A 57,671-nucleotide genomic window follows, 5' to 3' on the forward strand; every position below is an offset into this window, starting at 1 on the left:
ATTTCAGAATCAGGCATGGAGGAAGCCCTTCCTCTTCCAACCTCACGACCTGGGCCCCGTCGCTTTCCTCCAACAAGCCCTTGTCTCGTAGCTCATCCACTACAGGAGACATCTTGTCATTGTAGAAGCTTTCTCCCATTACATGATCAAATTTCACACCAAGTCGGGCGTAGACCCGGTCGAATTCTTCCATACTTACCCCGACAAAATAGCGCCAGAGCCGCTCCGCCTCCGGATCGCCCTGCTCGAGTCGTCGGAACCAGTCCCTTCCTGCATCCTCGAGTGACGGATCGCGTTCCGCCTCCTCATGGAAACGTACATATAGTCTGAGGCTTTCCTTTATCGGTTCAGCATTGAGTTTGTCGTTATCCCCCCATCGTTGGTACGCTTCCATCAGCTTGCCGAACTGTGTACCCCAGTCGCCGATATGGTTCACCTTCACCACATCCCAGCCACACGCACTGTACAGGTTAGCGAGCGCCGAGCCAATGACGGTAGAGCGCAAGTGACCGACGCCGAACGGCTTAGCAATGTTTGGTGAGGACAAGTCGATAACGACACGCTGTCCGCTTCCTATCTGTGAATGACCGTAGTCCGGCTTGAACGCATCTGATGCGATTCGCAGCCCCCAAATCGTCGGCTCAAAGAACAAGTTAACATACGGGCCGAGCGCTTCAGTGCGAATCCCCTCCACAGATGCGGCGCCATCAGGCATGTTCAGCTCATTCGCAAGATCAGTAGCTATGACAGCCGGGGCCTTTCGTAGCGTCTTTGCTAGCGTAAAACAGGGGAAAGCCACGTCGCCCATTTCCGGACGCGGTGGAAGTTCGAGCAAAGCCAGCACATCCTCTCTGCTAAGCCCTGGAATAAGCGGTGTAATGGCTTCGGCTGCGGCTTCTAAAATTCTCATAACTGCCGTCCTCCTTCAATAAAAATAATAAAACCTCCGTCTCTAATAAGAGACGGAGGTTTATCCGCGGTGCCACTCTTCTGGAACACTCCGATCTATTCACACACCACAAGTGAGAAAGAGAGAACGGTAGTTCCTCTTGATGCGATAACGGCAACTGCCGGGCTGACCTACTGTGGTCTGCAGGACCGGTTCAGACAGCCAACTCCCGGGTGCGCTTCCTCCGCGCATTAGCACCGGCTCCCACCCCCCCGGCTCGCTGTTGCATGCTAACGCGGACTACTCTCCCGTTCATCGTCGATACTATGATTGTCATCATTTTAGGGGATCGACCATAAAAAAGCAAGTTAGTTTTATATTGGAAAATAACTCTGTTTTGAACTACACTTGAACAATTCTGCCCGTTCAATCCGCTTCAAAGAACTTGCCGTCACTTAGGGTACAGTTCTCCGTAACGGGGCTAACGGCGAAATGAATAATATCCTTATTGGAGAATCGAGTCTTTTAAAAAATCCTGGAAGCTGATTGGAGGACGTCCGATTAGATTTTCCAAAGTGGGATCGATTTGCGAGAAATCTCCCTGCCGGCTTGCTTGAAAGATACCTGTAAGCAAATTGATGATCGCTTCCGGCATTCCATGAGATGTCAAGCGTGTCCGATATTCCTCATCGGACACAACGATATGCCGAATCGGCTGATCCAAAATCTTGGAAGCCATCGACGCAATCCCTTCCATATCTATTGCCTCGGAGGCCGTAAGAGGAGGGGTAATCCCACCTAGCTTCCCCTCTGTCAAGATAGCCGCTGTAGCTGCAGCCAGATCCGAGTGAGTCGTCCAGGCAATCGGGCCGCTCTCTGGGACTATTAATTCCCCTGTTTTCAAGGCATCGCTGATCATCAATAATGCTGAGGTGGCAAAAAAACCGCATCGTAGCGACGTGAAAGCCATCCCTGAAGATTTCAGAATCTCTTCTGTAGCCGCATTGGTGAGCATGGGCGGGAAATGTGATGCCGCAGATGAACCCATATGGCTCGTGTACAGCACTCGGCCCACCCCAGCCTTCTTGGCCATATCAATGGCGGTTTGATGCTGGCGGACAGCCTCTTTTTCTTCTAAAGCGTTAGAAGAAACAATGAGAACTTGCGACGCTTGTTCAAAGGCGTGAAGGAGACTTTCGGAATCGTCGAAATTTCCTTGTCGAACACGAACTCCGCGTTCTCTTAGATCCTGTGCCTTGCTCACATCCCGGACACTCACACCAATTTCCTCCGCAGGAACACGCCCGAGAAGCTCCTCAACGATCTTCCTTCCCAAATTTCCGTTGGCTCCGGTAACAACAATCATTTCTGCATGCATCCTTTCATTTACTTCTCGTAGAATGGGTTTCTTGCCATACGATTTAGTTTGTGAAATCATAATCGTATACGTAGAAGATAAAAGGATTGCGCTCTGCCAACAACCTGCAAAAAGCTGTTTTTGTTGTGTTACCTACATATTCATCCTTTTGTCCGTTTATTTAAGTTCAAGGGAAAGAGGGGGCCCTATGTCAGTCAATCCTGATGATCCGCGTGTAATAAGAACCCGCCAACAGCTCGTGCAGGCGTTTAACGAGTTGGTTGGGGAGAAGAGGAACTTTTATTCCATTTCTGTACATGATATCGCAGCGCAGGCCGCTGTAAATCGAACAACATTCTATGCCCATTTCCAGGATAAATATGATTTTCTTGAATACTGGAAAACAGAGAAGTTTCAAATTTTTGTAAATGACAGACTGCCAGATGATGCAAGCTTCAATGCGGACAATTTGCGAATCCTTATTCAAACGATCTTTGATTTTCTGCTGCACGCCAGGCAGTACAGTACGCCCGGAGACAAGCAGTTTGAAACCATATTTGAAAATGCCATTCATAAGGAGCTTCATCGACTTCTGCTTAAATGGTTACATGAGGCGAATAAGCAGGGCTATTCTCGTGATAAAGTGGAAACTAAGGCACTCGTTGTAAGTTGGGGTGTATTCGGGTCGGCTTTGCAGTGGAGCCGGAACCCTCAAGACCGCTCTGTGGAATGGATGGTAGAAGCAATCATGGAGGTTATTTGGGCTGATCCTCAAACACCCAAGTTTCTAGATTTCCTGTAAGATGATGATATGAAGAAAATACTATCTTTCATGGATTGGGGTATATTCGCTCTTCGTCTATACCATTATATTTTGCTGTTGTCCCAGGCCCTGGCAGCAAGTGGGTTTTCGAACCGGACGTTATTCAACGTAATCTGGCTGAGCATAGCCCTTATCATCCCTTTGCTGTTCTGGTTCCCCGGCCGCCGAATGAACAAAGTCTGGTTTTGCCTACTGGAGCTATTGCTTGGCGGTTCTTATTATGTGTATTCTGTCATTCATCCAGATCTCACTTCAAAAGCGGACTACCTGCTGCCGAGCCTTACAATGGGCTACTTATTGACTAAGCGATCCCTTTGGATCGTTCCCGTAGTTGCCTCCATTCCTTTCTCCTATCAGTCTTCCTTAAGATTATCTTGGGAGCAGACCCTAAGTATCGGAACAGACAATCTGCTGTTCTGCTTCATCGGCATGTGGGCAAGCTTCGTCGCCCATGCGTATGATCAGAAGAATAAACTGGTTATTGAAGTGGAGCAGCAAAATAAGCTGTTAACACACTACACGGCCGAGATCGAGAAAATGACTTTGCTTGAAGAGCGTAACCGCATGTCCAAGGAGCTTCATGATACACTGGGGCATTCCTTTATCTCACTCATTCTAAGCCTTGATGCTTCTATCGCCCTGATGGATAGCAAGCCTGCCGAGGCCAAAGATCGGTTAATTCGCGTAAGAACATTGGCTGAGGGAAATTTGGACGAAATGAGGAACATCGTACACGAGATGGGGGAAGAAGAGGAATCGAGCCTGATAAGGCAGATTGAATCCCTTGCGGACCGTTTCCGGGAGCACACGGGTGTGGCCCTGACTTTGAGTCTGCCGGAGACAGAGCGGTCCATACACTTTGAAGTACGACAAGCAGTCCTTCGGGTCATCCAAGAATCCTTCACGAACGCACTAAAACACGGAAAAGCATCTCAGCTGCATCTGGAGCTTAGATTTTCAGAGAGTAATCTGCAATTGTCTGTTCGAAATAACGGCCAACCGATCGACAAGCTCAATTACGGCTTCGGCTTGACCACGATGACACATCGGGTTGAGCGGTTGGGAGGCAGCCTACACCTATCATCTGGGGAAGGAACTCCAGCTATAACTGAAGTTCGATGCGAAATCCCGCTGAAAGGAGTGATACCGCATGAAGAAAATTAAAGTGCTGCTTGCTGATGATCAAGAGTTAATTCTCGAGAGCTTACATATCGTGCTGTCCATGGAAGAGGATTTGGAAATTGTTGCCTTATCCAAGAACGGGGAAGAAGCAGTGAAGGGCTGCGAGCAGTTTATGCCGGATATTGTGTTGATGGATATTAATATGCCCGTCATGGACGGCGTCGCCGCAACGGCCCTAATTAAAGAGCGAATACCTGCAACCAAAATCATCATGCTGACCTCCTATAAGGAAGTAGAATATGTGTTAGCGGCGCTAAGCAATGGAGCTGAGGGTTATCTGCTCAAAGCCATTCATCCCAGAGACCTGGCTGCAGGTATACGGGTGGTTCAGGCGGGAGGGACATTAATCTCGCAGGAAATGGCGAGTAAATTGATTAAGAACATGAACCATGCCACCCCTGCGAAAAATAATGAATTCGGGCTCACTGCCCGTGAAATAGAAGTGCTGCATAAGCTGGCTGCTGGCCTGCGTAATCAAGACATTGCCGAGGCGCTGTATCTTAGTGAAGGAACGGTTAAAAATTATATTTCAACAATCTATTCGAAGCTCAACGTGAAAGGAAGGCGGGAGGCCTCCCGTAAAGCCCGGGATTCAGGAATTATGGATCTTTAGCCATAGAATAAATGATGACTAAAGCGCACTGTCTCTTTATGACTTTTGCATCCTATACTCAGAGCATCAAACAATAGAGGATGGGGATGTAAGACATGAAGAATGACAGGAAGTTAGGTGCTCAGGGTTCATTTTGGCGCTTTCCAATCGTCTGGATGATTGCGGGGGCTATTGGTATTGTTCTCATAAATATGCTATTCCAGCAACTGACAGAGCAAGGAGGGATCGTTTCTCTTATTTTTACACTGGTGATGGGATTTCTGGCCCTCTTGGTTTATAAGCTCACGATGACATACCTGGCCCGGCGGCCCACGCCAGAGATATCAAGAAAGCGCGCAGGGATTGAAAGTGTCCTAGGGATGCTAATCGGGACCCTCTTTATCGCAGGGTCCGCTTTTATGATTATGGCTCTGGGAGGTTACTCCTTTCAGTGGGCAAGTTCCGCGGATACGAGTTCCGTTCTACTAGCCTCCATTGGATCAGCTTTAGGAGGAGCCATTGTCGAGGAACTTATCTTTCGCGGACTTATGCTTCAAGCCATTGATCAATTGGGGAGACGACCGCTCGCACTCGCAGTAACCTCTCTATTCTTTGGAATTGCCCATCTTGGAAATCCAGGGGCGACATTATGGAGCGGGTTCGCCATAGCCCTCGAAGCAGGTGTTCTGCTTGGTGCCGCCTTCTTGTGGCGGCGGAACTTGTGGTTCACCATGGGGCTGCACTTTGCTTGGAATGCCATTGAAGGCCTGCTTGGCATTCCTGTCTCTGGACACCCTGCTAACGGTCTATTTACTGTGCAGGTGCACGGTGCCGCACTTCTCACAGGGGGCAATTTTGGACTTGAGGGCTCTATTGTTCCGGTTGTGGTTAGCCTTCTGATCTCTATTGCTATGCTGATTGGGACTGCAAGGAATCGGAGGATTGAGGTTCGGAACTGTCAGCCAAGGCGCTCAAGGACCATCGGCGAATGACGTGGTCATTCCCCGCGCTGTCTGTAACGGCAAGTTTTAAGGCCATCCGCGGCGGGATGGCCTTTTCTGGTGATATGTGCCGGGAAATCGGAAATGATTCCTTATAAATGTTGAAGACCTATCCGGTTGCCTTCGCTGTCTTTAAACATCCCCAAATAGCCGGCGTGCTCACCCGCATAGGTTTTCTCCAACACCACTTGTCCACCTGCTTCAGAAACTCTCGAAAGAATAGTGGCCAGATCTGGCTTTCCATCAAGGTATACCGTAACGCCATCGGCAGAAGGCTTATGCTGGGGACCTTTCACTAACGCCCCACCGTTTAGCTGTTCCTGAACCGGGAAAAACGCGTATTCGGAATCCCCCAATGGCATCAACTCCATCTCCACCTGGAAAATTCGCTCATAGAACGTTTTAGCCCGCTCCATATTCGACACAGGAATCTCCACCCAGATAAACAAACGTTGCAACATTCTCCAATCTCCGCCTTTCATATCAATTTGCTTTCAGAACTAAAGACGAACAAGCGACCGTAAAATCATCGGTAGGCCGCTCATTTTTGAGCACCCTCCTACTTTACTATTTGAGATGAGCTTACATTGCTTAGTTATACTATCGCGGGGTGGAGCAGCTCCGTTGCTCGTCGGGCTAAACGATCTGGTATAATGGAACCGAAGAAACCATGAGACAGAAAGGACTGAACAGCAATGCCGTTTCAAACCTATCTCCCTCGGCCTCCTTTGTCTTCCTTCATTGCCTACTTCTGGTCCTATACCGGTAAGAATCCGCCACGGTCGAGAAGGCTCACCTTACCTGACGGTTCGATCGATCTCGTCATTGATCTGTATGATCGTAAAACTCGTATACACAATCGATATGACAGAGAGACAACACTAGCATCTTCTATAATTAGCGGGCCTCACACCGATTATTATATAACTGATTCTTCAAGCGAGCGGTCCATGATTGGCGTACATATCAAGCCAGGCAGTGCTGGCACGCTTCTAAAGTTGCCTTCTATTGCGTTAAAAGACAGGCATGTCTCGTTGGATGATTTATGGGGGATAGCGGCTACTGATCTGCGTGATGAGCTGCTTTATTCGGGCACGGTAGAAGAAAGATTTCGTATCCTTGAAAAATACTTTCTGTTACGAAGCGATTGGTCAAGGTCACCGCATTCAGCCGTCCAGTTTGCGATTGCCTCGTTTCAAAGACCGCAACACCCCGAATCCATTACGAACATGGTTGCCCAGATGAACATGAGCGCCAAACGGTTCATTCAAGTTTTTAAGGATGAAGTAGGACTGACACCCAAGAGGTTTAGTCGTTTAATGCGGTTTCAGAAGACGGTGCGTCTAATCAGACAGAGCAATGATATCGACTGGGCCGATCTTGCCATGTCTTGCGATTATTATGATCAGTCCCATTTCATTAAAGAGTTTCAGTCCTTTTCCGGCCTCACTCCGACCGAATATCTCGCTATAGAAAGCCTGCACCCCAATCATATCCCTCTTACTATCTAGATCCCGGGAAAAATATACAATACAATATCTCATTCGTCCCCTTACAATGCAGAAAACAGCTATTACATTCTGAAGTTTGGAAGGGGAGATCAGCTATCAAGATTCCATTCAAAATCAATGTTCCGCAGTCCGATCTTGAAGACTTAAGAGCGCGGTTGCATCATACGCGGTGGCCCGACGATGTGGCTGGCGAAGGCTGGTCAATGGGTGCGGATCTCGGTTATATGAAAGAATTGATCGATTATTGGCGAACCCAGTATGACTGGCGTATTCATGAAGCCAGATTAAATGCCTTACCGCAATACAAGACTGTTATAGAGGATACGACCCTTCATTTCGTGCATGTTAAAAGCGAAAATCCAAATGCGGTGCCGCTATTGCTCGTTCATGGTTGGCCCGACAGCTTCTACCGATTTCACAAGATGATCCCTCTGCTATCCGACACCTTCGATCTTGTCATACCTTCGATTCCCGGTTTTGGGTTTTCAGATCGAAAGACCACAACACCGAAGAGAGTCGCCCACCTGTTTGCCAAGCTGATGACAGAAACAATCGGATACGAGAGCTTCGCGGCTTGCGGCGGGGATATCGGCACTGGAATCGTGACAATGCTATCCACACATCACTCCGACGTTGTGAAAGCGATCTTGTTGACAGACGTTGGTTATCCAGCCGGAAGAGAGGATATTGCTGAGATGTCCTCTGCCGATCGGCAGTTTATGTTAGACACGCAGGCCTGGGTTCAGTCCGAAGGCGCCTATCTAAAGCTGCAAGCTACCAAGCCGCAAACGCTTGCCTATTCGCTTAACGATTCGCCGGTTGGCTTGGCATCTTGGATCGCCAGCATGATCCGTTCGGGGGCTGGTGAAGGAACCGTAGATGATGCATTCGGCGGAAGGGACGAACTTCTCACGAATATCATGATCTATTGGTTGACCGAGACGGCCGGCTCGGCCGCACGCATGTATCGGCTAATTGTAATGGCCAATCAAGCGAATGAAGATAGCGCTCCTCCGATCACAGCGACACGTAGAGTACCGGCAAGTATCGCGCTCTTCCCGCGTGAAATCCAGTTCCCCGCAAGCTGGGCTGAACGTTCGGTACATGTGCGAAGCTATAACAAGATGCCCCGCGGCGGTCATTTTGCAGCGCTGGAGGAACCCGAACTTCTGGCCAATGAACTGAACCGATTTATCCCAATATATTATTCTGATTCGGGAGGAAGTCCATAATGGAATCCATGAGAGAACGAAGCATTCCCTATCAACGTATGCACAATCTGCTCATAGCTGGCGGGAAGATGGACAAAGGCGAACAGGTTGTCCGGCAGCTCGGCGCTCTGCAGGCGCAAGATTATCATCAGGCCCTGTGGGCAGTTGGAATGCGTACGAAATCTGCAACTGTGGCGGATATTGAGCAAGCCATCGAGGATCGTAAGATTGTTCTGACTTGGCCGATGCGCGGTACGATTCATTGCGTGCATCCGGAGAACCTAAGATGGATGCTCCAACATTTGGCTCCGCGCATTCTGGCACAGGATGGGCGAAGACTGGCACAATTGGAGCTTAACCAGGAGATCATCGAACGCTGCAGGCAGATCATTTATGACGCCTTGCAAGGGAACAAGCGGATATCCCGTCCCGATCTTATGCAATTGCTGGAGGATAACGGTTTTCACACGAAAAATCAGCGGGGCTATCACCTTCTATGGTATCTTGCGCAGAGCGGCCACATTTGTCTTGGACCGAGGGAAGGCAAGCAGCAAACCATTGTTTTGCTAGATGAGTGGGTGCCTGCCGCCAAGGAGTTATCCCGGAGCGAAGCGCTCGCTTTGCTTGCGGAACGATATTTTGCGAGTCATGGGCCGGCAACCGTACAAGATTTAGCCTGGTGGGCTGGGCTCACACTCTCTGACGCAAGACAAGGCGTCGAAGCTGCGCGATCCCGGCTGGTGTCGGAGAAAATCGGCGGACAGGAGTATTGGACAACCGACAACGCCCCGGCTTTCGCAATGGATGAAGAACCGAGTATTTATCTGCTGCCGGGATTTGATGAATATTTGCTTGGCTACAAAGACCGGAGCATGGTATTAAACGCCGCGCATGCCCGCCATGTTGTCCCAGGCAATAACGGCGTATTCATGCCAACGATCGTTATCGACGGCCAAGTCTCCGGCTTATGGAAACGAACCATTAAGAGTAAAGGGATCGACATCGAATTTCATCTGTTTACACCTCTGAGGGACAGAGAAGAGCGAATGATTGAGGCTGCCGGGCGATATTGCGAATTCATGGGACTGCCTTTAGCGACAACCTCCTTTCAACTGGTGGAATCTTAAATGACCAAGGAGGAGGAAGTTATGAAATACGCTTATGTTTATGTACTGGATACGATGGCGGATTGGGAGCTTAGCTTTGTTACTGCAGAGCTAAACTCCGGTCAATATTTTAAGAATCGCGGGAGTCGTCTTCCCGTACGAACAGTCGGGGCTTCCAGCCGTCCTATCACGACGAAGGGCGGGATGACGATTGTGCCAATGCGACAATAGATGAGATCACACATGAAACATCCGCGATATTGCTTTTGCCGGGTGCTGATAATTAGAAAGATCCCATGAACGGACCAATCATCGAAAAAGCAAAACAACTGCTGAACGCCGGTGGCCATGTTGCAGCCATATGCGGAGCGACACTTGCACTTGCGGATGCCGGGTTGCTGGATGATCGTCAGCATACGAGCAATAGTCCGGAGTATTTGAACTTATCCAGCCCCTTGTACAAAGGCGCTGCTCGATATAAAGGCGAGAAAATTGTGGCCGATGGCAATCTGATCACAACCGGTTCAGCCGGCGCACTAGAGTTAGCTCGAGGGTTATTGCGCTGCTGGACCTTTTTGCGGAAGAGACGTTAGAAGCTTGGTATAACTACTTTACTTCAGGCGACCCTAAATATTTTTATGCGATGATGGAGACGCTGCAAGAGAGCAATTCATGAAAATCTCATGAACTCAGCATAGCTGAACTACTCTTAAGCGTGAATTGACTATAGTCTAATCAGACTATATAATACGTTTTAGTCTAATTAGACTATAATAGTGTTTTAAAGGAGTTAAGACTAAATGATAAAGTCATTTTTAATGTTGGGTCAGTCTAATATGGCGGGCCGTGGATTTTTGCATGAAGTTGATCCTATCTATAATGAAAAAATAAAAATGCTGCGCAATGGACAGTGGCAGATGATGACAGAGCCGATTAATTACGACCGTCCGGTTTCCGGTGTAAGCCTTGCGGCGTCTTTTGCCGATGCCTGGTCGAAAGCCAATCCCGATGAAGAAATTGGTTTGATTCCTTGCGCGGAAGGCGGCAGTTCCTTGGATGACTGGCATCCGGAAGGCATCCTTTTTCAGCATGCTTTGTCCGAAGCCCGCTTCGCCCTGCGGTCCAGTCAAATCTGCGGAATCCTATGGCACCAGGGTGAGAGCGACAGTTATCGTTCGCTGCATGAAACTTATTCCGAGAGATTAACCCTTATCATCGAGACCCTAAGACACGAATTGAATCTTGAAGAGGTGCCATTGATCATTGGCGGACTTGGTGATTTCCTTGGGAAGACCGGTTTTGGACAGCATGCGACAGAGTATCGGCAGGTCAATGAACAATTGCGGCACTTCGCTAACGAACAGCAAAATTGTTATTTTGCAACAGCGACGGATTTGACGGCGAATCCTGACGGCATTCATTTAGACGCGGTTTCGCAGCGCAAATTCGGCTACCGTTATTTCGAGGCGTTTTCGAAAAAGTGTCATGTCATGCAACCCATTCCTGGGGAGGAGCAGTCGCTGAATGTGGAGCGCGATTATTCGAAAACCGAACAGATTTACCTTCATAGCCTAGATTTAGCTTCGGGTAAAATCACGTACGCAGAATTCGAGGCACAGATGGCGAAGGTGATGAACCAGTGATTCCCTTACTCATCCTTGGCTTGCTCATCCAAAACCCCGGCGCTCACGGCTATGAGCTGCTGGCCTTAATGGAAAAACGCCATTACAAATACATTGTAAATTTCACAAAAGGCTCGTTTTATTACAATCTGCAGCAACTTGAAGAAAAAGGTTGGATTGAACAGATTCACGAGAATCCTTTAACCAGTGGGCGCGAAATTCGGAACTTTAAAATCACCGAATCGGGAAAGGCTGAATTCGAAAAATTAATGGTCAAATACGGCACCAAATCGGAATATGTGAACCTACCATTTTACGGGGCACTGCTCTTTGCTGATGAATACGACAAAAACAAATTGCAGGAACTGATCCAATCGCAAATAGACCAGACTAAAGCCCGAATCGCTCTCCTTGATGAATACCTGTCCAACACACAGGAACTTCCCGGCACAATCGATTACTACCGCCGCATGAACGAAAATTCCCGTTCCCATCACTTGGTTAATTTAGAGTGGTTTGAACAATTGAGAGCAGAAATAGAGGGACCTGTTGAATAATACAAAAAGAAGCTAAATAAACTGCTCCCCAAAGAATAGACACTTTGAAAAAGTGGTTAGGCTGTGGGAGCCTTTTTGTATACTGGTAATGGATTTCAAATATTGCCAGGAATCATTATTGTGTTAAACCAGCACTTGTACTGGCTGGCCACGGAGTGCGGTCATCGATCGTCCGTCTCGCCCCGTCCGTGCATGGTAAGGGAGAGCAGGGCTTCGTTCCGACCCTCATTGGCATCGCACGGGAAAAAGGGGGTATCGGCCTATGTGGGGGACGGACTCAACCGGTGGCCGGCAGTGCACCAGTTGGATGCGGCACGTCTCTTTAGACTGGCGCTTGAGTCGGATCGCGGACCTTGAACAGGGCCACTACTTCAATAACTGAAACCTCTCTATCTCTAGTGGCAAGTATGGGCCATCCCTTTGTGGGACGGCCCTTCGCTTTCAAACGAATTAAATTCCTAATCCGGGCTTCTGTCTTCTTAGAACTTGCCCTTACTTGTGATACAGTTCTCCGCGTTGTCTATAACGGCAAATTTTAAGGCCATCCTTTGCTGGATGGCCTTTCATCATGGCCAATTTATGGGAGGATTCTCTCCCACAAGCAAAAGGCCGACTTCCTTATTCCATTTCATTTGGAGACGTTAACGGATTTTTGAGGGCAGGGAGTAGGACGCCGTCGATTAGTGAAGTGTAGAAATGCTTGTCGAAGGTTTTGCCCTGTACGAGTCCTCGATAAGAAGCCATTGAAGTAATAACCTGGCAAGCCATTTCAATGTCCGCGCGGGTGGAAATTTCACCGCGGCTGACGGCCCGGTGCATGAGCTCACGATTCACTACAGCCCACGGTTCGAAGATCTCTCCGTTAACCGTTTCCGGATTCTGCGATAAAAAGGAGCCCAGGCCTGCGAGTACTCGAAGTTTGCGTTCACCCTCTTCGATCGATTGCGGCTTCAATAGCGCGAGCAGATCATTGCGCAGTGTTCCCGTATCGGGCAAGAGGTCAAGCTCAAGATGATTTCGATTCATCCAGGTCAAGGCGTCTCGGACTAACTCTGTCTTGGAGGACCAGCGGCGATACATGGTCGCCTTTCCGGCCTTTGCTCTAGCTGCGACCATGTCCATGGTCATTCCATCAAAACCAGCTTCGGCAAGGATGTCGATTGTCGCCTCCAGGATTTGAGCATCCCGCGTGTGATCTCGTTTTCGGCCTAATGTTTTCGCTGGTTTTTCCGATACTTTGTCAGCTGATTTGGATCCGACTGACTCTTCTTTTTTAATATTATCCATAAAATTTAACCCTCTTTTTCGATACTTTATAATTCCGGAACTTGACAGTCTCGTATTGCGATGCTTTAATTTAAGTATCCCACACAGAACAGGGAATTTAAAGGAGGAGTATACCATGGACAAAAAAGTCTGGTTCATCACGGGAGCCTCTCGCGGTTTAGGACGCATATGGGCAGAAGCCGCGCTCACGCGTGGCGATAAAGTTGCGGCTACCGCCCGCAAATTGGAAGACGTTGCCGATTTGAAGGAACGTTTCGGGGATCTCGTTCTTCCCATGGCACTCGACGTAACGGATGCTGAGCAGGTCCGCCAAGTCGTTCAGCGGGCTCATGCCCATTTCGGCAAGCTGGACGTTGTCCTCAACAATGCCGGTTACACCTTGGTCGGAATGGTCGAAGAGGCAAGTGAGGCCGATGTCCGCGCTCTGTTTGATGCGAACTACTTTGGTTATCTTCGAGTCATCCAAGCCGCCTTGCCACTCCTGAGGAAGCAGGGCAGCGGGCACTTGCTCAGCGTCTCGAGCTCCCTTGGGATCGAGGCACGGCCGCTCATCGGCTTCTATTGCTCCTCCAAATGGGCGGTCGAGGACTCCACGAAAGCCTGGCGCAAGAGGTCAAGGACTTTGGGATTAAGGTGACGCTGCTCGAACCCGGTGCCTATGCGACCGATTTTGGCGCTTCAGGTAAGCGAGTACCGGAAATGGACGTCTATGCCGATGTACGGAAGCAGGTGTTCACGTGCCTATCAAACGAAAAACGCGGCAACCCTCAAGCGACTGCAGAAGCCGTTCTCAAGATCGTGGACGCAACGCAGCCCCCACTACGATTTGCGCTCGGCTCGGAAGTCTTGCCTACGGCACGTGGCATCTATGCTGACCGTCTAGCTACCTGGGAAGCCTGGGAGACTGTCTCGAATGCAGCGCAAGGCAACCCTATGCAATAAGCCGTATATATATCAGATAACCAACCGGCTTTCAAGCTCTTCTCGATTCGGTCAAGTTGCTTCCTGCTTTCGTTCTGAACGTCGCGACGCTTCTTGCAATAGATGAAAAAACCCGGCCTTTGTCGGACGGGTTGATTCATTTCGTATATTTGGGGATGTTACGTTCCAAGCTAAAAGGGCTTATGGGTTGGTGGGGATAACGACTTTACTCTTCTTAAAGTCCGGGCATCCATCTAAGCCCCTATACCTTAAATTGGCCTAGAAGCATGCAAAGAACCCGGCTGTGAACGACCATTCCCAAGGCGAAATATCCGCCCTACTTATGATATGGTTCACCCCGATTAATCTTCACCGCCCGGTAAATCTGCTCCACCAGCACCAGCCGCATCAGCTGATGCGGCAGAGTCATGCGCCCGAAGCTTAGCTTCGTCTGGGCGCGCTTCAGCACCTCGCCCGATAATCCGTTCGAGCCGCCGATGACAAAGGCGACATTGCTCGTCCCATAGGTGCCGAGCTTGTCCAGATGGGCAGCAAGGTGCTCGCTGGACCACAGCTGCCCGCCGATGGCGAGGGCCACGACATGGGTGTCCGACTTAATGTGCGCCAAGATGCCCGCGCCTTCGCGCTCCTGCACCTGGCGCATCTCCGCGTCACTCATGTTCTCCGGCGCTTTCTCATCCGGCACTTCGTGCACGGACAAGCGCAGGTAAGGCGCAAGACGCTTACTGTACTCCGCAATGCCCTGCACCAGGTATTTCTCCTTCAACTTCCCTACACACACGATCTGTATATTCATAGCGATATTGCTCCTTATTGGTCATTTGGTATGAAGATAATTCTAACATTGCAGTAACTTGAGATAAAGCCATCCATCCGCACGCCTTGGATAATTCACGATTCCCCATATAAGTCATGTCTGCACACGGTTCACTTATTCAGCTTGATGACTATATATATCCCACAGCCTATACACCCGAGCACACGGATAATCCGTGATATCCCAGAAAAATTGTAGTACACTGAGCAAAACCCACATCCCCATCAGAATACGCCCCAGTTGCTCACATACTCCTATATATCCATTCATCATACCTAACATAGTAAGGTGGTTTATTTAGTGAAAATAGCTCAAGTTACTAGATTCATATTCATGCTATCTCTAAGTGTGCTCTTATTAGCCGCTTGTACAAAAGGCGAACTCAAGTCAACTCCTCAACAAAGCCAGAGCCAGAGCCAAAGTCAGTCTCAGACTCAGCCGCCGGAACAGGAACAGATTCCCCAGACAGCGGGCAAGGACACACCTGAAGAAAGTGCACCTCCCAAGCCTGAAGATTCTCATTCCGCACCGGCAAGCACAAGCACTTCTCAGTCTCAGGCTGCTCAGAAGCAGAGCACTTCAGCCTACTCCCTCGAGGATTACGAAGGCAGCTGGATAGATACGAAGTTCAATCAGAGTACCTGTGATGATTGCCTGAACTCTATTCAGATTAACAGTAATAGCCCTGACAGCGGCACGCTGTACTTCGTTATGTATAATACTTACCGGGTGACGGACTCAGGAGCAGAGATTAAGCTTAGAAATAATAATACAGCAACCTTTCAGTTCAACGATGATTCCGGTAGAGGAACCGGTACAATCACACTCGAGGCCGGGCAAATTAAGATCAAGCTCAAACTCAGTTCAGGCCAGGACAACCTCAAGGAGGTCTACAATACAGAGCGGACCTTTGTACGGGACCCGTATAAGAACATGACTCATCAGGATCCCATCGCACTTATCGAGGATTACGCCAGAGATAAGGACGAGCTGGATAGCTTGAACTACAAGCTTGACTCCAGCGTCGAATGGAACGAGGACATCGATGGAACCGCCGAGCTTAAGATTGTTGTGGGTGTGGATGAGAATAACAAGATTATAAAGAGGTTTTCGGTAAATACGTTAACTGGACACATCAGAGACTTGTCTTCTAACTAAGCTTATTGAACCCTCTTCAGGTTCATATATCCGCGTCTATATAAAATAGCGACCGCTCCTGATCACCCGGAGCGGTCGCTATTTTATTTCACCAATTCTCCCCTATTCAACCCACACACTAGTCTGCATTTCGCTCAATGTCCCAATTTTGCAAAAATCCCAACCCTCCCCTGCAGGATCTGCATACACTGCATTATCAAACAGCCGGAGGTGATCATCTTGAGCGATTTCGGACATTGTCACAAGAAACATCGTCATCACAAGAGAGTGAAATTGGTTGTTCTGAAACCTGGTCAAAAAGCAATTGTCGTATGTAAACACAAAAGACACCACAGAAAATTCTGGTAGTCATTTTTAGGCTGTTAAGCGAGGGCCCTATTATAGGGCCCTTGCTTTACTATTTTTCATAGATTATAAGCCCTTCACGGTTCTATTGTACCGCCTTCATCCACTGAGAACATGCTTATCCCGCCGCCTGGTTCCGGCCGCTGCACTTCGCCTTGTAGAGCTGCTTGTCCGCCGCTTCCACCAGGGTACGCGCATCCATTCCCGCTGCAGGAACCACACAAGCTGCGCCAACACTGATCGTTACATAGTCCGCCACCTCGGACTCACGATGAGGGAGGTGGCGTTCCCTTATATCCTCGCACAACCCTTCTGCTGTCTCGATCACGAGAGCAAGCTCATATCCAGGCAGAATGACGGCGAATTCCTCACCCCCATAGCGGCTTAGTATCGCCGAACTTTCCCTTTGCTCCAGCGAGACTTTCAGTGTCTGGGCCACCTCCCTAAGGCACTCGTCACCTTGCAGATGCCCGTAGGTATCATTGTATTTCTTGAAGTAGTCCACATCGATGAGCAGAACCGCCACCGGAGAGATCTCCACCAGACATTTACCGAACTGCTTCTGGAGCTGATCGTCAAAATATCTCCGGTTATACACGCCGGTCAGACCGTCGATGACGGACCACTCCCTCAGCTGAAGATTAAGCTCTTCCAGCTTCTTATTGCTCTCGGCAAGCTCTAATGTCCGCTCCCGTACCTTCATATCCAGGCTGTTATTCACCAGAGCCAATTCCTCTGCGAGCAGCTCCGTCTTGTTAAATGTAAGCGAAAGCTTCTTGGACAGAACGAGCGAGAAGCAGAATGTGAACGCTGCAACGCCTACGGCATTGGAGCTAAGCTCCGCTACACTAAGAATGGAACCAAAGATATCGAACAACACCGCCAAAGCGAACACGATGTAACCTGCCAAGGCATATAATGCGCCTTCCCGTTTATGTACGGCTGCCCGTATTATGGCGAACAGGCCATAAACTGCGGCTAACACGGCCAGGATCTGATAGTACAGCAAGACCGGATAATAGATATATGACGGAGTCAAAATGGTGAATATCGAGTACAAGGCTGCTGCAGCCGTAATGACCCTGATGTAGATAACTGGAACCTCAGCAGGGAACAGCTTCCTAAGGAACATTGCAATTAGCGGAACGCCGATATAGAGACAGATATATTCCATTTTGGAGGCAAGCGCCCAGGGGAATTCCGGGAATAACTTCGTTATAAATACCTCATCTACCATAAGACTGCGGAGAGCCACAATGAGGCAAAATGCTGCGAAATACAGTAGTGACGTGTCTTTCCGCCGAAGAAGAGCAAGCCCAATATGATAGACACCCGCCATTAGAATAATCCCTAACAGAATGGCAGTGAAAATCGTCTTCCGATCATGACTTGCCTCGATCTCATCAGCGGGTCCATAGCGGATCGGTTCCCACATACCTCCAGCATAATTATCATAATTGGATATCTGGATAAGAATCTGCACCTGATCCGACTTTGGCTGGAAATAGACTACCTGGGTTGATTTTTGCGGTACACTGCTCTCCGGTTCTGTCCCTACCCTGCCGCTGACCGCCACTAGGCGCCCATCCACCCATAGATTATAATTCGAGTACATGACTGGTATAAGAAGCCCCTTCATCTCTCCGGGATTGCTTACCTTCAGGATTAACCTATAGGTGGCATAACCCATTCTCGGAAGATGTTCGCCCTTTAGGGTGAAGCTGTTCCAGTTGTCCGGCATATCCATGTACCCAGTCAGCCGCGGCCGCGGTACTCCTGCTGCGAAGTCAGCTGGTTCAAGCAGCTGATGCCAATATAATTCATAGACTCCTCTTAACTCAGAGAGTCGATTCTCCTTGTCCCATGCGGTGACATCGAGCACCCCTGGTCTGCTCTGAACAGGAACTGCTGATTCACCAATCCGCAGACTACAACCTGTTGCTAATAGAGTGCTGATTAGCATGATCAATCCTAGTCTTATTATCATAAGCTGTGCTCCCTTGGTGACATTGGGTATTGAATTTCAAGAACCTCTTCACATATTATCGACTTTAGAAGCGGCCTATTGAAGACGCACAGCGGGATTACTCCCGGCCTAGCATGAATGAGGCCTATATCCTAAAGGGTACAGGCCAATTGTACTATATTTAGTTTGGTTTTTGTTTACATTATCAGTAAAGGAAGAAAGAGAGATTTGAAGTCTACTCATATAAAATTAGCAGCATATACAAGAGAAATTCCTGCACTATACAACAAAGGGACGCCTTAGGCGCCCTTTTTAGCGAATATCTTATCCGTGCCCTCTACGGCAGGTTCATTTATACTACCAGAAAAACAGCCGCCTGGTCGCATTGCGAGCACTTCACTGGCGGATCCCAATCCGAGAACTCCGTCTCCTTCAAATCAACGATATCAGGGGCATCCTCAAATTCGTCCACGAACATATCAATCGCCAGTTCAACATGATCTTTGCATACTACGTACATAAGCTAAAGCGCATCCTTTCTATGCTGCAATCTCCATTTGGTCTGTCAGGGAGCAAGTCCCTCTACTTAAGTTCTACCATACTCCCGGGCAAAAGAAAACCGCATCTGCATGAAGTGGGTGGTCTTTAGCTTAATTCGTTACGTACCAGATCGAACGAACCAGAGGGATTGAATTGACTGTTCCCCTATGCAATCAGGCTTTCTGGCGATACTCAGACTTAAGCCCATTGCCCGCTCCAGATGGCTTGATCTTTCCCGCATTGCGAACTGAAACCATGGGGACAAGGGCAATCGAATTCGCTCCTACAGTTCCAACCTTCCCCTCCGCCTGCGCTTCCCCTGCAAGTCACTAACTGACCGCCTAACTACGTATACTCTAGATGATCTCCTTATGGTCCTTATGCTCCTCCTTATGCTGCTTATGCTCCTTACCCCGTGACCGACTTTGAACATCCTCTGGCACTACAGCATCGTACAGGTACATTTCAAGCTCCTTCGCATACTGACTTCTCTGCTCCGGCATCCAGCCAAGGGCCTCGGCCATATAACCTATAACCGGAGCCTTCCACTTCCGGACCCAATCGATATGGAACAGGAGGGCTCCAGTTCGGCGAATGAAGAAATCCGCCGGTGTGACGGCCATCTCCTCCTCTAGCGCATACCGGAGAGGGGTTAACACCTCGAGGGGCAGTGAGCCAGGGCCGGATAAGCCCCACTCCGAATCAACAGAATCCACAAGCGCAAATAGTCGATCCACGTTCGAGCCATAGCGGGATGCCCAGCTCGCCGCCAGCTCTCTTGGTACTCCGCGGCTTATGCCTTCTGCCGTCTTCTTCAATACAAACGCCTTGAAATGTTCAGAGCCTCCAACCTGTCCACCCGATATGGGCATCAGCTTGGTCGGGCAAGACGGGAACGGGGAGTGCCCCTCGTCCTGAAGCTGAGCAGCTACCTTATCCGTAACCGTCTCAGCCATCTTCCGGTAGCCGGTGAGCTTGCCTCCGGCAATCGTAATTAACCCGGAGGTCGACTGCCAAATTTCGTCCTTGCGCGAAATTTCCGACGGGTCCTTACCCTCTTCATAGATCAGCGGACGCACTCCTGCCCAGCTGGATTCAATATCCTCCGCCTTGATCTTTACCTCAGGGAACATATAGTTGATGGCATCAATTACGTACTGCCGGTCCGCCACCGTCATCCGCGGATGGCGGATATCCGCTTTGTATACCGTATCCGTGGTCCCCACGTAAGTCTTGCCGTCCCGCGGAATCGCGAACACCATTCTTTTATCCGGTGTGTCGAAATAGATGGCTTGGCGCAGAGGGAACCGCTTCTGATCAATAACGAGGTGAATCCCCTTGGTCAACTGCAACGTCTTGCCCTGCTTGGAATGATCCAGTCCGCGCAGCGTGTCCACCCATGGGCCTGCCGCGTTCACAATCTTGCGAGCCCGTACCTCATAGGTTCTGCCGCTGAGCAGATCGATCACTTGTACGCCTACCACAGTTCCCTTATCATAGATAAATTCTGTTACCTTCGTGTAATTCACCGCCTTCGCTCCGCGCGCCACCGCTTCCTTCAGCACCTCGATCGTTAACCGGGCATCGTCCGTGCGGTACTCCACATAATAACCGCCGCCTTGAAGCTTCGCCCGCTTCAGCAGAGGTTCCTTGCTCAGCGTCTCGGCCACCGAGAGCATCTGTCGCCGTTCGCCGCGCTTCACACCGGCCAGGAAGTCGTACACGCGCAGGCCAATGGACGTGGTGAACTTCCCAAAAGTTCCACCCTTATGGAAAGGCAGCAGCATCCATTCGGGTGTCGTTACATGGGGGCCATTCTCGTAGACGATGGCTCTCTCTTTTCCCACTTCAGCCACAACGCCGACCTCCAGCTGCTTGAGATATCTAAGCCCGCCATGCACAAGCTTGGTCGAACGGCTGGAGGTGCCTGCGGCGAAGTCCTGCATCTCCACCAGGGCCGTTCTCATTCCCCGGGCAGCCGCATCAAGCGCAATTCCCGATCCGGTAATCCCTCCGCCAATCACCAGCACGTCGAGAGCCCTATCGTTCACCATGTCTAGCAGAATCCGCTCTCTCCCCTTGCCCGAAAATGTAGTATTCATGCTCCCGCTCCTCCTCTCGCTGGACGCAAAAGAGACCACAAGTACGCAGCAGCCGCCCGATTATAACGACTGAGGTGTAATGTGGTCTCTCCTGTTCTCCTGACAAATGATTAACTTGTGGTTATGATACCATAATCATCATTACAATCCAAGCAAGATATCCAGTGGTTATTTGAATGCCATCGCAGCATGAACGGCCCTTTTCCATCCCTCATAGAGCTTATTCTTCCGCTCTTCATCCATCTTCGGCTCGAATACCCGCTCTAAGCTCCATTTCTCGCAGATCTCGTCTTGATCCTTCCAATATCCAATCGCGAGCCCCGCCAGATATGCCGCGCCGAGTGCCGTCGTCTCATTGATGACAGGCCGTTCAACCGGCAGCCCCAGAATATCACTCTGGAAATCCATCAGGAAGTTGTTCTTCACTGCCCCGCCGTCTACCCGCAGCGTCTTGACCGGGATGCCGGAATCCTGTTCCATCACATTCAAGATATCCTTCGTCTGATAGGCCAGAGATTCCAATGTTGCCCGGATAAAATGTTCCTTCGTCGTTCCACGGGTAAGTCCGAACATCGCGCCTCTGACCTCGCTGTCCCAGTAGGGACTTCCAAGCCCTACAAAGGCCGGAACCAGATACACTCCGTCTGTCGATTCCACCCGCGCCGCGTACTGCTCGCTGTCTTTGGAATCCCGGAACATGCGCAGGCCGTCGCGCAGCCACTGAATCGCAGAGCCCCCCACAAAAATACTGCCCTCCAGCGCATACTCCACCTTGCCATTAATGCCCCACGCGATGGTGGTGATCAGCCCATGCTTTGAGACTACAGGCTCCGTGCCCGTATTCATCAGCATGAAGCAGCCGGTTCCGTAGGTGGATTTGACCATACCCTGCTCATAGCACGCTTGGCCGAACAGGGCCGCCTGCTGATCTCCCGCCGCTCCCGCAATCGGCACCTGCTGGCCGAAGAAATGATAATCCGCGGTATGACCATACACCTCGGAAGATGGACGAACCTCGGGCAGCATGGCCTTCGGGATATCCAGAATTTCAAGCAGTTCATCATCCCACTTCAGTTCATGGATGTTATACATCAGGGTCCGGGAAGCATTCGAGTAGTCAGTTACATGGACCGCCCCGCCAGACAGCTTCCAGATCAGCCAGGTGTCGATCGTACCGAATAGAAGCTCGCCCCGTTCCGCACGTTCCCGCGAGCCCTCCACGTGATCCAGAATCCATTTCACCTTGGTGCCCGAGAAGTAGGCGTCGATCAGAAGACCTGTCTTCTCCCGGAATAGACCGTCAAGGCCCGCGGCCTTCAGCTCATCGCAAATGCCTGCCGTCTGTCTGGACTGCCACACCACAGCGTTATAGATCGGTACTCCTGTCTCCTTATCCCAGACAACCGTCGTCTCCCGCTGGTTCGTGATTCCGATGCCCTCAATCTGGCTTGGCTTCACACCAGACTCGGCTAAGCAGGAGGCAATCACGGCCAGAATGGAGCTCCAGATTTCATTGGCGTTCTGTTCCACCCAGCCCGGGTGAGGGAAATACTGCGGGAACTCCCTTTGCGCCGTATAGACAATCTCGCCCTGCTTATTGAACAGAATAGCGCGGGAGCTGGTCGTACCTTGATCCAAAGACATGATATATTTCTCCATAAACGGATCCCCCCAGTTAGTTGAATGAAATAGATTAATTTGATCGGTCAAAAAGCCTTTCATTCTGATCCATATTGCTTGATTAACGCTTCATTCGAGGTTGTGACCGCGCTTGCCCCGGGTTGAATCAGGTCCGCGTGCAGCAGCATCTTTTTCCCATGTTCCCGGGCCACCGAATAGATGTTCCTCAGCTGGGCCACATGCGTGTCTAGGAAGACGGCATACTCGTAAGAGCTCTTTAGAATTTTCTCGAAATGCTTCATATGTCGGGCGGCGGGCAGTATCTTTTGTCCATGAAAGGCCATACCATCCCTCTTTCACTATAGTGATTTTAGGTCAACATATCCAATTGGTATCTATATAAGTTGAACTTAACAATTCCCCCTAGGCAAGAGTGTGGAATGATTCTCATGTGTAAATCAATAGTTCAACTTATATTTTACGAGATTGGCACCAACAACATGACAGTGCGTGACGGAACCGAACAAATATAAAGAAACAGCCCACTCTATACCGCCCTTGCAAAAAGCACCCCTTCAGGAAACCAAGTTCCTAAAGAGGTGCTCACTCACACATATAAAATCATGTTATTTCTGCGAATCAGTATCCTCGGCAGGCTTGTCGGTCAAGGTAACGGTCAGGGTCATTTCCTTGCCATCGCGGTACAAGGTCACATCCATCTCTTCCCCAACCTTCTTCTCATCGTACAAATATTTGCGCAGGGCCAGCGTGGATTCCACCGGCTTGTGGTCCAGCTCGGTAATTACATCGTTCAGCTTGATCCCGGCCTTCTCCGCAGGTCCGTGAGACTCCAGGACAAGTACTCCCTCTGTAATATCGGTGGGCAGCTTCAGATCCTTGCGCTGTTCATCGGTAAGCGGAGCATAAGGATTATTCAGATCCAGAGAATAGACCCCGAGATAAGGGCGGATCACCTTGCCGTGCTCGATCAGATTATTGACGGTATTCATCACATCATCCACGGGAATCGCAAAGCCAATCCCTTCTACACCCGTATCCGAAATCTTCATCGTGTTAATGCCGATAACCTGACCATTCAGGTTCACCAGGGCGCCGCCGCTGTTCCCTTCGTTAATCGCCGCATCGGTCTGAATTACTTCCTGCTCCCAGTCATACACGCCGTCCTGATTAAGAGACACCGGAATAATCCGGTCCGGGTAGCTCACTATGCCGGATGTGAGGGTGTCACCGAGACCCAGCGGATTCCCGATCGCAATGACGGTCTCTCCGAGGCGAAGGCCTTTGGACTCGCCCATCTCGGCTACCGTACTGATGCCATCCGCATCCATTTCCAGAACAGCCAGGTCGCTAACCTGATCCTTGCCAACGACGGTTGCTGTTCTCGATTCTCCGTCCACCGTCACGATCTCAAGGTCCTTCGCATCGGTAATCACGTGGGCATTCGTAATAATGTAGGCCTTATTATCTGCCTTCTTGAAGATAACCCCCGAGCCGAGCGCAGCATCCTCATTCGCCTTGGCCTTGGAGGATGAGTTAGCCTGGTGGTTCAGAATGCTCACGACCGCCGGCCGTACCTTGGCTGCCGCTTGAACAATTCTTTCGTAGGGATCGCTGTCCGTCTTATGCAGGAGACTCCCGTTCAGTGCTCCACTTTGCATCTTGGAGGGAGGACTTGCAATGAAGCTGTACAGCAGAACAGCAACAACCGCACTGAGTACGGAACAGATTAATGAAATTTGAAATGTGCTGAAGCTCCTCCGTCTCTTAGACCCCGAGGACCATCTGCTGCTGTCCGTGTTCGTCCTGCGAGTTAGCCGTCTTGATACTTTGGTGGAATAAAAGTCGTCGTCAAACAATCCCATGGGTAATTCTCTCCCTCCGTTGATACGCTCCCGGTACTTTCCTTGTCCTTGCATTATCTCTCTATATGTGACTGCATTATTGCTCTTGTTCTATCTCTTGATCAACCACTCTTCGTGGCTGCATGATATTTGAAATAATGGAGGGGACTTACGTGTCAAATTAAATATTCGCCTCTTCATGTTATGCTTTTTAAGTATCCATGTATGAGGGCCGGACTCGCTGGGTAGGCAATCTTTTTTGCCCGGCCCAAGTCTAGGCTTCTGTCCATAAGCTCTGCATTACATGACGTTATGAACATCCATTTAGTTACTATCTTAATGACTATTTTTTCAAGAAAACAGGAATGATTTGCCTTATAGATGATTACACTAGTACAAGCTTCATAGATATATTTATTCTATCAAAATTAAGCCCGCTGTAGGAGAAATAAATTACGGTTTTTATTGGGAGTACCGGTGTATCCGTTTTGGAGCATTGGCTTACAGCTTGCTGTATACACTTTTTACCCGATTTCGGGGTGTCCTACCCTGTGAAGGTGCCTGTTTTGCAAAAAAAATACGCTCAAGAGGAGCTGAACTTATGGATCAGTTGTCATCCCCTATGAACGAAGTTAATATCATGGCCAAGCTGGCCGATCTGAAAGACGAGCACTACCATACTCTGCTTGCACTCAGCGTTGCTATTGAATTATTGATTGAGAAGGGAATTCTGTCCCGGGAGGAAATCGCCAGAAAGGCTGCCGAGCTCGATGCCTTTATGGTTCCCCCACCCTATCCCACGGTGTAGGCCGGTCATAGTAGGTCTCACATAGCTTGAACTCGCTGTCCTTATAGAAGCAGCCGCGGTCTTCCATCGCGCCGCGCACAGAGAGCTTGGCCAGATCGAGCATATTATGCTCGCGGCTGAGGTGAGCCAGATAGGTCCGCTTCAAGCGGCCATTCAGCAGCTCACTAAGCGCCTCACCCGAGGCTTCGTTCGATAGATGCCCCATATCGCCAAGAATTCTGCGCTTCGTATTCCAGGGATATCGTCCCATTCTGAGCATCTCGATATCGTGGTTGGCCTCAAGCACGAGTACATCCGAATCCACAATCGTCTCTTTCACTTTATCGCTGGCATAGCCAAGATCAGTTACAACACTCAGCTTATGCTTCCCGTCCTGAAACACATAACCCACCGGCTCGGCTGCATCATGAGAAATTGCGAAGGATTCTACCCGCAGGGACCCGAAATCTCGAGCCTCTCCCGTTCCAAATACGATACGCTGATCGTCCGAGAGCTTCCCCACACTTCGGCTCATCGCCTCCCAGGTCTTCTCATTTGCATAGACGGGAAGATTGTATTTACGGGCCACCGCGCCAAGACCCTTTATATGATCCGAATGCTCATGTGTTATGAGTATTCCGGTAAGCTGATCTCCTGTTAAATCACGCATTCCCAGCAGCTCATCGATCCGGCGGGCGCTGAATCCCGCGTCAATCATGAGCGTAACCTGACCGTCCGTAATCACGGTAGCATTGCCGGTCGATCCGCTGGACAAGACTGTAAATTGTATCCCCATAATCCTGATTACTCCTTTATTTTCTCTGCATCCGGGCTAATCACGTCTCCGTTGCCCAGCACGTAATACTTCTCTCCACTACCCAGCGTGAACCGCCACGCGGGAGCGGCAACCTGGGCGTCTGAATTGAATACCTGCCCATAATAACCAAGCTCAATATCGGTAACAATCGCCTTGGACGGCAGGAACTTATCAATCAGGAAGCCTAGCGCCTTGGAAGCGGGCAGCACCTGCTGCATCTTCTCTTCATCCATCTGAACCACTTCGATGGCTTCCATCCGGTAAGACAGCACTTTCTGATTGCTGTAATTCAGCTCCAGATTAATATTGAACAACGGCCACTCCTCCAAGGCAAGCGGATGAAGGACGAAGACACTGTCCCTGCTGCTCTCCTGGTCATAGCGGTAATTGCCGATCGAAGGAATCTGCGCTTCAAGAGCACTCACCAGGTCCTTGGAATTAAAGATCAGCCGGCTGTCCACGGGTTCTGCGAGCTTTACCGGCTCCTTGCTGCCTGGCTTAAGCAGCCGGTAGTTAATCTTCGGCAGCGCCGGCGTCTCCGCCGGAATCTGGGCCCTGACCTGGATCTGCTTCTCGTCCATGCTTCTCTGCGTACTCTCGGCCAGGGAGGTGAGATCTAAATTGGCACTCGCCTGGTCCTGCTTGTCCATCCACAGCTGATAGCCTAGAACCAGGTTAAGCAGCAGGAACGCGTAGATCAGTACATTTTTGGCTCTGCCCCAATGCATTATTCACCCTCCCTTTCCGGATATTACTGCAGTATTTCTCTCTCCCCATTTGCGAACACCAGCATCCATACGGGCGTAAGCGTTAGCCCCTCGCCTGTGAGTGACGGCCGATAGGCCGGATACAACCAGCTAATCGTTCGCTCCTTCGCGGCCGAAGCAATTAACGCATTCAGCTCTTTGCCTCCCGGAAGCTGCTTCTTGAATGTCTTATTTGTGCCCGTTCCCTTGGTATAGATCAGTGAGCGTTCATAACTCGTCACCGTACCCTGATGCATATCCAGTCTCATTACACCATAATGGAATCCCTCAAGATCCAGGATAGGCAGCGAGCGGTAATATTGCTGGAATGCGATGGTATCCTGTCTACGCTTACTGTCGCCATTATACCCGGCTTCACCGGATACCTCCATCCGGTAAGCCCCTCCGCTCCCCGCATCCCAGCCTCCATGCTGGTTCACGAAGTCCACGGCAGACAGCGCATTCTTGCCGAGGCTGTTATCCGTACCGCCTGAGGCGGCCGGATCGGTATAATTAATCCAGTTCTGATTCTGCTTAAATTGAAGGCTGCGCTTAATATCGGTATAGATCTCGGACCCGTCCTTCTCCCGGATGTTCCGGGTAATACTAGGGTCGGAGAACAGACTCTTCTGCATCTGATCCGTAGTGAACACACCCATGCCCAGAGTAACCTGAAGCGCCTCAACCTTACCCTCAGGGACATAATAACCGCTGTCCATCAAGGTGTAAGAAGGCGTCCACTCCTTGCCGAAGCCAACCTGCTGCCGCACATCCTGCACCGTCAGGTCCGCGTTCTTCGCCTCGTAGACTGTACCGCCCTGCGAACTGAAGAAGAACGCCCGCACCTTATCCTCGTTCTTCACATTATAAATAAGAATTCGGTTGATCATCTCCTCTTGCAGCAGCGGGTCATTCGAGATCTGCATAACCTTTTGCAGCAGGGCCACCGGCACGCCAGTACCAAAGCGTAGCTCAATTCCCTCGTTCTGCTGACGTATCGTATTCCAGTTCGTACCGGCAGCATCATAGCGCTGAAATCCGCCGAACACGCGGCCCTGCAGCCGGGTATTGATTAATTTATAGAAGGTGGAGCCCGGATAGAAGAGCGTATGCTTTCCCGTACCCATATGGAGAATCATCTCAGCAGGAAAGACCAGCTCCTCCGCCTTCATCTCCGCGCCCATATTCTCGGTCTTCACGTAATCGCTCTCTGATTTCACGACAGGGTCATTGCCGGGCAGCCGGTAGATCAGGAAATAACTCTGCACCAGACTGCAGGCGATAAGCAGCACCAGAACTGCAGATTTCACGGTCTCCTTCACCGCTCATGGCCCCCTTTCTTCTCAACCGGCAGCGTAAATGTTACTTTGGTGCCCGTGCCAAGCTCGGATTCCAAGGAGATCGTTCCGCCGTGCGCTTTTACAATTTCCCGGGCAATGGATAACCCAAGGCCCGTGCCTCCCATATTGCGGGAACGCGCCTTGTCCACCCGGTAGAATCGCTCGAAGATCCGGTCCAGATCCTTTTTCGGAATCCCGATTCCCGTATCCTCGACCGAGATCGCCAGCATCCCTTCGTCTGTTAAAAAGGCCCGGATAGTAATTGAACCTCCCGAGGTGTATTTCATCGCATTCGAGATCAGGTTATCGAGCACCTGGTCGATCTGGTCTCGGTCGAACCATACCTGGCGAATCCCATCCTCAACAAGAACACGAATTTCAATATCCTTTTCCTGCATTTGAAAAGAGAACCGGTCTGCCACCTCGTCCAGCATCTCGTTAATATCTGTCTGCTGCATGCGCAGCGGCGATTCCTTGGAATCAAGCCGGGAGAGATGCAGCAGGTCGGTGACCAGGCGGATCATCCGCTCGGTCTCATTCTGTATGACGCCGACGAAGCGCGGCGCGAGCTCTTGATCCTGAAGCGCGCCGTCTTCGAGCGCTTCCGTGTAGCTCTTGATGGTCGTCAGCGGTGTGCGAAGCTCATGGGAGACATTCGCCACGAACTCGCGGCGGGACGCCTCCAGCTTCTCCTGCTCCGTGACATCCTGCAGCACGGCTATCGTGCCAATAATCCCGAATTCCCGCCGGTGAATCGGCGTGAAGGTCACACGCACCAGAGAGGCGCCGCCTTCAGGCGTGGCGATCTCCAGCAGCTCTGTCGGCATGCTGCCTTGGGCGAAGGCCATGCGCCCATCCTGGGACAGGCTCAGCAGACTCTGAATGCTTGTCCCAAGCCTGTCCTCACCTTCGGTGAACAGCATCGCGCTGGCTCTGCGGTTCATTAGAATGACCGTGCCGACTTCATCGGTCGCGATCACCCCATCACTCATATTCGTAAGGATGGAGGCCAGCTTCTCCTTCTCCTCTTCGTTCTGGGCCAGCGCATCCCGCAGCCGGCTGGTCATGTAGTTGAACGCCTTGCTCAGCTGCCCGATCTCGTCATTTCCGAGCACCGGGACCTTCTGGTAGAGCTGGCCTTCGGCCACCGCGGTCGCCCGGCGGGTCAGCTCCTTGATCGGCGATGTTATCGTATGCGCCAGAATCACGCCAAGAATCGCGGTCAGGCCAAGCGCCAAGAGAATCCCGGAGATGAAAATACTGTTAATCCGGTCCATGGTGGCATACAGCTCTCCCATGGATGCCGCAATATAGATGGCGCCGACGATTTTGCCATCGTTGACGACCGGTCTCGCCACCACCTTCTTGCGGACATTATCATCATCAATAATGTATTCTTCGTTGTCCTCAATACCTTGCAAGGCCATGCTAACCACAGTCTGGGTATTCTTGCGCCCCACATAATCCGCATGAGACCACTTGGAGGTCTTAAGCACCTTGCCGCTTGGGTCCAGTACCTGGATCTCCGCCCCGGTCTGGTTGAACAGATTGTCTACAAGCACACCCAGATTATCCAGCTTGTCTTCTCTTGACTCCGCCGTCCCGGCTGCCCCCAGGTTCTGCGCAGCTAGCACGGACAGAAGCTCGGCCCTTGCCTTCAGTTCCTGTGTAAAGTTGCTGGTTAGGGAATTTTTCATCGCACTGACGAAATAAACCCCGATCAATTGCATCGCGATCAGGATTAATAAGACGTAGATAATAATTAATTTGGCTTGAATCGTCCGGAAAAAGGCGGGCAGCTTCAGCTCAAGCTTCATGCTAGAGTCCACCCGTCTTCGAGCTGCGCATCAGATAACCAAGCCCCCGCCGGGTTAGAATATACTCCGGCTTGCTAGGATCGTCTTCAATCTTCTCGCGGAGGCGCCGAATGGTCACATCCACGGTCCGCACATCCCCGAAGTATTCAAATCCCCATACGGCCTGCAGCAGATGCTCCCGGGTCATCACTTTACCGGCATTACGCGCCATATAATAGACAAGCTCATATTCACGGTGAGTCAGATCAAGCGGCTCCCCGCTCTTATATACGGTATACATATCTGTATCTATGAATAAATCGAACAAATGAAGTCCCTGCTTGCCGGCATCATTCTCAGCGGTCTCGCCTGGCTTGCTCTGGCGGCGGCGCATCTGTGCTTTCACTCTCGCCAGCAGCTCTCTTGTGCTGAAAGGCTTGGTCACGTAATCATCGGCACCGAGCTCCAGACCCAGCACTTTATCAATTTCGCCGTCTTTGGCGGTCAGCATGATGATCGGAGTCTCCAGCTTGGCACGCACCTCACGGCACACGTCCATGCCGTCCTTACCGGGAAGCATCAGATCCAGCAGGATCAGATCCGGTTGTTCAGACAGCGCAAGATCCACCGCACTGATTCCGTCAAAGGCAAGGATGACCTCATAACCCTCTTTTTCTAAATTGAACTTTAGAATATCCGCAATGGGCTGTTCATCGTCTACCACTAGAATTTTCCCCTGCATTCTCTCTTGTCACCCCATATTTTCAGGCCTCTCGCCCACGCTTCTTCTATTTTAACATACCTGAACCGCTCCATCCTAAACTGGCATTAAAAATAACCTGAAAGGACCACTTCCCCTTCCATTCTCCCAGTCAGGCAACCAAAAAAGAGCACTCCGAACACGTCTGTCCGTGTTCGGAGTGCCCTACCTGACTATCTATATAAGACGCAGTTAAAAAATGACATGAAGGGTGGACGTAATAGAGGGAGAGCTTGGGTAGGAGCGAAAGCGATCGCCTTAAAGCTTTCTGAAAGAAAGCTACATCGGAAGCATATACTTTGGCTTTCTGAAAGAAAGCTACATCGGAAGCATATACTTTGGCTTTCTGAAAGAAAGCTACATCGGAAGCATTTGCTTTGTCTCCCGATTTTATCCGCACAGCGGTATAAATCAAGAAATCTGGAGGCGGGCAGCTGCCGAAAGTCCAAGCATTCTCCGTAGTTACGGCCGTTATCCTAAAATGTAAAAATTTCAGCTGCTTCTTATATCACCTTAAATATTTGATCGGGTTCTGCAACGACCCGTTCTTATGAATCTCGAAATGAAGATGAATGCCGAAGGAATGACCGGTATCACCCATGATGCCAATATGCTCACCTTGTCTCACCTTATCGCCCCGGTTCACGTCGATCCGGCTAAGATGCCCATACAGTGTCTCATATCCGTTGCCATGGTTGATAACAATACAGTTCCCGTACCCGGTCTTAACCCCGGCGAAGCTGACTGTACCGCCATCTGCGGCCATAATGCTGTAATCGGAAGAGATCATATCAATGCCCTTGTGCATCTTATTCCAGCGCTCACCAAAGGTGCTGGTGATTGAATGGGCAACGACCGGCCATGCGAATCGGCCGGAGCTCGAGGTACTAGCCACTTTAGCCACTTTGGTCCCTTGAAGAATCACTTTAGGCTGGGAAGGACTTGTAACCTTTTGACTTAAGAACTGCTTCTGAACTACTTGCCCATTCTCCTTCACAACCCGGAAGGACATAAGCTTCTTGCCGCTTACTCCAGGGGCGACGACTTTGGTTACGCCTTTGCGAAGCTGATTGGTCTTCCGGACTTCGACCTCCGGACTCGTTACCGCTTCCTTGGCGATGCTCTCCACCGTCTTCACAGTAAGGACAGGCCTACTTGCCGATAGTTTCAAGCTCTCCCCAATCTGCAGCGCCTTCTCCTTGATACCCGGATTCATGCTCATGAGTTCCTTCCGGCTTATCCCTGCTTGCTTCGCAATGGAGCTGAATGTATCTCCTGGCTTAACCTTGTAGGTCACCGTCTCTTGTTCGCCCTGGGTCAACAGCTTCAAAGCTTCCTCCGTAGACAATACCTTCGCTGGATCAGTCTCTACCTGACTCTGATCAATTTTCTCTACGAAGACAGCAGATTCAAGGCTTTCTTTAGGCTGAGCCGGTGATTTCTTAACCGAGCCGGGCGTGTAGGAAGTCTGCACAATCTTATTTGCAAAAGCAGGTCTTGCTTCCGGTATGTACTTGTTCTTCACTTGGCTAAGTACGGATGCTGCGGCAGCTTTATCTTTCACAATACCGATGACCTTCCCGTCCACCTTCAATTCTACGCCCACAGCGGTGGGCTTCAGAAGCTTGTCCAGCCTCTCGAGGGCCGTATCCTGATCAATATCCGCCTTATAGGCCTCTTCATACTCCACTTTGATGTCATCTGTATCAAGCTGAGTGTTTGCATCTGGATATTTAAGCTTGTATTCTGCCTGCTTGCGGTTATACAGCTTCGTAAGCTCTTCCTTATGACGAACCGTGCCTACTTCTTGTCCGCTCTTATATACACGATAGTAAGGTACTGTATTCGCCTCGACATACTGCTGCCCCGCCCAGAACAGACCTCCTGCAGCCAGCAGACCTCCCGCCGCGGCGATGATACTTAAGCGCAATTTCGATCTTGTATTGGAACCTTTCATGATGTTCTCCTTTTTCACGGTTGTTTAAAAGGTTTCAAAATTTTAACCTTTATGACACTTAATAACCTTAACATACCCCTTACTGCCATTTCAACCTTGCCCAAAAAAGCTAAAAACCCGCTTAAAGTGCGGGCTTTTCCCATATACCTCATATTGGCGTGTTTAGGTTTTTGATGACACTTTTGTTAATAATAACTTGAGTCCAGGCTATTTTCCCAAAATCTTCATCATTTTCGCATATTCGCTTTTGTCTAGATATTTGGACATGATCTGCTGAATCTGGATCATTTCAGCCTCTGTAAGTCCATCCTCCAAGGAAGCTGTGATCGATTGCATTTCTTTTTGCGGCAGCTTGTTCATCAAGATTTGAAAGATATCCTCCTTGTCCTTATCCGGCAATTCCTTTTTCTTTGCGGCCAGATCATCAGGTGTGACCACAATATTCTCTCTCGTACCGGAAGAGGACGACGACTCTTCTGCAGTCTGGCCTCCCATAACGGGCAAGGCATTGTCAGGGACATCTCCCGTGTCTTTCTCATCTGAGGGACTATCACTTTTGTTCTCATCTTTATAACTCGATCCTTTGGAAGCATTCTCGGCCTCTCCAGTTGCTGAAGCACTGCCGGAACTACTAAATTCGCTGCTGCTCGTGCCTGAGTTATTGTCCCCAGATGCCTTATTTTCATTCACTATTCCGGTTTTCTGGCTAGCGCTTGTCTGCTCTGGCTTTGTCCCTGAACCCAGACCTACAGCTCCCTTAAGCAGGCCCCCAAAGCTCGAAGGCTGACCCTCCCACTTAATATTCAGACTCGTTAGTAGGGACTGTACATAGGTGTTCACCACATAGCCGGTTGTAAGCATGGTTAGCCCGCTAATTAGTATCGTACCCAGCACGATCATAGCGGTCCTCGTCAACCATTTCAATTCGGCTCCCTCCTTCTCTCTGGCAATCTATCTATTGATCAGTATTGCCAGATTCCTATGACTTTCTACTTCTCCCCCATGAAAAAAAGCCCCTTTCCGTAGAAAGAGGCTTCTTGCGTTTGACAATTACTCGTAAATTGGCAGTACTTGATTCGTCTGATTCCGGTTACGACCAACCGAGAAGATGGCAATTGGAATTCCTGTCAGCTCGGATACCCGTTTCACGTAGTTACGGGTTGTCTCTGGAAGGTCCTCCAGCGTCTTCGCGCCTGTAATATCCTCGGACCAGCCTGGAAGCTCCTCGTAGACCGCTTCGCATTCTGCGAGCATCTTCAGACTTGCAGGGTAGTGGGTGATTACTTCACCGCGATACTTATACCCGGTGCAGATCTTCACCGTCTCAAGCCCGGTAAGAACGTCCAGAGAGTTGAGGGACAAGCCGGTCAGACCGCTCACACGGCGGGCATGACGAACCACTACACTATCGAACCAGCCAACGCGGCGTGGACGGCCTGTTACAGTTCCATACTCATGCCCAGTCTCGCGGATCAGATCCCCAACTTCATCATGAAGCTCTGTAGGGAAAGGACCATCGCCGACACGGGTAGTGTAGGACTTGGCCACCCCAATAACCTGCTTGATCTTGGAAGGGCCTACACCCGAGCCAATACATACGCCCCCTGCGGATGGATTGGATGAGGTCACGAATGGATAAGTACCTTGGTCGATATCCAGCATCACACCTTGCGCACCCTCGAACAGGACCTTACGGTTCTCATCAATAGCATCGTTAAGAACCACAGACGTATCTGTAACATATGGACGAATAAATTCAGCATATTCCAGGTACTGCTTAAGGATTTCTTCCACATCCAGTGGATCCCCGCCGTATACCTGCTGGATAATGTGATTCTTCTCATTTACCAAATGGCGAAGCTTAAGCTCGAACTCTTCCGCATCAAGAAGATCAGCGATCCGAATGCCGTTTCTAGCCGCTTTGTCCATGTATGCAGGACCAATCCCCTTGCGGGTTGTACCGATCTTGTTCGGTCCTTTGCGGTCCTCTTCGAGCGCATCCAGAACCATATGATAAGGAAGGATGACATGCGCGCGGTCGCTGATCCGCAGATTGTTCGTACTGAATCCGTTCTCGTGAATATATGTGATCTCCTGAATCAAGGCTTCCGGATTAATAACCATCCCGTTCCCGATGACACAGATCTTATCTTCATAAAAAACACCGGATGGAATCAAGCTCAGTTTGTACTTCTTGCCATCAATCAGTATAGTGTGACCGGCGTTGTTACCGCCTTGATAACGGGCCACCACATCAGCGCTCTCCGCCAGATAATCCGTGATTTTGCCTTTGCCTTCGTCCCCCCATTGTGTTCCCACAACGACTACTGTTGACATGTACATTCCCCCGTCGGTGCACTCGCACCTTTATTTTCATTCAAAATAGACGCCTTATCAGCCTTAATTGGATTGATCATTTCTCAGGCCTCAATCCATATAGCTTCTCGAACGCCTTAGACTTTATACATTATGCATCCATTTACTGCCCTAAAGCAGCAATACAAGTGTACCAGCCTGCTTTTTTAAAGTCAAATCAAAAACGAACAATCCCACACCCCCGTGCGGAATTGTTCGGAAATATACATAGTTATATGAAGATGAGTTCAATAGTTCTGAGCTGTTACCCTGCAAAAGGATCCGCATGAGCCCGCTCATAATTTGCGAACTTATTATAATTCTTCAAGAAGACCAGCTCCACGGTGCCTACCGGACCGTTACGCTGTTTGGCGATAATAATCTCGATAATATTCTTCTTCTCTGTCTCCTGATTGTAGTAATCATCCCGGTACAAGAAGGCCACGATATCGGCATCCTGCTCGATGGAACCTGATTCCCGAAGGTCAGACATCATAGGACGCTTGTCCTGACGCTGCTCCACGCCCCGGCTGAGCTGGGACAGAGCGATTACAGGCACTTCAAGCTCACGGGCAATCTGCTTCAGCGTACGGGATATTTCGGATACTTCCTGCTGGCGATTCTCGCCCGCTTTCCCACGCCCGTGTATGAGCTGCAGGTAGTCGATCACGATCATGCCAAGGCCTCTCTCCTTCTTGAGACGGCGGCATTTGGCACGGATATCGGCCACGGTAACCCCTGGCGTATCATCAATATAGATCTCTGCTTCGGAGAGGGCGGCAATGCCCATCGTCAGCTTCGACCAGTCATCATCACTCTTGAAGTCACCTGTCCGCATGACTCCCGCGTCCAGGTTCGCTTCCGCACAGATCATCCGCTGTACTAGCTGCGCCGCGGACATCTCCAGACTGAAGATCGCTACAGTCTCTTTACTGCGCACGGCTGCATTCTGAGCGATATTCAGAGCAAATGCCGTCTTACCTACGGAAGGACGCGCAGCCACAATAATCAAGTCATTGCGCTGAAATCCGGAGGTCATCTTGTCCAGATCGGCGAATCCGGATGAGACCCCGGTCGTCGTTCCCCTGTTCTGATGCAGTACCTCCACACGCTCGAACACGTCCATAAGCACGTCACGGATGGCAATAAATCCGCTGCCGGATCTTCCGTTGGAGATCTCCAGAATCTTGCGCTCCGCGTCGCTCAGCATACCGCCTACATCATCGCCGTTCGTATACCCGTCACTTACGATCTGGGTCGCGGTGCGAATAAGCCGCCGGAGCATTGATTTCTCTTCTATAATTCGGGCATAATAATCCACGTTCGCCGCTGTCGGCACGGCATGTGCTAGTCTGGCCAAGTGGCTGACCCCGCCAATCTCCTCCAGCTCGCCTTTATCCTGCAGGCGGGAGGTCAGCGTGATCAGGTCAATAGGTTGGTTCGCCTCGCCAAGCTCGATCATGGTCTCATAGATCATCTGATGTGACTTATCGTAGAAATCCTCGGTACGCACCCGTTCCATCGCTGTGATCAGCGCTTCGGACTGGAGCAGAATGGCACCGAGAACCGCCTGTTCTGCTTCTAGGTTCTGAGGAGGAATTCGATCGACAAATAACTCTGTGCCCATCATGCCCATGTTATTCCTCCGTCACTTGGACCTTGAGCGTTGTTTTTACTTCCGGATGAAGCTTCACAGTAACCTGGGTTACACCGAGTGTTCGGATGGGATCGTTCAGTTCAATCTTCCGTTTATCGATCTTCACGCCAAGCCCCTGCATAGCCTCTGCAATCTGCTTGCTTGTAATTGCCCCGAACAAACGGCCGCCTTCACCGGATTTAGCCTTAAGCCCAACGGTCATCTCTTCAAGCTTCTTGCCAAGCTCGATAGCCTCTTCCTTCTCCTGCTGCTTACGCTTAAGCTCCGCTGCGGATTGGTTCTCAAGTGTCTTCACGTTGCCTTGGGTTGCCAGCTTTACAAGACCTTTAGGCAGCAGGAAGTTCTGTGCGTAGCCTTCCGATACTTCCTTCACCTGTCCTTTTTTACCTTGTCCCTTTACATCTTGCAAGAATATTACTTTCATTCAAATAACCCCTCTTCCTTTTCGATTTCGTCTAGTACTTCCAGCAGCCTCTTCTCGGCCTCCGCCTGTGAGCATTCCAGCTGGGCGGCCGCATTCGTCAGATGTCCCCCGCCGCCAAGCCGCTCCATTACGACCTGCACATTCATAGTACCCAGCGATCTTGCGCTGATCCCGATCAAGCCATCTGGCCGGCTGCTGATTACAAAAGAGGCCAGCACGTTCGTCATATTAAGCAGCGTATCTGCAACCTGGGCGATCAGCAGCTGCGGTATTTTACGATTCGGCTCGGTTACCGCAAGCGCAATGTGCCCATGAATCATACGGGCATGCTTGATAATCTCCGCCTTCTCGATATACTCCTGCAGATCCTCCTTCAGAATGCGCTGCACCATTACGGTATCTGCCCCGCCGCGCCGCAGGAAGCCTGCCGCCTCAAAGGTCCGTGATCCGGTATGAAGCGCAAAGTGCTTCGTATCCACGGTAATCCCCGCGAGCAGCGCGGTAGCTTCGAGCGGGCTGAGCTCGACTTTCTCGTGGATATATTGAAGAAGCTCGGTCACAAGCTCGCAGGCAGACGAAGCATACGGCTCCAGATACACGAGCACCGCCTCGTTAATGAATTCCTCACCACGGCGGTGATGATCGACAATAACTACCCGGCGCGCTTCACCCACAAGTCTAGGCTCCATGGTCATCGAAGCCTTATGGGTATCTACAATAATAAGCAGCGTATTCTCCGTCATCAGCGCCATGGCTTGATCCGGGCTGATGAACCTCTTCTTCAAGGCGTCGTCCTTCTCAATTCGCTCCATAATACGCTCTATTGCTGGATTAACCCCATCCAGCACAATATGCGCCTCGACATTATACATATCCGCCGCTTTGAGGACCCCGATTGAAGCCCCAATTACGTCCAGATCGGGCACCCTGTGACCCATGATAATGACGCGGTCGCTCTCCTGCATTAAATCCCGCAGCGCATGGGCGATGACCCGCGCACGGACCCGTGTGCGCTTCTCCACCGCCGTGGTCTTGCCTCCATAGAAGCTCAGCCTTTGTCCGGACTTCACAGCAGCCTGGTCGCCCCCGCGGCCAAGCGCCATGTCCAGACTCGATTGAGCCAGCTCGCCAAGCTCACTGATACTGTCTGCGCCAAAGGCAAGCCCGATACTCAGCGTCATCGGCACCTTCAGATCAGCGGTCATTTCCCGCACCTCATCCAGAATCACGAACCGACTCTGCTCAAGCTCCTTAAGTGAACGGTGGTTGAACATCATCAGGTACCGTTCGGAGGACAGGCGGCGCAGGTATACTTTATACTGCTTAGCCCAGGCTGTAAGCGATGAAGCCACTCTGGCAATCAGCGCGGCCCGCTGCTGGTCATCCATCCCCTGGGAAGCCTCGTCCAGGTTGTCCAGCATGATAATGCCCAGGGCCAGACGTTCATCCTCATATTTCTCCCGCAGAACGGCAAGCTCTGTCATGTCATGAACATAAATAAGCCGCTCATCCGCTTGTATCGTTAATTCATAGTTACGCTCATTGATAATGACTTCAACCGTAGAACGGTTGTGGTCGCCCTCCCGCTTGTCTCTGGACAATTGGGGCAGGGGAGGCAGCAGCTCGGTGAGCGGCTGCCCTACCACAGTTCCCCGGCCAAACATACCGGTCACGAAGCGATTGTGCCACTCTACCGTCTTATCTTCCGCATACAATATAACACCAAATGGAAGACGGCTGATCGCCTCGCCCTCCACTCTTTTAATCCGAAAGGTCAGTTCCGTAATGTACTGAACCATCTCCTTGCGGAATTTGCGCTCTGCTTGCAGCATTACATAAGCCAAGGCTCCTACCAGACACATGCTTACCAGACCCAGAACCCAATTGTAATAGGATACGAAAATGACAAGCAGCAGCATGAGCATGAACGCCCACACGGTCTGATAGCCGTACCAGCGCTTTTGCAATAAATTTGGCATGCCTTCTCACCCTATCGTCTTGATCTAGTAACCATGTCCCGCAGTGGAAACGCAATGTCAAACAAACCGATAATCCAGAGAGGGCGAATGAATATTATAGCAATCGTAAGCAGGATAGGAATCGCCAAATTCCATTTCTTAACGTGTGCCAGATAAAAGAAGAATCCCGCCGCCTGAATAATAAAGCCGAATTGAAGCAGCGGCATCAGATTGAGGAGTACCGTTCCAAGGAACCCCTCCCCCGCAGCGGAGCCTGCGAACAGCTGAATAATAAGCCCAAGGCAGTAATACCACACCAGGGAACGCGGCAGCCTAAGCTCCCGAAACGGCTTCATTTTGGGCGTAATCTGTCCCATGCTGCCTAATGTTGGCCTAGAAATTGCATGAGTTACTACTGCTATTGCGAGAGAAGTCACCGTCATTGTAAAAGGAATCGTTCTCACCGTCAGATCGGATAGCAGCTGTGTCTTCTCTTCCGTCCAATTCAGGCCCGATGCCAGGTTGCTGGCTGTCATATCCCGCAGCGGAGTCGCGGCCGTATTGATGACATCCTCAATAGTCTGTGCGAGATTAAAGTCAAAGAACACCGTGCTGACCAAGAGCAGCAGAATGAACTCCACCAGAATGGTGGCTGCTCCAACGATAAGTGTCCGCATGGCGGGCGCCCGTTTCTTATACATATGACCCATAGTAATAGAAGGGATCAGGAAATACAGCGGCACCAGTACGAAATAAGGGCCTAACAAAAATAGCAAGAGCAATAGTACAGGTACAACGTGCAGTATAAATGAAGTTCTCGACAAGGTCGTGTACAATATCACGCCCGGCACTAGAAGGAACAAAACCGTGACCACAGTCAACGGTGTTACCAGAGATAGCAGGAGCAGAAAGTAGACTATGCTCCAGGCAACAGATGTCCAGTGAAATTTCAATAGGTTCACCTCTTACGCATATGTTCTTCCAATGCAGAAATATCTTGATACCAATCTTCAAGCTGATGGCCTTCCTGCTTATGCCTTTTCAGCTTCTCCATAATACTCTCATCCAAATCACGGAATGAGATTCCAAGCCGCCGTCCGAGAATATATCCACTGACAATCAGACTGGCCAGACTATCCGTTATCCTGGTCGTGCTGCCTTCCCATAGAGCTTTGAACAGACGGGACACGTGATCAACCACTTCGGTTTTTAGCCATTCAATGACTTTGGCCCTCTTGGCCACATCCATTTCTTTGTGCATGGTAGACCGATCACTCTCTCTCCTAGAAAAAGCTTTATTCTCCATTATAGCATAAATCAACTTTTCTACCTAAGCCCAGGGTGGCCAGAGCTGCAGGGTCTAGCCGGTCCTATTGCCCCGGTGCGATCTCACTGCGGGACACGAATTTCTCACAATATTCTATGATCTGACTCCGTCTCACAATGCCGATGAACCGGTTCATATCATCAACAACAGGGACAAAGTTCTGTACCTTGGCCAGGTTGATCAGATCCTCCATATCTTCATCGATCGAGACCGGTTTGTTATCTACTCGAAGCGGGATATCTTTAAGAAGGAACCTTGAGGCGTTCTCGAAGGTTACCTGTCCTTTGGAGTTCTTCATATACCAGAGCAGATCCCCTTCGGTTACAGTCCCAACATATACTCCGGTTTTGTCAATGATTGGGACGGCCGTGTACCGGTGGTATTCCATGCGTTCCAAGGTCTGTCTTAAAGTAGAATCCAGGGTTACCGAGACAACATCACTCTTCGGGAGCAAAAAAAATGCAATATTCATTTCAAAAATAATCCTCCTCTATCCTCTCTCTAACCGTGAGAAAGTATAAGTCCCCTATTGGTACGTATCAGGCCGGACATTGTTCCGCTCAGGCGAAAAAATCGGCAGCCGGTACTCCGGACTGCCGAATAGATGTCTAACTAGCTCATATACAGAATAGATACAGTCCTAGAGTCGCTTCTGTATATATTATGGCATCTCAAGAACAATCATTCAATTACTTGCTTCTCGGGGAGCAGAAGCTGTGCATCTGTCGTATCCGGATTCGACCAGCTTTCTATCAGTTTCTCAGCATAATCTACATCCTTCTTGTCCGCCAGATCATAGAAAATATTATTAATGCGGGTTCCCTCACCCATGATCGTATAACTATAGATCTGCGGCGGATTATCGCCTGTCAGCAGCTGCTTCGCAAGATCGATAAGATTGCTTGGGAGAATATCCGTCTTGAAGTTGGCGCCCGCAATGTCCATAAGTTCAGGAATCTTTGATACCTGGTCGAGCTGAAGCACCCTTTTTACCATCGAATTCAAGAAGACTTGATGTCTCTTAGTCCGGTTAAAGTCGCTATCCTCGCGATAGCGTACATAATTGAGTGCATCCTTACCATTATAGATCGGTTGGTTCGCTTTGATCGTAAACTTCTCGTGATCCTTATCCTTATTCACAATGTCTTTGGCAATCGGCAGCTCTACACCGCCAAGGGCATCGACTACATCGCGAAGTCCCTTGAAGTTAATGGCTGCATAATACTCAGCCTGATGACCGAGGAAGGCTTCCACTGTATCTTTGGACATCTTCTCCCCGCCGAATGCGTAGGCGTGATTGATCTTATCCTTCTTACCCTTGCCGACAATCTCCGTATAGGTATCTCTCGGGATCGAGATTAGCAGAATTTTATTTTCCTTAGGACGTATTACGGAGTAGATCATCGTATCTGAACGGGCAGGCTCATTATCACGTTGGTCAACACCCAGCAGCAATGCAGTGAACGGCTTGGTCTGGTAGACTACCGGCTTTGGCTGCTCTCCCTGCAGGGGTGCATACGACTTCTGAAGCTTCTTCTCCACATGGTTAGATAAAAACATATCAAATGCCATTACAGCAAGTGGTTTCCGATATACATATATACCCGCGCCGAGAACAGCAACAACAAGGAGAATAATTCCCCAGGTCCTTAACCTGTTTCTTTTCTTGGGTCTCACTCTTTTCAATTTCTGATCCGTCATAACCCTGCCTCCAATTATTTGCAGCTTGAGGACTTTATCAGTCCTAATCTATATGTCTTACATGGTCTGTCTAATCCAGTTTCATACCGGCCAGCCATGATCACAGTCGAACTTAAGGGAGTACTCTTAGTCAAATTCATAATCATTCTCTTAACCGCTCGTTTGGCATAACAGCGCCAAGCCTCGAGCCTCCTTCCATCGCGGCAGAAATGTGCATCATCATTATCCTATTAACAAAATATAACTCTACTCTTCATTGTACCTACTAAGAAACGCCAAAACACTACAAAAAGGTTAAAATCCTTATGCACATCGATCAATATAACCTATACAGCTAGCATCTATCAACTATTAAACACTGGTAGTATTGCTAAATGGTATACAGCCATGTCGTCTTCTTAATTATATTTATAAGGCTGACGTCCGGTTCCAAAAGCTCTCGCTCCCACTTCTCCGGCATCACTTCACCTTCACCTCTACACAATGGTAATAATTAAGTTCATGTGAAATAGAACACTCCCAATTCATCACAAAAAAGCGGGCAGAGAATCTCTTCTCTACCCGCTTAACTACTATTGAAGTGTCTTCAATTCATTGCCTTCAAGCAATGGGAAGTGGCAGGCAACCTGTCTGCCCGGAAGAACTTCTTCCAGCAGCGGCTCTACCTGAGCGCATTTCTCCTGTGCAAGCGGACAGCGAGTATGGAACCGGCAGCCTGATGGCGGGTTCGCAGGGGATGGAACATCCCCCTTCAATACGATACGCTCCCGTTTGCGCGTTGGTGATGGCTTGGGAATAGCCGACAGCAGAGCTGCTGTGTAAGGATGAAGCGGATGAGCGAATAACTCTTCCGTCTCAGCTACTTCGACCATTTTACCAAGATACATAACCCCAACCCGGTCTGAAATGTGTCGAACCACGTTAAGACCATGGGCGATGAACAAGAAGGTAAGGCCCAGTTCCTTCTGCAGCTTCATCAGCAGGTTGATTACCTGCGATTGGACAGATACGTCAAGGGCCGATACAGCTTCATCCGCAACAATAAATTGTGGATTGAGCGCAATCGCCCGGGCGATACCGATCCGCTGACGCTGACCGCCTGAGAACTCATGCGGGTACCGGTTTCGGCGAGTTGGATCAAGGCCTACCAGCTGCATCAATTCAACCACCCGGTCGTCGATTTCCTTGGCGGACATATGACGGTGAACACGAAGAGGCTCACCAATAATATCCTTAACCAGGAAGCGAGGGTTCAAAGAACCGAAGGGATCCTGAAATATAATCTGCATTTCTTCACGAAGCTTGCGCAGCTCGGAATTGTTCAAGGAGTGTACATCTTTGCCATTGAACAGAACCTCACCTTCCGTAGCACTCTGAAGCTTCAGAACAACACGGCCGAAGGTTGATTTACCGCATCCAGATTCACCAACGAGCCCGAATGTCTCACCTTTACGAATCGAGATGGATACATCATCTACGGCTTTAACATTTCCGACCACACGGTTGAGTAAACCAGCTTTAATCGGGAAATACTTCTTAAGATGCTTAACCTCAATCAAGTTATCTTGGCCATCTACTTTGGGTTCCTGCATACTCATTTCGTTTCGCCCCCGTTTCTGCCAAGTAGGACAGGTGCCTTATCCTCATACAGCCAGCATACGGCGGAATGATCATTGCCTACTTTGAAGTCAAGTGGCTCCTGGCTCTTACATTTATCCATGACATGCGGACAGCGAGGGTGGAAGCGGCAGCCTCCTGGAAGATTGCCGAGACCTGGAATGGTACCTTTAATGGTATACAGTTCCTTGCCCCGAGTCCCTTCGAACCCTGGAATAGACTGAAGCAGCCCAACTGTGTAAGGATGTGAAGGATTCGCAAAAATCTCTTCTACCGTTCCCTCCTCCACAATGGCCCCCGCATACATGACCGCAATACGATCAGCCATCTCTGCCGCTACGCCCATATCATGGGTAATCAGCAGAATGGACATACCCAGCTCCTGCTTCAACTTCTGAAGCAGATCAAGAATCTGCGCTTGCACCGTTACGTCCAGAGCTGTTGTAGGCTCATCCGCGATCAGAAGCTCAGGGTTACAGGCCAGAGCCACCGCGATAACAACGCGCTGACACATCCCGCCTGACAGCTCATGCGGATATTGCTTGGCACGAATCTCGGGTGCTGGAATACCTACCATTCTAAGTAGGTTAATGGCTTCTTTCCAGGCCTCCGAATCACTCTTGTTCTGATGAAGCCGAAGACTTTCTGCGATCTGCTCGCCCACCGTGAATACTGGATTCAGAGCTGACATGGGATCCTGGAAGATCATCGCAATCTGGTTGCCGCGGATTTTCCGCATTTGTTCCTGATCTTTAGCGGCCAGGTCCTCACCGCGAAATTTGATCTTCCCGTCCAGGATAGCGCCGCCAGCATAATCAATCAGACGCATGATGGACATGGACGTTACACTCTTACCACTGCCGGACTCTCCTACGAGACAGAGCGTCTTTCCTTTTTCTATTGTTAAAGAGATGTTATCCGTCGCTTTGACGAATCCCTTCTCTGACATGAATCCGGTTGTCAGATTCTCTACTTCGAGTAATCTTTCCGCCATTGTTTCAGCCTCCTCTGGGATAACGTTGCTTTTTGTCTAGGGTCCAGAGCGTCACGGATGCCATCGCCGATAAAGTTTACCGCCAACACTACGATCAAAATGCATAATCCCGGGTAGACCGCCTGCATTGGATCTGTAAGCATAAACTCCTGAGCATTGCTCAGCATGCCTCCCCAGCTTGTATCCGGAGCTTGCACACCCAATCCCAAATAAGATAGCGCAGATTCACTTAGAATGGCGGAGCCAACCATCAAAGTGGCATTTACGATAATCGGGAAGCTTGCATTACGAAGCAAGTGTCTAAAGATAATCCCCCAGCTCGATACTCCGATAGCTTTTGCAGCTTCCACGTACTGAGTTTCACGCAGCTGCAGGAACGTTCCCCTTACTAGACGCGCAATCCCCATCCAGCTGGTGAAGGCAAGGATCATGATCATATAACTTACCTTGGAACCAAAAATAGCAAGTACCAGGATATTCAAAAACAGCAGTGGGATAGAGTTCATAACATCGACTAGACGCATAAAAATAGTATCGATCCAACCGCCGAAATAACCTGAAAGCGCACCAATCAATGAACCGATAACAACGGATGCAGCTGCTACAACAAACCCGACAATAAGTGATATCTGTCCGCTGTACAGCAATCTGGAGAATATGTCCCTTCCCAGCTCATCTGTACCTAACACATGGTTATCCGTCCCCGGTGCCAGATTCGAAATCATTAAATCAATGTTATTGGGGCTAAAGGATGTAATGAGCGGTGCGAGAAATGATCCCGCCACGAAAATAAGTAATACAACCAGTCCCGCCATGGCAAACGGATTGCGTACGAACTTCTTCCATACAATCATCCAGGGGCCTGGGGGTTTCTTAAGAGGTCGTGAAGTCGGCATTTCCTCAGTGGGAGGCTGCACTCCAGGTTGTCCGCCCGGAACAAGATCTTGATTCATATTTACACTCATGCCGATTTCCCTCCTTTGCCCAGCTGTACCCGAGGGTCAACAATAGCGTATAGAATGTCGGCAATCAAGTTACCGATTACCACAACAACTGCTGTAATCAAGGCGATCGCCATAAGCACCGAATATTCACGAGCCACAGCCATTTCAATAAATAGCCGTCCCATACCTGGCCAGTTAAACACTCTTTCTGTCAAAGCCGCACCGCCAACAAGAATTGGCAGGTCGAGACCAAGAATCGTAATGATCGGAATGAGTGAATTGCGCAGAGCATGCCGGAAGATAACTTTGCGTTCCTTAACACCTTTAGCGCGTGCGGTACGGATATAATCTTGTTCTAGCACCTCAAGCATACTTGAACGTGAATACTTGGAATAAGCCGCCAGGAACCCAAGAGTTAGAACCGAGATTGGCATAATCATATGCATAAACAAATCTGCCAGGTTTCCTTCTTTACCCATCGTCCACATATCCGAGAGCGGCAACCAATCCAGCTGAATCGCGAACAGTTCCTGCAGGAGTATACCGAACCAAAAGGTTGGCATTGCAAAACCTATATAAGCAACGAATGAGCCCGTCTGATCCGAAAGTCCATATGGCTTCGTACTATTGTAGATACCCCATGGAATTGCTATCAATAGAGATAGAATCCAGGCTGCGCCCATTAGGATTACTGTATTGCCGACCGTAGGCCAGAGGATTTGTCCAACAGGCACGTGATTTTTAAAGGTATAACCCAAATCACCTTTAAGCAATCCGCCTACCCATTTAAAATATTGAACATATATTTTTTGATCCAGCCCTAGATTATGTGCCTGGATTTTAGCCGCTTCCTGCGAAAGACCCGGGGACAGGAATATTTGAGTAGGACCACCTGGTGCCGCATGAATCAGACCGAAAGTGACAATACTGACGAGAACCAGTACCAATAGTGATTGCAGAATACGACGAATGAAATATTCAGTCATTAACTTTCCTCCCAGGATTGTACCTCGTACAACCTATTTAAGCCTGAAAACAAAAAAGGGAGAGGAGAAGATTCTCCTTCCCCCTCGTTAGTTGTCTTGCAATTATTGAGTTACCCACCAGTTTTGTACGTGGAAGAAGTATCCATAAGGGAGGGATGCCTCTGGTGCATCATCCTCTGCATATTTCACGCGTGATCCCAAACCTTCTGGTTGACCATATTGATACAAGAATACATATGGAAGATCTGTAGAGATTTCTTTACCAACTTCTTCATAAACTTTCTTACGTTCCGCTTGATCAACTGTAGAATATCCATCTACCCACAGCTTGTCGAGCTTCTCGTTTTTGTACCAGCCCATGTTTTGACCAGTTGGCGGGTAGTATTTAGATGAGAAGGTCTGTTCGCCATCTGGATCCGGGTTGTTCAGGGACCAGGACAATAATACTGCCGGGAATTTACCTGGGGTCAGGTTGTTTTCAGCCCATGATGAGAAGTCGATTGCTTTAGGTTTAACTTCAATACCTACTTCTTTCAAGTTCTGTTGAATTACAGAAGCAACTTGTTGACGACGGCTGTTACCTGCGTTGTACTGAAGCTCGAATGAGAATCTGTGGCCATCTTTAGTCAGGATACCATCGGATCCTGCAACCCAACCATCTTCAGCAAGAAGCTTCTTAGCCGCGGCTGGATCGTATTTATATTCAGTCACAGCAGATCCTGGGTCAGCCCATGAACCTGGAAGGAACGGTGCATTCAGTTTAGTACCGGTGCCTTTCAGAATGTTGTCAATCATACCTTGGCGGTTAAGAGCTGTAGCAATCGCTTGTCTTGTCTTCACGCCTGTAAATGGTACGAATTTATCTGGGAAGTTCTCCGGTTTGAAGTTAAAGGCTACATACTCATATTGAGGTCCTGGAGCAAGAAGCACGGTAAGACCATTCTTCTTCTTCACTGCTTCAACCTGAGTAACAGGGATAGCTTGAATAAGGTCGGTATCTCCCTTGATCAATGCTTGAACCTCTGTGTTCTGGTCCGCATAGATTTTGTATACTACTTTGTCAATATGCGGTTGTTGACCCCAGTAATTAGGATCTTTCTCGAATGTCAGGTATTGACTTTGTTTCCACTCGGTCCATTTCCAAGAACCGTTAGTAACCGTTTTAGCTGGATCTTTACCGTAAGGGTTATCTTTCAGCTGCTCAGGCTTCACGTCTTTAAGCACGTGGTAAGGAATCAATTGGTTGAACAAGCTGTATTGGAATGGTGCAAATACTTGCTTCAAAGTAATCTTGACAGTTTGATCGTCAACTTTCTCGAGTTTGTCAACTTTATCAAATTGTCCAATACCCGGGGAACCGACTTTAGGGTCACGGAATGTATTAATTGTAAAAATCACGTCATCCGCAGTTACAGGCTGACCATCACTCCACTTAGCTTCTTTTTTCAGCTTGACTGTGTAAGTCTTACCGTCTGCTGAAATTTCCGGAACAGAAGCTGCTAGGGACCATGGCTCGGCAGCCAAATTACCTTTGCGGTCCAAATCATACAAATTCGCCATTACGAACTTTGCTGCATCTGCAGAAGCTGTATCAGCCACAAAGATTGGATTAATAGATACGATATCGGAGAAGCTGCTAAAAGTCAGTGTTCCCCCATCAACCGGTTTATCTGTAGATTTGTTAGTATCTACGGCGGAACCTGTTGGAGCTTTAGTAGTGCTGCTCTCGCTTGACTTGGTATTGCTGCATCCTACAAACAACGCTCCAACCAACGTTAGTGTAGCTAATAGGGCAATCCATTTTTTTGTTTTTACCATAAACGCGTTCCTCCCATTTCTAATTCGTTGTCTTGCTTTTCCTACCCTCCGGATCGAAGCTAACCTCACGTATTCCTAATTCTGTCTACGATATGAATGAACTGATTCATCCATAAGCTTACGTGGTCAATGACCCCCCCATGTTTCAGAATCCTAGAATTGTTTAATTAACCTCTAATATATTGTTATTTCAATATATCCTAATAAAAAAAGCAATAATATACATGTGTTTACTCGGGATTATAACTTTAGTGGCAATCTTTTGTTGTTTAACCCTAGTTGATTTGTTAACCATGGGTCAATTTAATGTTAATGCCATCCATTATGTTTTCCAAATAAAAACACTATATTATTAATGCTATGATTCATTATTAGTAAATAATATACATTAAATTTACTAAAATTCCAACTACATTTACAGTTAGTTTTTAATTTTTTTTTAATGTTATGTATAGAAAATACTTTTCACTAGGGGTTAATAAGATATGCAAGCTTAAAGAAAGCTTAAACTCCCCTCGCTCATAACAAAAAAAGCAACCAAAAATTGGCTGCTTTCTATAGTCAAATACTACTCTGTTGTGTAAGGCAACAATGCGATTTGACGGGAGCGTTTGATTGCAATTGTCAACAAACGTTGGTACTTTGCACTAGTGCCGGTTACACGGCGTGGCAAAATTTTACCGCGTTCGCTGATGAATTTCTTCAACAATTCAGTGTCTTTATAGTCAATGTGAGTAATTTTGTTCACAGTGAAGAAGCACACTTTACGACGTTTGTTACGGCCGCCACGGCGAGCCGGTCTTTTGTCGTTGTCTCCGCCTTCTCTTGGTTTAAAAGCCATGCTGTATCAGTCCTTTCCAATATTAAAATGGCAAATCGTCATCCGATATATCGATCGGTTTCCCGTCATCGGAGAATGGATCTTGATTGCCTCGGGAATTATTGCTGCCGCCACGGTTCATACCGCCGCCGCCGCCTCCAAATGCTGGAGCTTCCTCCCGTTGACCGCTTCCGCCACCATCACGGTTCGACTCCAAGAAACGGACATTATCGGCGATGACTTCAGTAACGTATACACGTTTACCTTCGTTATTCTCGTAATTCCGTACTTGAATGCGTCCTTCGACTGCGGTCAGTCTACCTTTACGTAAGTAGTTGGCGCAAGTCTCTGCCAGCTGCCTCCACGTAACGACCGGTATAAAGTCCGCTTCGCGTTCTCCGCCTTGTGAGGTGAATGGTCTGTCTACCGCAATAGTAAACTGGGTGACCGCCACGCCCGCTGGGGTATAACGCAGTTCTGGATCACGGGTAAGTCTTCCGATGAGAATGACACGGTTCAACAATCTGGTCCCCTCCTCTGAGCGATAAATTTACAAACACATATTAAGCAACGTCTTTTGTAATGAGATAACGGATAACTTCGTCGGAAATTTTCAAAATACGTTCCAACTCGTCAATTACATCCGGAGTCGCAGTAAAGTTCACGAGAACGTAAACTCCATCACGAATCTTGTTGATCTCATACGCAAGCCGGCGTTTGCCTAAAACATCATGTTTTGTAACTTCCCCGCCGTTTTGGATGATGCCTTGGAATTTTTCGACTACAGCTTGAAGAGCTTCTTGTTCAAGATCTGGACGAATAATGTACATCACTTCGTATTTGCGCATATCTTTCACCTCCTCTTGGACTCACGGCCCCCAATGCAATGCTTGGGAGCAAGGAGCGAGCGTAAACTCGCACCATAGTAATATAACAAATTTGAAAGCCTGATGCAAGTGAAACCAAATGAAACAAAGAATATATGTTCCTAATCCGTTATGAACTTCCATGTCTTCTCCGTCACATCCTCACATGAACTCACCAAGGAGCGTGCACACTAAGTCGGCAATACCTACTCTAATAGTGGAAGGGAGATCATTGATTATGGGCGAGCAGACTGAGTTTGAACCAGGAGATAAAGCGCCTAACCCGGGCATTTATACTGAGGTAGGCGAAGCGCGCAGCTTCCATACCCAAATTCAAGATCCAAAGCGGGTTGAACTTGAACGGGGTGACATCTTCCCGGAGACAAGCAAAAAGAATCGCAAGTGGAAAAAGGCTGAGAAGGCCCGCGTTCACTAGTGTAATATTTTACCAACCGCTTATTGGTATAACATCTCTTCATTCTGCACATTCTATGTTTAGACGGCGTACAAGAGAGGTGTGGTTCCGTTGGACCTGTTCAGCGAAACATCCGTAAGGAGTCTTATTCACAACTCGATGTACAGTGTAATGTAAAGAAATATCCGGTGCTTTTTCTGTGAAGAAAAAGGTTGCGGGTGTATGCTTTAGTTCTCTGGTTAGGAACGTGAGGCGCCCAAGGAAGACCCCTCTTCCTGGTGCTTCCAGCGTAAGGTTGCAATTGCCGAATGTCTCCTGCATTTGTGTGAGAGAAGAATTCCGAATCGTGCGCCGTCTACAACAAAGAGGTCCCCTATGGGGGCCTTTTTAATGTGCTTAAATCTCAATTTACAACAACAAAAAAACCTCCGTGGATTACGGAGATTTATCTCATTTCATTATTAAATTCAGAAGTGGCGGAAAGAGTGGGATTCGAACCCACGCACGCCTTGCGACGCCTAGCTGATTTCGAGTCAGCCCCCTTGGGCCTCTTGGGTACCTTTCCGCAGTACTAATGATTTTAACATATTGCAGTGCAGTTTGCAATATAGCCTGACCTTCCTTGGCTTACCTTTCCGCTCACAGGCGGGCTATATTGATGTCGTCTCGCTGCCTTGGTCCCCTTCTGCTGATCTTAGTACCTTCTTCATATTCTTTTCGAACTTGGCCCTTGGAATTAACACACTATGCTTGCAGCCCACACACTTAATCCGTATATCCATGCCCATTCGGATAATCTCCATTTCATTGCTGCCACAAGGGTGATTTTTTTTCATTTGAACGATATCACCAAGCTGAAATATTTTACGTTCCAATACATACAACTCCTTCGCTCAATGTCTAAGCCTAGATTACTGGTGTGCCCTTTATGCCTCTGCAGCAAGCTCACCCTCGGCTTCATCCAGGGCCTCCTTTGCATAGGTCTGGATCTCCCGTTCTACCTCTGAACGTTTGCCTGGCAGACATTCACCAACGATTCTGACTACATATTCACTAGTGGTAATAGATTGTACCCCTAATACATTAGGTACGTTCGCCAAAGCCTCGGTGTTCTCTTTCAGTTCATTCATCGACTTCCTCAGAATATCAAGGGAATCATCCAGCTTCCTTTTGTTGCTTATCGGGATATCGACAACTGCAAGCGCATTATTAAGCGAGTAATTGGTCACATTGGTAATCATGCCATTTGGAATAATATGTACCTCGCCTGTCCAACTCACCAATCTCGTCGTTCGCAGCCCTATGATCTCCACAGTCCCTTTCAAGGTTCCTGTCTGGATCACATCGCCTACGGCGAATTGATCCTCAAGAATAATGAAGAATCCGGTGATCACATCCTTGACAAGACTTTGAGCGCCAAATCCAACAGCTAATCCAAATACGCCTGCTCCCGCTAGCAGAGGAGCCAAGTTAACTCCGAACTCTCCCAGAAGAAGCATAACCATAACAAAGTTGCTCGCTATAGATATGACATTCTTGAGCAGCTCACCTACAGTTGCGAATCGGCGTGGATTCACATTAATCCGACTTTCCTCATGGCGCTGCAAGGAATGGTCAATGAATTTAAATATGATTTTGATAAATAACCGGGTGAGGACCATTATAACTACAATTCTTATGCAGGAAAATAAAACATTCTCCCACATGTCTATATTTGTGAACCAGTCCCAAATCTTAGCTTTCCAAGTTAACGCTGCTTGCACCGCTTGATTTGCCGCTCCGTATGTTGAGTCTGCAGCGAAGAACATGTGGCATTCCCTCCTCTTTCCATACAACAAGCCAGGACTTAATTAAAGTGAAATTACTCTGCATCTAGATCTATCGTAACATAACCCTGTATTTCTTTCGAATAAATCCCTCTGATCTCTACTCTCTCCGACTTTACAATATCCTTCACCACAGTCAAGCTCTCAGGTTCAAATTGAATAGAAAGCGCACATCCTGCTGTAATCTCCTTCGGCGTCGGGAACAAATCCATTTCAATCTCTGCGTACTCGAGCAGCATCTCAGCACGCAGCGCCTGCTGGGTAGAATCAAAGGCCATCACAAGCCAATTATCCATCATTCATGTGTCTCCTTCTCAAGCAGATTGCAGGTATCACCCAAGTATAAAATCTTCCTAATATTCATATACTAACTACTATATTAATTGAACTAAAGAATCTGTAACCGCTAAGCCTCTCTCCTATATTGAATGGAAAGGAAGATTCTATGTCTCACACTGATCCAACTTCTGCCGCTCAGGAGATTCCCTACTTAAAAATTGTTCATACTGAGCCCGGTATACATTCAGCTATTATTCATCGGCTTCTTCTCCATTTCACTAAGCTAAAGGCTGGGCAGGAGATCGTTATTGTCTGTATTGGTACAGACAGGTCCACAGGGGATTGCCTTGGCCCGTTGGTGGGGACTGCCCTGTCCAAACTGCAGAGCAACAAGTTCCATCTCTATGGCACTTTAGAGGAACCTGTGCACGCTATGAATCTTCAAGATACACTTCTTCACATTCAGCGAGTTCATGATAATCCGTTTGTGATTGGCATAGATGCCTGCCTTGGTCAATCATCCAGCGTCGGCTGTATTCAAGTCGTTCACGGTCCTCTTCGTCCAGGCGCGGGGGTAAATAAAGAACTGCCGCCGGTCGGCGATATCCATCTTACGGGCATCGTCAATGTCGGCGGCTTTATGGAATATTTTGTATTGCAGAACACGCGGCTTAGTCTTGTTATGCGTCTGTCTGACATTATTGCGACCAGCCTGTTTGGTGCTATTAAAGAATGGGACCGCAGTTTTAGACCTCTTGCTCGGCAAGATGAATGGCGTCCTTTTCCTCAGGAGAGAGTGAATAAGGCGACTCTCCTTTAACCACTGGCTTCGCATATACATAAGAGCCATCCCGATTATAAATTCCGGTCAGAACGATTCCGTCTTGCTGGCTATCTATAAACGCTATAGAGAAGCTTAGCTCATTTCCGCGTTCATTAAAGGCATTATATCGCTTAATGCCTATTTTTGCTTTTTGCTTAGGCAAGAGCTTCTGGATGGATTGCAGTTGCCGCTGCTGATCCCCTTGCTCATCCTCAATGGAATCCAATTGAACCTTGAGATCAATGAGGAGTGTCTCCAGATTTTCCACTCCTGCACCTGCCATCATAATCTCATATTTACGGCGCATCTTCTTCAGCTTGCTTCCCTGAACGATATTCCAGATGAGAATTAAAATAAATAACAAAGCGGTTCCCACGATGATTAGTCCCAATTGTTCGCTGACAAGATTATTTAATTCCAACATCCCTGGCTCTACCCCTCTATAATGATCTATGCCTTATATAACTGCTGCATTGCCTCTATAAGTACGTTCACTTCATGGGCAGTGGTAGAGTAGCCTACACTTGCTCTTACTGCTCCCGTCAAAGTTGTACCCGCTGTCTCATGACCTAATGGAGTGCAGTGGTAACCAGCCCTCACTGCGATTTGATATTCCCGATCCAATCGAAATGCCACTTCTGCGGCATCTTGATGAAGTACATTAAAAGTTACAATTCCAGTCCTAGGTTGTCCCAGTGCTGGACCGAGTAAGCTTATTCCAGGAATTCCCTCTAACCCCCGCATAAGCTCCTGCGTCAATTGCCATTCCCGGGTATAGATTTGCTCTACTCCCTCAGCAAGCACTTCTCTTACCCCTTCACCTAAGCCGGCAATACCTGCTGTATTTGGGGTACCTGCTTCATAACGATCTGGACGAACTGAAGGCTGCTCTAGCTCTTCGGATTGGCTTCCAGTCCCTCCATGCAAATGTGGAACCAAATCTATATCAGGGCTAATGTACAGCCCTCCCGTCCCTTGAGGTCCCAGTAACGCTTTGTGACCTGGAAAAGCAAGCATGTCTATATTCATATCCCTGACATGGATCGGATATGCTCCTGCTGTCTGTGCAGCATCAACAAGCAGTTTAGCACCATGCTGATGAGCCATTTTGGCAATTTCCTCAATTGGGGCTATGCTTCCAAGTAAGTTAGAACTGTGGCTACAAACCACTAATCGAGTATTTTCCCTAAACGAACTTCTCATACCTGACAGATCAATTTCTCCCTCAGGACTTACACTTATATACTCAACCTTAACCCCCTGAGTACGCTTTAGAAACTCTAATGGGCGCCTCACGGAATTATGCTCCACCATCGTTGCAATTACATGGTCTCCTGGCCTAAGGAACCCCTTAATAGCAAGGTTAAGCGCGCTTGTTGTATTAGAAGTAAAAGCAATATCTACAGGGTTCTCTACGCCGAGCAGGGTGGCCAATCGGCTTCTTGTCCTCATGAGGAATCTACCGGCTTGAATAGCCATGGCATGGTTTCCCCTGCCCGGATTCGCCGCACTTCCTGAAAGCGCTTCTCCCACTGCCTTAATAACTCCTGCTGGCTTAGGCCATGAAGTCGCTGCATGATCTAAATAAATCACTACTTCCCCCCTTCCCTCCGGGTCACCTTCACTGTCAATCTAAGATCAAGAAAGACATACCTCCCCCATTATATACAAGGGGAAATATGTCATTTCATCATTGGAGCATGTCAAGTAATCTTTGCAAATCCTGTTGGCTAAAATAGTTAATTTCGATCTTGCCTTTATCTTTAGCCGGCTTGATTTTTACTGTGGTCTTGAATCTTTCGCGTAGAGTTTCCTCAACTTCTTCAATATAAGGATCTCTCTTCTTAGCAGCAATCTTCACTTTAGAAGTGTCAAGTTTTTTGCGATCAAGCTGCTGCACTGCATCTTCCAGCTCTCTAACACTCCACTCATTTTCGATACATTGTTTAGCAAGCTGTTTGATAATTGCTGAATCTTTCAATCCAACAATGGCTCTCGCATGTCCCATTGATAATGTTCCACGTGAAACATACTCCTTCACCTCATCAGGAAGGGCCAGCAATCGAAGAAAGTTGGCAATGTGAGAGCGGGATTTACCTACTTTTAAGGATAATTCTTCCTGGGTTAATTCAAACTGATCCATTAATCCTTGATAAGCCACAGCAATCTCCATCGCATTTAAATTCTCACGTTGAAGGTTTTCTATTAGGGCAATTTCCATAACCTGCTGATCCGTGAAGCTGCGTACTACGGCAGGTATAGTAGTATTCCCACAATACTGAGAAGCTCTAAATCTACGCTCCCCTGCAATGATTTCATAACCTTTAAGTACACTTCTGACAATTATCGGCTGAATTACGCCATGCTGACGAATTGATTCTGCCAGATCCTTGATGGCTTCTTCATCAAAAGTCTTACGAGGCTGGTAGGGATTTGCCCGAAGCTGATTAAGTGGGATTTCTACCACCTTGTCATCATCACTAACAGAAAGCGATGGAATCAGCGCATCAAGTCCTTTCCCCAAGCGCTTACTCATAAGAAATCACTTCCTTTGCCAATTCTAAATACACCTCTGCCCCTTTAGAGCGAGGGTCGTACGTAATAATTGACTGTCCGTGAGAAGGCGCTTCGCTCAGTCTAACATTGCGTGGAATCACGGTTTTGTAGACCTTTTGCTGGAAGTACTTCTTCACTTCTTCAATAACTTGAATCCCCAGATTGGTTCTGGCATCGAACATGGTAAGCAGAACACCTTCAATTTGCAGAGAAGTATTTAGATGCTTCTGAACAAGGCGCACCGTATTTAACAACTGACTAAGTCCCTCAAGGGCATAATATTCACATTGAATTGGAATCAGGACAGAATCGGCGGCAGTTAATGAGTTGATCGTCAGGATGCCTAAAGAAGGAGGGCAATCGATAATAATATAATCATACAGGCTCTTCACTTGCTGCAGAGATTTCTTGAGCCGCACCTCACGCGAAATCGTAGGCACAAGTTCAATCTCAGCCCCAGCCAACTGAATCGTAGCAGGAATCATGTCGAGGCCTTCAATTTGTGTAGGCGTGATTGCTTCTTTGGGATGAACCTCATTGATCAGAACATCATAAATGCAGTTAGCAACATCAGCTTTATTTATACCAATACCGCTGGTCGTATTCCCCTGTGGATCGATATCTACAAGTAAAACTTTCTTCCCCAGCGTAGCCAGCCCGGCTCCCAAATTGACCGATGTTGTAGTTTTTCCTACACCGCCCTTTTGGTTGGCAATGGCAATGATTTTAGACAACCTGTTTCACCTCAATATTATTTAAGAATCTTCTTGTAGATCCATACAGATGAATGGGTTGGGTTAATTAGACCCTTTCACTCTGTACCATGTGTGGGTCAACTCAAAGAGGCAGCTACAAAAAGACAGAAAAAGCGGCTACTGCTGCCGCCTTCTTAGCGCAAACTTGCCCATTAACGTTTAGGTATCTTAATGACGATTTCATAATGATCCTCATGATCAGTTTCGGCCGTCTTGATCTGCAGCCCTGAGCCTGATACCATGTCGATCGATTGCCGAATCGTATTTAAAGCAAGACGAACATCTTTGGTGAAAGAAATACGCTTCGTTCTCTTATTTTTGGCTACTTCTTTATAAAAAGCAATTCTTGCTTCTGTTTGTTTTACATTCAAATCTTTGGCAATAATTTCTTCCAGAACCTTCAGCTGAAGTTCTTCTGTATCTAATGAGAGAAGAGCCCTGGCATGACGTTCTGTGATTTTCCGTTCCATTAAAGCATTCTTCACGACTTCAGGTAATTGCAGAAGGCGAATTTTATTAGCGATCGTAGACTGACTCTTCCCTAATCTCTGTGCCAGACTCTCTTGAGTCAGCTGGTGAAGATCAATTAGATTCTGATAAGCAATAGCTTCTTCAATGGAGGTCAGATTCTCACGCTGAAGATTCTCAATTAGGGCAATGGATGCGGCTTGGGAATCATTAAAGTCCCGAACAATGGCAGGAATCGTCTCAAATCCAAGCTTCTTAACCGCACGCCAACGACGTTCCCCTGCAATAATCTCATATTTCTCATTCCGGTAACGGACCACGATTGGCTGAATAACACCATGAGTCTTAATCGTTTGACATAACTCATCAATTCTTTCATCGTCAAAAAC

The 57,671-nt window shown here is 48.8% G+C and carries 58 protein-coding genes, 1 tRNA gene, 2 pseudogenes and 1 other annotated feature (2 of these 62 cut by a window edge); of the genes and pseudogenes, 18 read left to right on the forward strand and 43 right to left on the reverse strand.

Annotated features, from left to right (window positions below; genetic code table 11):
- Positions 1-910, reverse strand: partial view of an arginine--tRNA ligase gene (gene argS, locus ACRRNK_RS22265; RefSeq protein WP_433944771.1) — the 5' portion only. Its footprint begins 812 nt before the window's first position; 910 of the gene's 1,722 nt are visible here — the first part of the coding sequence; it begins with the start codon at positions 908-910; its stop codon lies off the left edge, out of view.
- Between the two features lie 45 nt (positions 911-955).
- Positions 956-1,214 (reverse strand) — a binding site (T-box leader).
- Between the two features lie 180 nt (positions 1,215-1,394).
- The gene (locus tag ACRRNK_RS22270) at positions 1,395-2,327 is read right to left on the reverse strand and encodes an NAD(P)H-binding protein (protein ID WP_433944772.1); all 933 of its coding nucleotides are present in this window, start codon (positions 2,325-2,327) and stop codon (positions 1,395-1,397) included.
- A gap of 127 nt (positions 2,328-2,454) precedes the next feature.
- On the opposite strand from ACRRNK_RS22270, the gene ACRRNK_RS22275 reads away from it, so the two are divergent.
- The 4 genes from ACRRNK_RS22275 (at position 2,455) to ACRRNK_RS22290 (ending at position 5,835) form a co-directional block, all read left to right on the forward strand.
- Positions 2,455-3,048, forward strand: a complete 594-nt coding sequence (locus tag ACRRNK_RS22275) for a TetR family transcriptional regulator (RefSeq protein ID WP_433944773.1) — start codon at positions 2,455-2,457, stop codon at positions 3,046-3,048.
- 9 nt (positions 3,049-3,057) lie between these two features.
- Entirely contained in the window at positions 3,058-4,233 is a 1,176-nt protein-coding gene (locus tag ACRRNK_RS22280; RefSeq protein WP_433944774.1) for a sensor histidine kinase, read from the forward strand.
- Positions 4,220-4,864, forward strand: coding sequence for a response regulator (locus ACRRNK_RS22285; RefSeq protein ID WP_433944775.1), 645 nt, complete (start codon positions 4,220-4,222; stop codon positions 4,862-4,864). The genes ACRRNK_RS22280 and ACRRNK_RS22285 overlap by 14 nt, the downstream gene beginning before the upstream one ends.
- Positions 4,865-4,959: 95 nt before the next feature.
- Complete coding sequence (locus ACRRNK_RS22290; RefSeq protein ID WP_433944776.1) at positions 4,960-5,835, forward strand: lysostaphin resistance A-like protein; 876 nt, start codon at positions 4,960-4,962, stop codon at positions 5,833-5,835.
- 101 nt (positions 5,836-5,936) lie between these two features.
- Here ACRRNK_RS22290 and ACRRNK_RS22295 read toward each other — a convergent pair whose 3' ends face one another.
- Positions 5,937-6,305: a VOC family protein gene (locus tag ACRRNK_RS22295; RefSeq protein WP_433944777.1), complete on the reverse strand. Its 369-nt coding sequence runs from the start codon at positions 6,303-6,305 to the stop codon at positions 5,937-5,939.
- Between the two features lie 234 nt (positions 6,306-6,539).
- On the opposite strand from ACRRNK_RS22295, the gene ACRRNK_RS22300 reads away from it, so the two are divergent.
- From ACRRNK_RS22300 to ACRRNK_RS22335, 8 genes and pseudogenes are all read left to right on the forward strand, one after another.
- Complete coding sequence (locus ACRRNK_RS22300; protein WP_433944778.1) at positions 6,540-7,355, forward strand: AraC family transcriptional regulator; 816 nt, start codon at positions 6,540-6,542, stop codon at positions 7,353-7,355.
- A 113-nt stretch (positions 7,356-7,468) separates the two neighbouring features.
- Positions 7,469-8,587, forward strand: a complete 1,119-nt coding sequence (locus ACRRNK_RS22305; protein WP_433946975.1) for an epoxide hydrolase family protein — start codon at positions 7,469-7,471, stop codon at positions 8,585-8,587.
- Entirely contained in the window at positions 8,587-9,693 is a 1,107-nt protein-coding gene (locus tag ACRRNK_RS22310) for a winged helix DNA-binding domain-containing protein (protein WP_433944779.1), read from the forward strand. The genes ACRRNK_RS22305 and ACRRNK_RS22310 overlap by 1 nt, the downstream gene beginning before the upstream one ends.
- 21 nt (positions 9,694-9,714) lie before the next feature.
- Positions 9,715-9,903, forward strand: a complete 189-nt coding sequence (locus tag ACRRNK_RS22315) for a hypothetical protein (RefSeq protein ID WP_433944780.1) — start codon at positions 9,715-9,717, stop codon at positions 9,901-9,903.
- A 65-nt stretch (positions 9,904-9,968) separates the two neighbouring features.
- Positions 9,969-10,265, forward strand: a complete 297-nt coding sequence (locus tag ACRRNK_RS22320; RefSeq protein ID WP_433944781.1) for a DJ-1/PfpI family protein — start codon at positions 9,969-9,971, stop codon at positions 10,263-10,265.
- 207 nt (positions 10,266-10,472) lie between these two features.
- Complete coding sequence (locus ACRRNK_RS22325) at positions 10,473-11,315, forward strand: sialate O-acetylesterase (protein WP_433944782.1); 843 nt, start codon at positions 10,473-10,475, stop codon at positions 11,313-11,315.
- Positions 11,312-11,851, forward strand: coding sequence for a PadR family transcriptional regulator (locus tag ACRRNK_RS22330; RefSeq protein WP_433944783.1), 540 nt, complete (start codon positions 11,312-11,314; stop codon positions 11,849-11,851). The genes ACRRNK_RS22325 and ACRRNK_RS22330 overlap by 4 nt, the downstream gene beginning before the upstream one ends.
- 149 nt (positions 11,852-12,000) lie before the next feature.
- Positions 12,001-12,193, forward strand: a pseudogene (locus ACRRNK_RS22335) (3-beta hydroxysteroid dehydrogenase); the annotation flags it as partial.
- A gap of 276 nt (positions 12,194-12,469) precedes the next feature.
- Here the strand turns inward: ACRRNK_RS22335 and ACRRNK_RS22340 are convergent.
- Positions 12,470-13,138 (reverse strand): TetR/AcrR family transcriptional regulator, encoded by a 669-nt coding sequence (locus tag ACRRNK_RS22340; RefSeq protein WP_433944784.1) that lies wholly within the window; start codon positions 13,136-13,138, stop codon positions 12,470-12,472.
- A 115-nt stretch (positions 13,139-13,253) separates the two neighbouring features.
- Here ACRRNK_RS22340 and ACRRNK_RS22345 point away from each other — a divergent pair, with 115 nt between their 5' ends.
- Positions 13,254-13,775, forward strand: a complete 522-nt coding sequence (locus tag ACRRNK_RS22345) for an SDR family NAD(P)-dependent oxidoreductase (RefSeq protein ID WP_433944785.1) — start codon at positions 13,254-13,256, stop codon at positions 13,773-13,775.
- Positions 13,772-14,080 (forward strand): hypothetical protein, encoded by a 309-nt coding sequence (locus ACRRNK_RS22350; protein WP_433944786.1) that lies wholly within the window; start codon positions 13,772-13,774, stop codon positions 14,078-14,080. Before ACRRNK_RS22345 ends, ACRRNK_RS22350 begins: the two co-directional genes overlap by 4 nt.
- A 316-nt stretch (positions 14,081-14,396) precedes the next feature.
- Here the strand turns inward: ACRRNK_RS22350 and rlmH are convergent, their stop codons facing one another.
- On the reverse strand, positions 14,397-14,876 hold the full coding sequence (gene rlmH / locus ACRRNK_RS22355; RefSeq protein ID WP_433944787.1) for a 23S rRNA (pseudouridine(1915)-N(3))-methyltransferase RlmH: 480 nt from the start codon (positions 14,874-14,876) through the stop codon (positions 14,397-14,399).
- Positions 14,877-15,197: 321 nt separating this feature from the next.
- Here rlmH and ACRRNK_RS22360 point away from each other — a divergent pair, with 321 nt between their 5' ends.
- A complete protein-coding gene (locus tag ACRRNK_RS22360) occupies positions 15,198-16,055 on the forward strand; it encodes a hypothetical protein (RefSeq protein WP_433944788.1) in 858 nt (285 codons plus the stop codon).
- A gap of 463 nt (positions 16,056-16,518) precedes the next feature.
- Here ACRRNK_RS22360 and ACRRNK_RS22365 read toward each other — a convergent pair whose 3' ends face one another.
- The 6 genes and pseudogenes from ACRRNK_RS22365 to ACRRNK_RS22390 form a co-directional block, all read right to left on the reverse strand.
- Complete coding sequence (locus ACRRNK_RS22365; protein WP_433944789.1) at positions 16,519-18,387, reverse strand: diguanylate cyclase; 1,869 nt, start codon at positions 18,385-18,387, stop codon at positions 16,519-16,521.
- 331 nt (positions 18,388-18,718) lie between these two features.
- A complete protein-coding gene (locus tag ACRRNK_RS22370) occupies positions 18,719-18,886 on the reverse strand; it encodes a CxxH/CxxC protein (RefSeq protein ID WP_068621573.1) in 168 nt (55 codons plus the stop codon).
- Between the two features lie 376 nt (positions 18,887-19,262).
- Positions 19,263-21,008: a glycerol-3-phosphate dehydrogenase/oxidase gene (locus ACRRNK_RS22375; RefSeq protein ID WP_433944790.1), complete on the reverse strand. Its 1,746-nt coding sequence runs from the start codon at positions 21,006-21,008 to the stop codon at positions 19,263-19,265.
- 168 nt (positions 21,009-21,176) lie between these two features.
- Entirely contained in the window at positions 21,177-22,667 is a 1,491-nt protein-coding gene (glpK, locus tag ACRRNK_RS22380; protein ID WP_433944791.1) for a glycerol kinase GlpK, read from the reverse strand.
- 122 nt (positions 22,668-22,789) lie between these two features.
- Positions 22,790-22,972: pseudogene (locus ACRRNK_RS22385) on the reverse strand (glycerol-3-phosphate responsive antiterminator); the annotation flags it as partial.
- Positions 22,973-23,254: 282 nt separating this feature from the next.
- The gene (locus ACRRNK_RS22390) at positions 23,255-24,511 is read right to left on the reverse strand and encodes a S1C family serine protease (RefSeq protein WP_433944792.1); all 1,257 of its coding nucleotides are present in this window, start codon (positions 24,509-24,511) and stop codon (positions 23,255-23,257) included.
- Between the two features lie 580 nt (positions 24,512-25,091).
- Here ACRRNK_RS22390 and ACRRNK_RS22395 point away from each other — a divergent pair.
- Positions 25,092-25,298, forward strand: a complete 207-nt coding sequence (locus ACRRNK_RS22395; RefSeq protein ID WP_433944793.1) for a hypothetical protein — start codon at positions 25,092-25,094, stop codon at positions 25,296-25,298.
- Here ACRRNK_RS22395 and ACRRNK_RS22400 read toward each other — a convergent pair.
- The 23 genes from ACRRNK_RS22400 to rpsF all read right to left on the reverse strand — a co-directional run bounded on the left by ACRRNK_RS22400 (position 25,267) and on the right by rpsF (position 50,142).
- The gene (locus ACRRNK_RS22400; protein WP_433944794.1) at positions 25,267-26,073 is read right to left on the reverse strand and encodes an MBL fold metallo-hydrolase; all 807 of its coding nucleotides are present in this window, start codon (positions 26,071-26,073) and stop codon (positions 25,267-25,269) included. The genes ACRRNK_RS22395 and ACRRNK_RS22400 overlap by 32 nt on opposite strands.
- Positions 26,074-26,081: 8 nt before the next feature.
- Positions 26,082-26,822 (reverse strand): two-component system regulatory protein YycI, encoded by a 741-nt coding sequence (yycI, locus tag ACRRNK_RS22405; protein ID WP_433944795.1) that lies wholly within the window; start codon positions 26,820-26,822, stop codon positions 26,082-26,084.
- Between the two features lie 23 nt (positions 26,823-26,845).
- The gene (locus tag ACRRNK_RS22410) at positions 26,846-28,162 is read right to left on the reverse strand and encodes a YycH family regulatory protein (protein ID WP_433944796.1); all 1,317 of its coding nucleotides are present in this window, start codon (positions 28,160-28,162) and stop codon (positions 26,846-26,848) included.
- Complete coding sequence (walK, locus tag ACRRNK_RS22415; protein ID WP_433944797.1) at positions 28,159-29,997, reverse strand: cell wall metabolism sensor histidine kinase WalK; 1,839 nt, start codon at positions 29,995-29,997, stop codon at positions 28,159-28,161. Before walK ends, ACRRNK_RS22410 begins: the two co-directional genes overlap by 4 nt.
- A gap of 1 nt (position 29,998) precedes the next feature.
- Entirely contained in the window at positions 29,999-30,718 is a 720-nt protein-coding gene (yycF, locus tag ACRRNK_RS22420) for a response regulator YycF (protein WP_433944798.1), read from the reverse strand.
- A 526-nt stretch (positions 30,719-31,244) separates the two neighbouring features.
- A complete protein-coding gene (locus tag ACRRNK_RS22425) occupies positions 31,245-32,693 on the reverse strand; it encodes a peptidoglycan DD-metalloendopeptidase family protein (protein ID WP_433944799.1) in 1,449 nt (482 codons plus the stop codon).
- Between the two features lie 207 nt (positions 32,694-32,900).
- Positions 32,901-33,617: a hypothetical protein gene (locus ACRRNK_RS22430; protein ID WP_433944800.1), complete on the reverse strand. Its 717-nt coding sequence runs from the start codon at positions 33,615-33,617 to the stop codon at positions 32,901-32,903.
- A gap of 126 nt (positions 33,618-33,743) precedes the next feature.
- Positions 33,744-35,030: an adenylosuccinate synthase gene (locus tag ACRRNK_RS22435; RefSeq protein WP_433944801.1), complete on the reverse strand. Its 1,287-nt coding sequence runs from the start codon at positions 35,028-35,030 to the stop codon at positions 33,744-33,746.
- A gap of 283 nt (positions 35,031-35,313) precedes the next feature.
- Entirely contained in the window at positions 35,314-36,675 is a 1,362-nt protein-coding gene (gene dnaB / locus ACRRNK_RS22440; RefSeq protein WP_433946976.1) for a replicative DNA helicase, read from the reverse strand.
- A gap of 10 nt (positions 36,676-36,685) precedes the next feature.
- On the reverse strand, positions 36,686-37,129 hold the full coding sequence (gene rplI, locus ACRRNK_RS22445) for a 50S ribosomal protein L9 (RefSeq protein ID WP_433944802.1): 444 nt from the start codon (positions 37,127-37,129) through the stop codon (positions 36,686-36,688).
- Positions 37,126-39,108, reverse strand: a complete 1,983-nt coding sequence (locus ACRRNK_RS22450) for a DHH family phosphoesterase (RefSeq protein WP_433944803.1) — start codon at positions 39,106-39,108, stop codon at positions 37,126-37,128. Before ACRRNK_RS22450 ends, rplI begins: the two co-directional genes overlap by 4 nt.
- An 11-nt stretch (positions 39,109-39,119) precedes the next feature.
- On the reverse strand, positions 39,120-40,040 hold the full coding sequence (locus tag ACRRNK_RS22455; RefSeq protein WP_433944804.1) for a DUF2232 domain-containing protein: 921 nt from the start codon (positions 40,038-40,040) through the stop codon (positions 39,120-39,122).
- 5 nt (positions 40,041-40,045) lie between these two features.
- On the reverse strand, positions 40,046-40,348 hold the full coding sequence (locus tag ACRRNK_RS22460; RefSeq protein ID WP_433944805.1) for a MazG-like family protein: 303 nt from the start codon (positions 40,346-40,348) through the stop codon (positions 40,046-40,048).
- A gap of 109 nt (positions 40,349-40,457) precedes the next feature.
- Positions 40,458-40,886 (reverse strand): CBS domain-containing protein, encoded by a 429-nt coding sequence (locus ACRRNK_RS22465; protein ID WP_433944806.1) that lies wholly within the window; start codon positions 40,884-40,886, stop codon positions 40,458-40,460.
- Between the two features lie 209 nt (positions 40,887-41,095).
- Complete coding sequence (locus ACRRNK_RS22470) at positions 41,096-42,115, reverse strand: LCP family protein (RefSeq protein ID WP_433944807.1); 1,020 nt, start codon at positions 42,113-42,115, stop codon at positions 41,096-41,098.
- A 572-nt stretch (positions 42,116-42,687) separates the two neighbouring features.
- Positions 42,688-43,713 (reverse strand): ABC transporter ATP-binding protein, encoded by a 1,026-nt coding sequence (locus tag ACRRNK_RS22475; RefSeq protein WP_433944808.1) that lies wholly within the window; start codon positions 43,711-43,713, stop codon positions 42,688-42,690.
- Positions 43,710-44,726, reverse strand: a complete 1,017-nt coding sequence (locus ACRRNK_RS22480; RefSeq protein ID WP_433944809.1) for an ABC transporter ATP-binding protein — start codon at positions 44,724-44,726, stop codon at positions 43,710-43,712. Before ACRRNK_RS22480 ends, ACRRNK_RS22475 begins: the two co-directional genes overlap by 4 nt.
- Entirely contained in the window at positions 44,702-45,691 is a 990-nt protein-coding gene (locus ACRRNK_RS22485; RefSeq protein WP_433944810.1) for an ABC transporter permease, read from the reverse strand. Before ACRRNK_RS22485 ends, ACRRNK_RS22480 begins: the two co-directional genes overlap by 25 nt.
- Positions 45,688-46,656, reverse strand: coding sequence for an ABC transporter permease (locus ACRRNK_RS22490; RefSeq protein ID WP_433944811.1), 969 nt, complete (start codon positions 46,654-46,656; stop codon positions 45,688-45,690). Before ACRRNK_RS22490 ends, ACRRNK_RS22485 begins: the two co-directional genes overlap by 4 nt.
- A gap of 102 nt (positions 46,657-46,758) precedes the next feature.
- Entirely contained in the window at positions 46,759-48,474 is a 1,716-nt protein-coding gene (locus tag ACRRNK_RS22495) for an ABC transporter substrate-binding protein (RefSeq protein WP_433944812.1), read from the reverse strand.
- Positions 48,475-49,042: 568 nt separating this feature from the next.
- Entirely contained in the window at positions 49,043-49,315 is a 273-nt protein-coding gene (gene rpsR / locus ACRRNK_RS22500; RefSeq protein ID WP_082927055.1) for a 30S ribosomal protein S18, read from the reverse strand.
- 22 nt (positions 49,316-49,337) lie between these two features.
- The gene (ssb, locus tag ACRRNK_RS22505; RefSeq protein ID WP_433944813.1) at positions 49,338-49,817 is read right to left on the reverse strand and encodes a single-stranded DNA-binding protein; all 480 of its coding nucleotides are present in this window, start codon (positions 49,815-49,817) and stop codon (positions 49,338-49,340) included.
- A 40-nt stretch (positions 49,818-49,857) separates the two neighbouring features.
- Positions 49,858-50,142 (reverse strand): 30S ribosomal protein S6, encoded by a 285-nt coding sequence (rpsF, locus tag ACRRNK_RS22510; RefSeq protein WP_433944814.1) that lies wholly within the window; start codon positions 50,140-50,142, stop codon positions 49,858-49,860.
- A gap of 256 nt (positions 50,143-50,398) precedes the next feature.
- On the opposite strand from rpsF, the gene ACRRNK_RS22515 reads away from it, so the two are divergent.
- Positions 50,399-50,596 carry a YjzC family protein gene (locus ACRRNK_RS22515; protein ID WP_127198856.1) on the forward strand — a complete coding sequence of 66 codons (198 nt, stop codon included), beginning with the start codon at positions 50,399-50,401 and terminating at the stop codon, positions 50,594-50,596.
- A gap of 453 nt (positions 50,597-51,049) precedes the next feature.
- Here the strand turns inward: ACRRNK_RS22515 and ACRRNK_RS22520 are convergent.
- From ACRRNK_RS22520 to ACRRNK_RS22535, 4 genes are all read right to left on the reverse strand, one after another.
- A tRNA-Ser gene (locus tag ACRRNK_RS22520) sits at positions 51,050-51,140 on the reverse strand.
- A gap of 85 nt (positions 51,141-51,225) precedes the next feature.
- The gene (locus ACRRNK_RS22525; protein WP_433944815.1) at positions 51,226-51,450 is read right to left on the reverse strand and encodes a DUF951 domain-containing protein; all 225 of its coding nucleotides are present in this window, start codon (positions 51,448-51,450) and stop codon (positions 51,226-51,228) included.
- 51 nt (positions 51,451-51,501) lie between these two features.
- Entirely contained in the window at positions 51,502-52,383 is an 882-nt protein-coding gene (locus ACRRNK_RS22530) for a mechanosensitive ion channel family protein (protein ID WP_433944816.1), read from the reverse strand.
- 53 nt (positions 52,384-52,436) lie between these two features.
- Complete coding sequence (locus ACRRNK_RS22535; RefSeq protein WP_433946977.1) at positions 52,437-52,697, reverse strand: DUF3343 domain-containing protein; 261 nt, start codon at positions 52,695-52,697, stop codon at positions 52,437-52,439.
- 149 nt (positions 52,698-52,846) lie between these two features.
- On the opposite strand from ACRRNK_RS22535, the gene yyaC reads away from it, so the two are divergent.
- Complete coding sequence (gene yyaC, locus ACRRNK_RS22540; RefSeq protein ID WP_433944817.1) at positions 52,847-53,500, forward strand: spore protease YyaC; 654 nt, start codon at positions 52,847-52,849, stop codon at positions 53,498-53,500.
- Here the strand turns inward: yyaC and ACRRNK_RS22545 are convergent.
- The 5 genes from ACRRNK_RS22545 to noc all read right to left on the reverse strand — a co-directional run.
- On the reverse strand, positions 53,427-53,927 hold the full coding sequence (locus tag ACRRNK_RS22545) for a DUF4446 family protein (protein WP_433944818.1): 501 nt from the start codon (positions 53,925-53,927) through the stop codon (positions 53,427-53,429). The two genes, yyaC and ACRRNK_RS22545, sit on opposite strands and share 74 nt — an antisense overlap.
- Before the next feature lie 26 nt (positions 53,928-53,953).
- Complete coding sequence (locus ACRRNK_RS22550) at positions 53,954-55,096, reverse strand: aminotransferase class V-fold PLP-dependent enzyme (RefSeq protein WP_433944819.1); 1,143 nt, start codon at positions 55,094-55,096, stop codon at positions 53,954-53,956.
- 97 nt (positions 55,097-55,193) lie between these two features.
- Complete coding sequence (locus tag ACRRNK_RS22555; RefSeq protein WP_433944820.1) at positions 55,194-56,039, reverse strand: ParB/RepB/Spo0J family partition protein; 846 nt, start codon at positions 56,037-56,039, stop codon at positions 55,194-55,196.
- Entirely contained in the window at positions 56,032-56,793 is a 762-nt protein-coding gene (locus tag ACRRNK_RS22560) for a ParA family protein (RefSeq protein ID WP_433944821.1), read from the reverse strand. The genes ACRRNK_RS22555 and ACRRNK_RS22560 overlap by 8 nt, the downstream gene beginning before the upstream one ends.
- Positions 56,794-56,966: 173 nt before the next feature.
- On the reverse strand, positions 56,967-57,671 hold the 3' portion of the coding sequence (gene noc / locus ACRRNK_RS22565; RefSeq protein WP_433944822.1) for a nucleoid occlusion protein. It continues 111 nt past the right edge of the window; the window shows 705 of its 816 coding nt (coding positions 112-816); its start codon lies beyond the right edge, outside the window; its stop codon occupies positions 56,967-56,969.

It is taken from the genome of Paenibacillus sp. SN-8-1 (assembly GCF_050995535.1).
Classification (GTDB): domain Bacteria; phylum Bacillota; class Bacilli; order Paenibacillales; family Paenibacillaceae; genus Fontibacillus.

Coding starts and splice junctions, on each gene's coding strand:
- ACRRNK_RS22270 (WP_433944772.1), bottom strand. CDS start 2,327: ATGATTTCACAAACTAAATCGTATGGCAAGAAACCCATTCTACGAGAA.
- ACRRNK_RS22275 (WP_433944773.1), top strand. CDS start 2,455: ATGTCAGTCAATCCTGATGATCCGCGTGTAATAAGAACCCGCCAACAG.
- ACRRNK_RS22280 (WP_433944774.1), top strand. CDS start 3,058: ATGAAGAAAATACTATCTTTCATGGATTGGGGTATATTCGCTCTTCGT.
- ACRRNK_RS22285 (WP_433944775.1), top strand. CDS start 4,220: ATGAAGAAAATTAAAGTGCTGCTTGCTGATGATCAAGAGTTAATTCTC.
- ACRRNK_RS22290 (WP_433944776.1), top strand. CDS start 4,960: ATGAAGAATGACAGGAAGTTAGGTGCTCAGGGTTCATTTTGGCGCTTT.
- ACRRNK_RS22295 (WP_433944777.1), bottom strand. CDS start 6,305: ATGTTGCAACGTTTGTTTATCTGGGTGGAGATTCCTGTGTCGAATATG.
- ACRRNK_RS22300 (WP_433944778.1), top strand. CDS start 6,540: ATGCCGTTTCAAACCTATCTCCCTCGGCCTCCTTTGTCTTCCTTCATT.
- ACRRNK_RS22310 (WP_433944779.1), top strand. CDS start 8,587: ATGGAATCCATGAGAGAACGAAGCATTCCCTATCAACGTATGCACAAT.
- ACRRNK_RS22315 (WP_433944780.1), top strand. CDS start 9,715: ATGAAATACGCTTATGTTTATGTACTGGATACGATGGCGGATTGGGAG.
- ACRRNK_RS22320 (WP_433944781.1), top strand. CDS start 9,969: ATGAACGGACCAATCATCGAAAAAGCAAAACAACTGCTGAACGCCGGT.
- ACRRNK_RS22325 (WP_433944782.1), top strand. CDS start 10,473: ATGATAAAGTCATTTTTAATGTTGGGTCAGTCTAATATGGCGGGCCGT.
- ACRRNK_RS22340 (WP_433944784.1), bottom strand. CDS start 13,138: ATGGATAATATTAAAAAAGAAGAGTCAGTCGGATCCAAATCAGCTGAC.
- ACRRNK_RS22345 (WP_433944785.1), top strand. CDS start 13,254: ATGGACAAAAAAGTCTGGTTCATCACGGGAGCCTCTCGCGGTTTAGGA.
- rlmH (WP_433944787.1), bottom strand. CDS start 14,876: ATGAATATACAGATCGTGTGTGTAGGGAAGTTGAAGGAGAAATACCTG.
- ACRRNK_RS22365 (WP_433944789.1), bottom strand. CDS start 18,387: ATGATAATAAGACTAGGATTGATCATGCTAATCAGCACTCTATTAGCA.
- ACRRNK_RS22370 (WP_068621573.1), bottom strand. CDS start 18,886: ATGTACGTAGTATGCAAAGATCATGTTGAACTGGCGATTGATATGTTC.
- ACRRNK_RS22375 (WP_433944790.1), bottom strand. CDS start 21,008: ATGAATACTACATTTTCGGGCAAGGGGAGAGAGCGGATTCTGCTAGAC.
- glpK (WP_433944791.1), bottom strand. CDS start 22,667: ATGGAGAAATATATCATGTCTTTGGATCAAGGTACGACCAGCTCCCGC.
- ACRRNK_RS22390 (WP_433944792.1), bottom strand. CDS start 24,511: ATGGGATTGTTTGACGACGACTTTTATTCCACCAAAGTATCAAGACGG.
- ACRRNK_RS22395 (WP_433944793.1), top strand. CDS start 25,092: ATGGATCAGTTGTCATCCCCTATGAACGAAGTTAATATCATGGCCAAG.
- ACRRNK_RS22400 (WP_433944794.1), bottom strand. CDS start 26,073: ATGGGGATACAATTTACAGTCTTGTCCAGCGGATCGACCGGCAATGCT.
- yycI (WP_433944795.1), bottom strand. CDS start 26,822: ATGCATTGGGGCAGAGCCAAAAATGTACTGATCTACGCGTTCCTGCTG.
- walK (WP_433944797.1), bottom strand. CDS start 29,997: ATGAAGCTTGAGCTGAAGCTGCCCGCCTTTTTCCGGACGATTCAAGCC.
- yycF (WP_433944798.1), bottom strand. CDS start 30,718: ATGCAGGGGAAAATTCTAGTGGTAGACGATGAACAGCCCATTGCGGAT.
- ACRRNK_RS22425 (WP_433944799.1), bottom strand. CDS start 32,693: ATGAAAGGTTCCAATACAAGATCGAAATTGCGCTTAAGTATCATCGCC.
- ACRRNK_RS22435 (WP_433944801.1), bottom strand. CDS start 35,030: ATGTCAACAGTAGTCGTTGTGGGAACACAATGGGGGGACGAAGGCAAA.
- dnaB (WP_433946976.1), bottom strand. CDS start 36,675: ATGGGCACAGAGTTATTTGTCGATCGAATTCCTCCTCAGAACCTAGAA.
- rplI (WP_433944802.1), bottom strand. CDS start 37,129: ATGAAAGTAATATTCTTGCAAGATGTAAAGGGACAAGGTAAAAAAGGA.
- ACRRNK_RS22450 (WP_433944803.1), bottom strand. CDS start 39,108: ATGCCAAATTTATTGCAAAAGCGCTGGTACGGCTATCAGACCGTGTGG.
- ACRRNK_RS22460 (WP_433944805.1), bottom strand. CDS start 40,348: ATGCACAAAGAAATGGATGTGGCCAAGAGGGCCAAAGTCATTGAATGG.
- ACRRNK_RS22465 (WP_433944806.1), bottom strand. CDS start 40,886: ATGAATATTGCATTTTTTTTGCTCCCGAAGAGTGATGTTGTCTCGGTA.
- ACRRNK_RS22470 (WP_433944807.1), bottom strand. CDS start 42,115: ATGACGGATCAGAAATTGAAAAGAGTGAGACCCAAGAAAAGAAACAGG.
- ACRRNK_RS22475 (WP_433944808.1), bottom strand. CDS start 43,713: ATGAGTATGCAGGAACCCAAAGTAGATGGCCAAGATAACTTGATTGAG.
- ACRRNK_RS22480 (WP_433944809.1), bottom strand. CDS start 44,726: ATGGCGGAAAGATTACTCGAAGTAGAGAATCTGACAACCGGATTCATG.
- ACRRNK_RS22485 (WP_433944810.1), bottom strand. CDS start 45,691: ATGAGTGTAAATATGAATCAAGATCTTGTTCCGGGCGGACAACCTGGA.
- ACRRNK_RS22490 (WP_433944811.1), bottom strand. CDS start 46,656: ATGACTGAATATTTCATTCGTCGTATTCTGCAATCACTATTGGTACTG.
- ACRRNK_RS22495 (WP_433944812.1), bottom strand. CDS start 48,474: ATGGTAAAAACAAAAAAATGGATTGCCCTATTAGCTACACTAACGTTG.
- rpsR (WP_082927055.1), bottom strand. CDS start 49,315: ATGGCTTTTAAACCAAGAGAAGGCGGAGACAACGACAAAAGACCGGCT.
- rpsF (WP_433944814.1), bottom strand. CDS start 50,142: ATGCGCAAATACGAAGTGATGTACATTATTCGTCCAGATCTTGAACAA.
- ACRRNK_RS22515 (WP_127198856.1), top strand. CDS start 50,399: ATGGGCGAGCAGACTGAGTTTGAACCAGGAGATAAAGCGCCTAACCCG.
- ACRRNK_RS22530 (WP_433944816.1), bottom strand. CDS start 52,383: ATGTTCTTCGCTGCAGACTCAACATACGGAGCGGCAAATCAAGCGGTG.
- ACRRNK_RS22535 (WP_433946977.1), bottom strand. CDS start 52,697: ATGGATAATTGGCTTGTGATGGCCTTTGATTCTACCCAGCAGGCGCTG.
- yyaC (WP_433944817.1), top strand. CDS start 52,847: ATGTCTCACACTGATCCAACTTCTGCCGCTCAGGAGATTCCCTACTTA.
- ACRRNK_RS22545 (WP_433944818.1), bottom strand. CDS start 53,927: ATGTTGGAATTAAATAATCTTGTCAGCGAACAATTGGGACTAATCATC.
- ACRRNK_RS22555 (WP_433944820.1), bottom strand. CDS start 56,039: ATGAGTAAGCGCTTGGGGAAAGGACTTGATGCGCTGATTCCATCGCTT.